The sequence below is a fragment of the Sphingomonas sp. genome (assembly GCF_039595165.1).
GTDB lineage: Bacteria > Pseudomonadota > Alphaproteobacteria > Sphingomonadales > Sphingomonadaceae > Sphingomonas.
Genome location: NZ_JBCNMA010000001.1, coordinates 1 through 57,671 on the forward strand (window position 1 = coordinate 1; position 57,671 = coordinate 57,671).

A 57,671-nucleotide genomic window follows, 5' to 3' on the forward strand; every position below is an offset into this window, starting at 1 on the left:
CGCTCGACGCACGGTGCCGTGAAGCGGAACTTTCGCTCAGCTTCACGGTCCTTGCCGGCTTCGTCGAGAAACGCCTGATCGACCGGACGCGGGGTCGTCAGGAAGGCGACTTGCCCCGCGCCGGCGACCACGCCGATCACCCGCGCCCTCGGCCCCGCGGGAGCACTTGGGCAAAGAGCGCGGCGCCGGGTCATCCGCGGCCGATGTGCATGCCGGCGGTGCCGCCACCATGCCCGCCGCCGGAGCCGCCGCCGATCGCGCGCGCGGTGGGCAGCGGCTTGGCAACGAGATCGCCCCCGCTGTCGAGCCCGGCGAGCTCCTCGAGCATCATCTTGCCGAGCCGTTCCTCGATCCGGGCGATCGTGTCCTGGTCGAGCACGACGTCGTTGATCGAGACGGTGAAGTTGAACCCGTCCCCACGTTCGGATGCCATCTGTCGTCTCCTTCTTACCAGGTGATCTTGACCTCGCCCTTGACCACCCACTCGCCATTGCTCTTGGCCTCGCCGGTGACCGAGGCCTCGCCGCCGCGGGGCGTCGGCCCGCCCGCAGCCGCCATCTGGGCGACGCGCAAATTGTCGACGACCTGGTCGAGCGCCGGGTCGTGGATCGCCGCGATCATCTTGCGGCGGCATTCCGAAAGGTCGCCCAGATCGCAATCGGGCACGATGAATTGGAAGCTCGTGTCTGCCATTGTTCGTCTCCAGTCTTGAAAGGTTGATCAGAAGCGCCAGGAACAGCCGCCGCCGACGGACCAGCCGCCACCGGACTGCGCGGATCCATTGATGCCGCATTCGCCGCTGCCGCGCGGCGTCGGGCCACGCCTCACCGCGCCGCCGGTGACCGCGAGATCGCGGACGAGGTTCTCGAACCCGGGGCCGTTGACGATCTCGATCATGCGCGTGCGGCACGCCGAGATGTCGGTCAGGTCGGCGTCTTCGAAACGGAACCGGCAGTCGAAGAAATCGGTCTTCATCACGTCCTCCTCAATTGAACATGCGGTTGGGAAATCTGCTCGAATCGCCGAGCAGAGTGGGCACTTGCGGAAAGCGCGCGGCGATCTGCGGCGCGACGGTGTCGACCAACTCGCGGAACGAGATGGCGGGCTGTGCGGCCAGCGCGTTGAGCGCGTGGTAGGAGAAGACCCCGTGCCGCAGTCCGTTGGGCATGCGGTCGTCCCACGCCGGCTGCTCGGCGCGCGCTGCGGCCAGGATCACGCGCTGCACCTGGGTCTGCGCGCGATCGAGGCTGCCGAAGGCGCGGACCGTCGGCTGGGCGAGCCATGACCGGCTCAGCGCCACCTCCTCCTCCGGAATGATCAGACAGCGTGGGAGGGGCATGTCCTCGCCGTCGAGGAGGATCTTGCGCATCATCCCGCCCGAGTGACAGGAGTCGAGGATCAGGGTCAGCCGCGCCGATTGCGGGAAGCCGGACTGGTCGATCATCGCTGCGAGATCGGCGTCGAACAGCATGAAGCTCTCATGATCGCCCGACGCGCCCGGATGCGCGACGATCGTCTCGTCGATGACGTCGTCGGCGATCCCGGTTACCGGATCGCGGCGCCGCAGCCGCGCACCGTGCCCGGCAAAGAAGAACACGCGCTGGTCGCCCGGGCTGACGCTGTCGAGCAGCCATGCGAGGTCGTTGAGCAGGGTCAGCTTGGTGGCCTCCGCGTCGGCGCGAACACGCAGCTCGCCGCCGCCGAGGCCGAGCGCGCCGCGGAGCAATTCGCTCCAGCCGCTGCGGTCGTTCGCGCAGCCGGGCAGGGGCTGCATCAGCCGGCCATAATCGCCGATACCCACGACCAACGCTCGATTCATCTGCCGCCCCTCATGTGAAATTCGGATCGGCGCTGTTCTACGCGGCGGCAGTCAGGCCAACGTGAGCCGGCCGTCCGAAGAGCGTGAAAAGATGTGCGAGCATGCGAAGCGCCGCCCTGCGCGGCACGCGTGGAATCGCTTGCCAGTCAGACAGGTTGCCTCATATGATAGAGCACCGCCGCAATATGTAGAACGTCGGTGAGACCCAAGGAGAGATCGCATGCAGGCAAAAGCGGTGCTGGCATCCCTGTTGCTTACGGCTGCCTGGTCACCCGGCGCGACGCTGGCGCAGGAGGCGGCGGCAACGGCGCCGCAACCGGGTCCGAAAAGCTGGGTCGATGCGCTTACGCGGCACCGTGTCGTCCGTATCAGCGAGGTGCCGGGCAGCGCCAGCCTCTATTTCCACCAGAACAGCTACACACCGCAGGGCGACAAGATGGTGATGTCCGTGCCCGAAGGCATCGCATCGGTCGACCTCAAGGACTGGAAGGTCGCCACCATCGTCCGCGACCCTGGCGCGCAGCTGCTGTTCACCGGCCGCAAGACGCGCTCGGTCTATTTCCAGAAGCGCACCGCGGCAGGCGCGACGATCTTCGCCGCCGACATCGACACCGGCAAGGTGCGCGAGATCGCCAAGGTCGAGCGCGGCACGATCGGCTCGATCAACGCCGACGAGACTCTGCTGCTCGGACAATGGGCGGCGAGCGACAAGCCGCTCCAGCCGGGCATGGAGCGCAAGCCGCAGGACCGCCAGCAGTTCGGCCAGGCCAATTACCAGGCGCTCGGCCCCGACGGGAAGCCGCTGACCTTCGCCGAGGCCAAGGAAGTGCGGATGAACGAGCGGCTGGAGGCGGGCATCCCGATGGAGATCTTCACGATCGACGTGAAGACCGGCGCGCGCAAGGTCGTGGTCGCCTCGGACAAGGATTGGCTCAACCACATCCAGTTCTCGCCGACCGACCCCAACCAGATCATGTATTGCCACGAAGGACCGTGGCACAAGATCGACCGCATCTGGATCGTGCGCACCGACGGCACCGGCAAGAAGCTGGTGCACAAGCGCATCATGAACATGGAGATCGCTGGGCACGAGTTCTTCTCGCCCGATGGCAAGTGGATCTGGTACGATCTCCAACTGCCGCGCGGCCAGGATTTCTGGGTGGCGGGCTATGAGCTCGCGACCGGCAAGCGAAAGTGGTTCCACCTCGAGCGCAACGAATGGTCGGTGCACTATAATCTCTCGCCCGATCTCAAGCGCTTCTCGGGCGATGGCGGGGACAGCGAGATGGTCGCCCACGCGCCCGACGGCAAATATCTCTACCTCTTCGCGCCCAACGACGTGCCCGACGTCGCCGGCATCCACGCCCCTGACAGCGCGAGCCTGATCTCCCCGGGCTTCTTCACTGCCGAAAAGCTGGTCGACATGCGCAAGCACGACTACCGGCTCGAGCCCAACATGACCTTCACCCCCGACGGCAAGTGGATCGTGTTCCGCTCGAACATCGAGGGGACGAACCACGTCTATGCGGTCGAGGTGGCCAAGGCGAGCTAGCGATGCCTGCGCTCGCCGCCCTGAGCGCACTCGCCGCCTGCGCCGCGGCGCCGCCGGCGGCGGCGGGCGGGAACGGTCCCGCCTTCCGCATCTTCCAGTTTCCGGCCGATGCGATCCCGCGGATCGACGAGGACGCGGGCGACTGGGCGATGGTCGGCCCCGGCTATGCGATCGGCACCGGCGCGATCGCCGCTGATGACGGGTCCGGCCGCCGGCCCGATCCCAAGAGCCTCGACGTCAGGGTTCGCGTCGGCTGGGTGAAGGGACTCAATCGCCTCTATTTCCTCTACGAGGCGCAGGACGACTACTGGAGCTTCGCGCAGCCGGGTCTGGCCAACGACATCTTCGAGCTGGTGGTCGACGGCGACCGCTCGGGCGGCCCGCTGATCGCGCGCTTCCATCCCGAGCTGGGCAAGGCTCTCTCGCATCATGACGGCTGGTTCGGCTTCCAGAACATCCACGCGCAGAATTATCACATCTTCACTCCAGCCGGGGACAAGGACTGGGCGATGGCCTGGGGCCCGCAGGCGTCGTGGATCAAGCGGCTGCCCTGGTCGAACATCGCCTATCGCTACGACTTCAAGCATGGCGCGCCAGGCAGGCTCGTCATGGAATTCTGGATCACGCCGTTCGATCGCGCCGACCCTGACGATCCGGCGAAATCGGTCGAGACCAGGCTGACCGAGGACCAGGTCATCGCGATGGCCTGGGCGGTGATCGATGACGACGGGCCGGGCGGCAAGCGCGGCTTCTGGAACCTCTCGCCGCACCACACCATGTATGGCCAGGCATCGCAGCTCTGTCCGTTCCGGCTGATGCCGCTCGATCCGGGGTTGGCGAAGCCGGCCGCTGCGCAATGGTCGTTCCGCATTGTCGACCGCGTGCGCCGCACCGTCGCGTTCCGCGACGAATCCGCCGGCGCAACGAGCTGGAAATGGGATTTCGGCGACGGTGCGAGCTCGACCGAGCAGCATCCCGTCCATCGTTACGCTACGCCGGGCAAGTTCGTGGTGACGCTCGAGGTTGTGGGGCCCAAGGGCACCGCCCGCCTGCAGAAGGTCTGGGACGTCTCATTCACGGGGGATCCGCCGAAATGACTGACATGCTCTCCCGCCGCGCGTTGATCGCGACCGCCGCAACAAGCTCGCTGCTGGGTGTTTCTACACGTGCGGCGGAGCCGGCGCGCGTGTTCGACGTCCACGACCATGGCGCCAAGGGCGACGGCGCAACTCCGGACACCGCCGCGATCCAGCGCGCGATCGATGCCGCTGCGGTGGTGGGGCGGGGCGCGCGCGTGCTGCTTCGCGCCGGCCGTAAATACCTCACCGGACCACTCACGCTGAAGGGCGGCATCGATTTCCACCTGCAGGGCGATGCCGTGCTGCTGGTGAGCGCGCGCGCCGAGGATTATCCCGATCCGCTCGCCGGAGTGCTTCACGCCGATGGCGCGGATGGTCTCACCATCAGCGGCACCGGCGCGATCGACGGGCGCTCGCCCGAATTCATGGAAAGCTACGACGCTGAGGGCGAATGGTGGGTGCCGAAGACCTTCCGCCCGCGCCTCGTCGTGCTGGAGAATTGCGCGAACCTGCGCATTTGCGACATCACGCTGCGCCAGGCGCCCAGCTGGACCGTCCACCTGGTCGGCTGCCGCCGCGTGCTGGTCGACCACGTCACCATCCGCAACCAGATGGACGTGCCCAATTGCGACGGCATCGATCCCGATCACTGCCAGGACGTCGAGATCCGCAACTGCCATATCGTATGCGGCGACGACGCGATCGTGATCAAGACCACCGCGCGCTACCCGCAATATGGCCCGTCGCGGAACATCTGGGTGCATGACTGCGTGCTTGAGACGCAGGATTCGGGCCTCAAGATCGGCACCGAGACGACTCAGGACATCCATGACATCCTGTTCGAGCGGTGCGAGATCAAGCAGGGCTGCCGCGGCCTCACCATCCAGTTGCGCGACCAGGGCGACGTCTTCAACATCCTGTTCCGCGACATCCGCTTCACGGTGCGCTACTTCTCGGCGCCCTGGTGGGGCAGGGGCGAGGCGATCTCGTTTACCGCGATCCCGCGCACGGCGGAGACCAAGCTCGGGCGCATCTTCAACGTGAAGGTCGAGAATGTCCGCGGCCGCGCGGAGAACAGCATCCGCATCGACGGCCATGCCCGCGGCCATGTCAGCGACATCGTGCTCGAGAAGGTCGACGTGACCTTCGAGCGCTGGACCAGATATCACGGCGGCGTGTTCGACAACCGCCCGACCAAGGTCGCGACCGAAATCGAGCCGCACCCCACCGCAGGCATCAGCATCCGCCGCGCCGAGCGCGTCATCCTGCGCGACTGCGCGATCCGGTGGGGCGCGAGCCGGCCCGATTATTTCAGCCATGCACTCCATGCCGAGGATGCGCCGGGGCTGGTCCGCGAGCGCTTCGTCGGTGAAGCGGCGCATGCCGGCAAGGAGGCAGTGCGCATCGATTGACCCGCGCGCATGCTGACTAACAAGATTTATCTGATAATCTCATTATATGAAACGTGTACCCACTATTTTGACATAGTGCTTTTTTAGGTGCATGGATCGCGACATGCGCACCGGCAGAGAAGTCTTACCCGAGACTCGCGGACGCGCCGATCAAGGTGATGGAGAGGAGAATCATGAAGACTTCGAACCGTGGCGTCCGTTTCGCGCGCGCTGTTTCCGCGCTTGCGCTTGTCACCGGCGTCAGCTGGTCGAGCGCCGCCTTCGCGCAGACCGAGGCGCAGCCGGCGGAACAGGCCGAGCAGGAGCAGGAAGTCGTCGTGACCGGCCTGCGCGGTTCGCTCGAGAGCGCGCTCAACGCGAAGCGCGAATCGAACGACATCGTCGACGTCATCAACGCCCAGGACATGGCCGACTTCCCCGACGCGAACGTCGCCGAGTCGCTGCAGCGCGTGCCGGGCATCTCGATCGAGCGCGACGCGGGCGAGGGCCGCAACATCACCGTGCGCGGCCTTGGCGGCGACTTCTCGCGCGTGCGCCTGAACGGGATCGAGGCGATCTCGGCTACCACCGGCTCGACGCTCGGCTCGACGATCAACCGCGGGCGCGGCTTCGACTTCAGCCTGTTCGCCTCGGAGCTGTTCAACTCGATCACCGTGCGCAAGTCGCAATCGGCCGAAGTCGACGAGGGCTCGCTCGGCGCGACCGTCGATCTCACCACCGCGCGCCCGTTCGACCGCAAGGGCTTCCGCGGCGCGGTGTCGGTGCAGGGCGCCTATTACGAGATGGGCAAGCATCTCCAGCCGCGCGTCGCCGCGCTGGTCAGCGACACTTTTGCCGGCGACACGATCGGCGTGCTGTTCTCCGCCGCCTATTCGGAGCGCACAGTCGAGGAAGAGGCCTATTCGAACACCTCGCTGTCCGACTATTGGGAGCAGCTCAACGGCTTCTGCCCGGTGGTGCCGGGCAGCTCGGTGACGCCGATCAACACGCTCGTCACCACCGCGCCGTTCACGCCGAACTGCACCCCGGCGCCCGGCGCCGTTCCCGGCTCGACGCCGGCCGCGTATAACGAGATCGCGCGCAAGGACGTCTTCGTCCCGCGCCTTCCCGGCTACGGCCGCTTCATCAATCGCCAGAAGCGGCTGGGTCTGACCGGCTCGTTCCAGTGGCAGCCGAGCGAGTCCACGCTGCTCACCGTGGACGGCGCCTATTCGCGCTACGACCAGGAGAAGAACGACCTCGCCACCAACCCGATCAGCTTCAACCGCGGCAACGGCACCGCGCAGGGCAGCCTCACCGCGGCGCAGGCGACGGGCCGCCCGAACATGAAGGTGCGCGAGGCCGAGGTCGATGAGAACGGCCTGCTGCGCTACGGCGTGTTCGACGACGTCGATTTCCGCATGACCAACGCGTACGAGCGGTCGCGCACGAACTTCTGGCAGGTCTCGGCCAATCTCGACCAGAAGATCGGCGAACGCGGCAAGCTCAACCTGCTCTACGGCCAGTCGCGCTCGCTGTTCGAGATCCCCGAATTCACGCTGATCTCGTTCGACCGGCTCGACAGCGACGGCTTCGTCTACGACACGCGCGCCGACAAGCGCCGTGGCTTGCTCGACTTCGGGTTCGACGCATCGGATCCGGCGAACTGGGGCTTCATCAACGGCTATTCCGACATCCGTGTCCAACGCCAGCGCGTCGACAACCAGTTCCGCAACGGCAAGGTCGATCTGAGCTGGGAGTTCAGCGACGCGATCACCGGCAAGGTCGGCTACGCCTACAAGAAGTTCACCTTCGAAACGGTGAGCCTCTCGCGCACGGCCTCGACGATCGTCAACGGCGTCATCCCCGCTGGCACCTCGCTCGCCAGCCTCAGCACCCCGATCAATGGCTTCGGCCGAGGCCTCAACCTGCCCGACGGATCGACGGTCGACTTCATCGTGCCGAACATCGACGCGTTCGAAAAAGTATATGATTTCAACTGCAACTGCGTGAACGCGCTGGGCGATTTCCGCATCGCGACGAGCGCGGCGCTGGGCAATAATCGCTATGTCAGCGAAACCGATCACAGCCCTTACGTGCAGCTCGATTTCAACCTGCCGCTGAACGACACGCTGCGCCTGCGCGGCAATGTCGGGGCGCGCTATGCTTTCACCAACCAATATTCGCGCGGCTTCATCTCGGCGGCGCTGCCCGCGGTCGAGGCGCGGCGCAAATATGAGGACTTCCTGCCTGCGGTGAACCTCGGTCTCGAGGTCGACCGCGACCTGATCCTTCGCGTTGCCTGGGCGAAGGCGATCTCGCGTCCGGCGCTGGGCAATTTGAGCCCGGGCGGCGCGGTCACGGTGACCGGCAGCAACTATTCCTCGACCGTCGGCAACCCCGATCTCGAGCCGTTCCGCTCGACCAATATCGACGTCAGCGCCGAATGGTATTTCCAGCGTGGCGGCGTGATCTCGGTCGCGTTCTTCCAGAAGGATCTCAAGACCTTCGCGCAGCAGCTGCTCACGCAGACGACGATCGCCAACAGCGGCATCCCGATGTCGGCCTTCCCGGCGGGAACCGATCTCAATGCGCCGATCAACATCACCAATTTCCAGACCACCGAAGGCGGGCGGATCCGCGGCCTGGAGATCAACTACCAGCAGCCTTTCACCTTCTTGCCCGGATTCCTCAAGAATTTCGGCGCGCTGTTCAACTACACCCGCATCAACTCGGAGATCACCTACTTCCTCACTGCCAACTCGGCTGGCCCGACGCTGAGCGATCAGCTCGTCAACGTCTCGCCCAACTCGTTCAATGCGACGCTCTACTACGAGGCGGGCGGGCTCTCGGCGCGTCTGTCGGGGGCCTATCGCAGCGAGTATCTGCGCACCGTGCCGTTGCGCGCCGGCCTCGCCGATGCGACCGGCAGCTACTCGACCTTCAACCTCGATGCGTCGATCTCGTACGACGTCACGCCCAACTTCGGGATCAGCATCGACATGCTGAACCTGACCGACCAGGCGACCGACTTCTGGGACGGCAAGACGATCCGCGACCAGCAGGTCTATTCGAAGACCGGCCGCCAGTTCTTCGTCGGCGCGCGGTTCAAGTTCTGATCGTCTGACAAGACGTCCGGCCGGCACGTGCCGGCCAGGCGTCACTCGAACAGGGAGCACAGGATGATGAAGCAGCTTCTAGGCGGCGCGATGCTCGCCGCCCTTGTCTGGGTCGTGCCCGCGAACGCCAGCGATGTCGGCAAGCGCTATGCGCCCGAAATGCAGACCATTGTCGATCGCGTCACCGGCCGCCCGCTCAAGGTGCTGACCGCAGGCAAATCGAGCGATTCCAAGATCTATCCCACCCACCGGCAATGGACGAAGGACGGCAACCACATCGTCTTCCGCTCGTCCGACCGCGCCGCATCGGGCCCGCAGGCGTTCGTCGTCAACGAGATCACCGGCGACATCATCCAGATCACCGACAGCCCGGGCGTGAACACCAGCGGCCTCAACGTCGCGCGGCTGTCGAACAAGGTCTATTACACGCGCCAGCCTGGCGGCGCGGATGACGGCGCCGAACTCGTCGAGATCGATCTCGAGGCGCTGCTCGCCGACGCGTACAAGGGCACGCCGCGCGCGCAGGGTTATGAGCGCATCGTCGCGACGATGCCTAAGGACGGCTCGATCACCACCGGCTTCGGCCTCGATGCCGACGAGAAGACCGCGTACATCAGCTTCAATCAGCGCAAGCCGCCGCCGCGCGCGCCGGGCGCGCTCGCGCCGCAGGTGCCGAGCGGCATCCGCGCGGTGAACATCGCCAGCGGCGCGACCAAGACGATCCTCAAGACGCCTTTCCTGATCGGCCATATCCAGGCCAATCCGATCCGCCGGGGTGAGATCATGTACTGCCACGAGACCGGCGGCGATGCGCCGCAGCGCATGTGGCTGATCAAGGGCGACGGTACGGGCAATCGCCCGATCTATGTCGAGGGGCCGGACGACTGGGTGACGCACGAGCAGTTCGCCGACGGAGACCACGTCATCTTCAATCTGATGGGCCACACCATGAAGCTGCGCCAGAAGCCCTCGGGGCTGATGGTGGTCTCGCTGCGCGACGGTCGCGTCGAGAATCTGGGGCAGACCGACAGCTACACGGTGACTCGCAGCGAGCTGAAGTACTTCAACAGCGTCAACATCCCGCAGGATGAATCCAACACCGGCGGCTATTGGCACAACGCAGTCACTTATGACGGGCGCTGGGCAGCGGGCGACGACTTCGACGGCAATGTCCATGTGATCGATCGCAAGACGCTGAAGCGTACTCTCGTCACGGCCGGTCACCGCATGCGGCCGGACCATGCTCACCCGAGCTTCAGCCCGGACGGCACGCGCATCCTGCTCCAGTCGGGCATGATGACCGACGGCGAGCGGCTGTCGCTGGTGATCGCGCCGGTGCCCGACGGCAAGGATATGTGAGCTACCCTCGTCGGAGCGCGCCGCCTTCTCTCCCGAACCGGCGGCGCGTTCCGGCACCCCCGTGAGCCGCTCAGGCGCTCGTCAGCGCCGCTCCGGCCAGTTTGAGCGGCCGGCCCCCACGAAGCCTTACCTCGCGCGTCACGCTGCCCACGGCGACGGTGCGCCGGGTGGCAGTCGCGGCGGTCAGCGTCGCGGTTTCGACGACACCCTCACGCCAGCTGAGGTCCAGGCCGATCCCGCCGCGCAGGCGAATGCCGCGGATCGCACCGGTCGGCCAGGCGCGCGGCAACGCCGGCAGCAGCAGAATGCGCTCTTCCCGGCTCTGCGCCAGCATCTCGATAATCCCCGCCGCGCCGCCGAAATTACCGTCGATCTGGAAGGGCGGGTGGGCATCGAACAGATTGGGGTAGGTACGCTCGGGCGAGAGCAGGCGGGTGAGGATCGCGTTGGCGCGCTCGCCGTCGCGCAGCCGCGCCCATAGGTTGAGCCGCCACCCGAGCCCCCAGCCGGTCGCGTCGTCGCCGCGCGTGTCGAGCGATCGCTTCGCCGCGGCGGCGAGCGCGGGGGTCGCGTCGATATCGATCTGCTGGCCGGGATAGAGCGCATAGAGGTGCGAGACGTGGCGGTGGTGCGGATCGGGCGCGGCGCCGTCCCAGTCCGCGCGCCATTCCTGCAACTGGCCGGCCGCACCGATCTGATCCGGTGCCAGCCGGCGTCGCGTGGCGGCGAACTGCGCGGCGAGCTGTGAGTCACGGCCCAGCCTGCGCGCTGCGTCGCAGATGCGGTCGAAAAGGTCGCGCAGGATCTGCGAGTCCATCGCCGGGCCCGCGCACAGCGTGCTGCCGTGGGGATGCTCGTTCTCGGGTGAGTTGGAGGGGTTGGTGACGAGCAGCCCTGTGCCGGGCTCGCTCTGCAGCGTATCGACGAAGAACAGCGCCGCGTCGCGAAGGACCGGATAGATGCGGCGCAGATAGGCGTCATCGCGATGATAGTCCCAATGGTCCCACAGCTGGCAGGCGAGCCAGGCGCCGCCGCAGGGCCAGATGCCGGTGCGGGCGTGATCGGCCGGCCCCGAGTTGCGCCACAGATCGGTGTTGTGATGCGCCACCCAGCCGCGCGCACCGTACATCTTCCGCGCGGTTTCGGCGCCCGAGGCGGCAAGTTCTTCGACCATCCGAACGAAGGGCTCGAAGCATTCCGGGAGATTGGCCGAATCGGCGGGCCAGTAGTTCATCTCGGCATTGATGTTGATCGTGTATTTCGAGCCCCAGGGCGGCTGGTTGCTGTCGTTCCACTTGCCCTGAAGGTTGGCGGGCTGTGCGCCGGGCGGCGAGCTCGCGATCAGCAGATAGCGGCCGTACTGGAAATAGAGCGCGGCGAGTGCCGGGTCGGGGTTGCCCGGGTTGCGGCGCACGCGCTGGTCGGTCGGGCGGTCGCCGCGGCCGCTCGAACCCAGGTCGATCGAGACGCGGCGGAACAGCTTGCGATGCGCGGCCTGGTGACGCGCGAGCAAGTCGCTATCGCTGCGGGCCAGTGCTGCGCTCAACACGGTCCGGGTGCGCTCGGCGGGATCGGCGGTGACGTCGTTGGGCCCGCGATGGCTGGTCGCGGCGGCGAGCAGCAGGGTCAGCGAGCGCGCCCCCAGCGCCGTGACGCCGCCATTGTCGACGGCGATCTCGCCGCCGTCCGCGCGCGCCGCCAGCCGTGCCTCGAAGCGCAATTGCCCTGCGATACCGCGGTCTTCGTTGTTCCAGCCGGCCATCACCAGCGCGCCGCTATCGGCGGCGAGGCTGACGCGCTGGCCGGACGTCAGGGTGACCGCCACATCGAACGGTGCCCCGCCGGCCGAGAGGTGGATGACCAGCACGCCGTCGGTCAGGCTGGCGAAGGCCTCGCGCGTCACAGTCTTGCCCTCGCTGGTGAAGCGCGTCGTGGCGACCGCGGCATCAAGGTCGAGCGAGCGGCGATAGTCGGTGGCCGAGGTCTCGTTGATGCCGGGCAAGTCGATCAGCAGGTCGCCGAGCGCCTGGTAGGACATTTGCCGCATCGGCTCTGACTGGAGGTCCTTCGCCGCGAGCGCCTCGGCCTCGCGATACTTGCCCTCGAAGATCAGCTGGCGGACGCGGGGCAGCGCGGCGAGCGCGCGCGGATTGACCGCGCGATAGGGCCCGCCCGACCAGAGCGTTTCCTCGTTGAGCTGGATCCGCTCGCGCTTTATCCCGCCGAACACCATCGCGCCGAGCCGGCCGTTGCCGAGCGGCAAGGCCTCTTCCCAGATGCGCGCCGGATTGCTGTACCAGAGCAACGAATTGGGGACGGCCTCGGCGGCGCGCGCGCCCTGCGCGAGCGCCGCGGCGGGGTGGGCGACGGTCGCGGCCAGCCCGCCGGAGAGAAGCTCGCGTCGTCTGAGTTTCATGCCGCTTATCCTCTCGCCAACTTGCCTGACCGGTAGTTCGTAATATATCATACATCTCGTCGGCAAGTGGCCGATCCTCGTCGGGGAGATTTTCCGCATGCCGCTTGGCGCCTTCGTCCGGATGCTGGCCGTCCTTTGCCTTTTCTGGACGTTTCCGGCGTTGGCTGGATCGAGCGAGCGCATCGCAGGCGCGTGGAACTCGATCGTGATCGACGAGGGCGCGGCGAGACCGGTGGAAGGATTCGAGCAGCCCGGCTTCGACGACCGCAACTGGGCACGCGTGGCGGTGCCGCATAATTGGCAGGGCTATTCCTACAACCGTCAGCTGCGCGTAGGCGCGCGGCACGGCGTGGCCTGGTATCGCAAGCAGGTTCGCATCGCCCCGCCGCGTCCCGGCGAGCGGATCGCGATCCGGTTCGAGGGCGCGAACAGCTATGCCACGATCTGGCTGAACGGTCGCGAGGTCGGGCGGCACGGAGGTGGCCTGACCGGATTCGCAGTCGATGTGACCGACGCCGTCAAGGCGGGCGACAATCTGCTCGCGGTGCGGATCGACCATCCGGCGGGGATCACCGACCTGCCTTGGGTTTCGGGCGACGACCAGCCCGAGAATGGCTTCGCCGAGGGCTCGCAGCCGTTCGGCATCTTCCGTCCGGTGCATGTCGAGCGCAGCAGCGCGCTGCGCGTGCGGCCGTACGGCATCTATGCCTGGGGCAAGGACGGCGCGATCACGGCCGAGCGCGCCACGCTGACCGCCCGCGTCGAGCTCGAGAACCGCGAATCCGCCAGCCGGACGTTCACGCTCGAAACCGCATTGATCGACCCCAGGGGCAAGGTGGTCGCCCAGCGGCGCAGCGAGGCGACGCTCGCGGCCGGCGGGGCACGCACGATCGAGGCGGATCTGCCCGCGATCGCGCGGCCGCAGCTGTGGTCGCCCGATCGCCCCGTGCTGCACACGCTGCGGGTCCGTATCCTCGCGGATGGGCGCGAGATCGATCGGCAGGAGACGGCGACCGGCATCCGCACCGTCCGCATCGATATCGACGCGCAGGGGCAGCGGCGCCTGCTGGTCAACGGCAAGCCCGTCTTCCTGCGCGGGATCGCTGAATATGAGCATCTGCTCGGCGGTTCGCATGCTTTCTCGGACCTGCAGGTGGCGGCGCGCGTCGCGCAGGTGCGCGCGGCGGGATTCAACGCGTTCCGCGACGCGCATTATCCGCACAATCTTCGCTATGGCGACGAGCTCGCCCGCGCCGGGCTGATGTGGTGGCCGCAGTTCAGCGCGCATATCTGGTTCGACAATCCGGCATTCCGCGCCAATTTTCGCGCGCTGCTCGAGGATTGGGTGCGCGAGCGTCGCAACAATCCCGCGATCTTCCTGTGGGGGCTGCAGAACGAAAGCCGCCTGCCCAAGGCGTTCGCCGAAGAGATGGTGGCGGTGATCCGCCAGCTCGATCCCACCGCCTCGGTCGAGCGGCTGGTGGTGACATGCAACGGCGGCGAGGGTGCCGACTGGAACGTGCCGCAGAACTGGTCGGGCACCTATGGCGGCGATCCCAAGAAGTTCGGCGAGGAACTGGCGAAGCAGGGGCTGGTCGGCGAATATGGCGGCTGGCGCTCGCTCGAGTTGCACGACGAGGCGCCGCACGGCGCCACGCCCCCGACGTCCGAGAACCACTTCGCCGAGCTGATGCAGACCAAGGCGCGGCTTGCCGAGAGCGTGCGCGACCGCGCGATCGGGCATTTCCAGTGGCTGCTGACGACGCACGAGAATCCCGGGCGGCCGATGCGTTCGGACGGCACCCAGATCTGGGACGGGTTGCGCGCGCTCGACCATATCGGGCCGTCGAACAACAAGGGGCTGATGACGCTGTGGGGCGAGCCGCTCGACGCCTATTACATGTACCGCGCGCGCAACGTGCCCGCGTCGGTCGCGCCGATGGCATATATCGTGTCGCACACCTGGCCGGATCGCTGGCGCGCGCCGGGGCGGGTCTCGGGGATCGAGGTCTATTCGAACTGCGCCGCGGTCGAGCTGTTCAACGATGCCGGCGGGCGCATCTCGCTCGGCCGGCGCGCGCCCGACGGGGAGGGGCGCTTCCGCTGGAACGGCGTGACGCTGCGCTACAACATCCTGTCGGCGGCGTGCATCGAGGGCGGCCGGGTTGCCACGCGCGACCGGATCGTCCTCAACAATCTGCCGCCTGCGCCGGATGTCGCCGCGCTGACCGACAAGGTCGCCGTGACCGCGTCCGCGCCGGGCCTCGGCTATCTCTATCGCATCAACGCCGGCGGCGACACGATCGTGGACGCCGCGGGCAACCGCTGGGCGGCCGACCGGCAGCTCGCCGGAAATGCCGGCGGCTGGGGCTGGCGCAGCTGGGCCGAGGCCTATCCCGGACTCGATCCGATGCTGGGCAGCCGCCGCAAGACCTTCGATCCGGTCGCGGGCACCGATACGCCGGCGCTGTTCCAGGATTTCCGCTATGGGCGCGAGCAGCTGAGCTGGCGCTTCCCGGTTCCCGACGGGCGTTACCGCGTCGAACTCTATTTCGTGGAACCCTGGTATGGCCGCGCCGGGATCGATGCGCGCGGCTGGCGCGTGTTCGACGTCGCGATCAACGGCCGCACGGTGATCGACGATCTGGACATTTTCGCCGAGGCCGGGTTCGGCCGGGCAGTGCGCAAGGTCGTCGATGTCGATATTCGCGGCAGCGCGATCGAAATCGGCATTCCCGAGGTGAAGGCGGGGCAGGCGGTGATCTCCGCCATCGCCATCGCGCGCCGCGGCGGCCAGCCGGTCGCGATCGAGGCGGCCAGCGACCTTGTCGCTCCGCTCGCTGCCGATGCCGGCATGGCGATCACGCGCTTCGTCGACAATGGCGTGGCCGCCACCGCTGCGCCGCAGGGTCCGCGCTGGACCGGGCTCCCGCCCGCCCTGCTCGACAGCGACCAGCTGACCCCAGCCGCGCTGGACCAGGCCGGCACCACGCCGCTCACCGTTCGCCACGATGCGATCCTCTATGCGGCGATCGACGACGGCGCGCCGGTGCCTGCGGGCTGGCGCGCGAGCGAGATGCGCGCTTGGCTGACGGGGACCGGGCCGCAACCCGTCCGGTTCGTCACCCGCACGCTCGGCAAGGGCGAGACGGTCGCGATCCCGCGGGCCATGCCGGTGCTGGTCCGCCGCGCATTGCCCTCGCCCTATGCGCCCGGCAACTTCACCTTCGCCAAGAACCGCAGCCTGCACGAGGCCGAGGACGAGAAGGTCCGGCTCCAGGGTGCCGTGCGCGCCAACAGCGTCCGTGGCCATTCCGGCCCCGCCTATGTCGCGATGGCGGGGCAGGGGCAGATCGTCTGGACCGTCGAGACCGGCGCGGCAGGCAAGCGTCAGATGCAGCTGCGCTACCAGTCGCCCGACGGCCCGCGCACCGGCCGCGTCGTGCTGCGAGACTCGAGCGGTATCGACATCGCGACCATCCCCGTCGCCTTCGCCGCGACGGCGGGCGAATGGAGCCTCGTCACCGTTGCCACGCCAGGCTTCGTCAACGCCGGGACCTATACCGTCACGCTGAGCGCGGAAGGCGTGCTGATCGACTCGCTTAAATTCGAGTGATGTCAGTCATAATACCAATTTACCTGTACTTGCCTGACTGATAGAGGCTCGCGGTTAAGGGCGGCCTGACCAAAGAGGCGCGGCCGGCCGAGTATGCTTATGGAGAGACCCGGCATGTCGAATCGATTCACGCTTCTCGCAGGTACTGCGGCGGTGGGGCTTCTGGTGGCGCAGCCCGCTACCGCGCAGACGGAGGGCTCCGGCGACACCGCTGCGGCGCAGGAAGCGGATCAGGCGGGCGAGATCATCGTCACCGGCATCCGCGCGACGCTCGCCAACTCGGCCAACGTCAAGCGCAACTCGAACCAGATCCAGGATTCGATCCTTGCCGAGGATCTCGGCAACCTGCCCGACACCAACGTCGCCGAGACGCTGCAGCGCATCCCCGGCGTGCAGATTTCGCGCAACACGCGCGGCGAGGGCAACGCCTATGTCGTGCACGGCCTCAAGCAGGTGAACACCACGGTGAACGGTCGCCAGCTGTTCAGCCAGGCCGCCCGCTCGGCGACCCTGCTCGATTTCTCGGCGGACGTGCTCTCGGGCGTCGACGTGTACAAGACCGCGACCTCGGACCAGATCGAGGGCGGGCTCGGCGGGCTCATCAACATCCGCACCGCGCGCCCGTTCGATTACAAGGGCTTCCATCTCTCGGCGACCGGGTCGGCGAGCTATTCGGAATTCCAGGACCGCGCCTCGCCGCGCGTCTCGGCGGTGGTCAGCAATCGCTGGAATCTCGGCGGCGGCGAGGTCGGCGTGATGCTCGGCGGCCAGTTCGAGCGCTTCTACTCGGGCGGCTACCAAGCGTCGACCAACGCCTATGCCGACAACACCGCGCTGTTCGACGTCGATGGGGACGGCGTGCGCGGCGAGGCGGCCGACACGGTGACGCTGCCCGGCCAGGTGCGTGCTCGCTACGAGACCGGCGATCGCGTGCGTTCGTCGCTGTACGGCTCGCTGCAATGGAGCCCGTCGCCCAACTTCACGGTCTCCGTCGATGGTCTCTACAGCCATTCGGGCGGGCACAGCTTCACCCAGCAGCTGACGCTGAGCCAGGACGGCGCGACCACCGGCGACGGTGTCCCCGATTTCGTGCCCGGCACCACGGTCGCCCGGCGGTATGATCTGACCAATGCCCGGCTCCAGGCGCAGACCGGTGCGACCGACAATCCCTACGACACCTATCAGGTCGCAGTGTCGGCCGACTGGAAGTCGGGTCCGCTGTCGGTCAACGGGCAATTCTCCTACACCGAGAGCGCGGGCCGCTTCTATTCGCGCAGCATCACGCTGGGGGCACGCGCGCCATCGGCTTCGGTCGATCTGTCGACCGGCACGCCGGACTTCACCACCACCGGGATCGACCTGACCGACCCGGCCAATTTCAGCGGCCCGGCCTATTCCGATCTCGGTACCAAGGTGCTCGGCACCGAGCCTTCCGCACGGCTGGACGTGCGGTATGACTTCGAGGGCGGCGGTCCGATCACCGCGCTGCTCGCCGGGGTGCGCTGGGCGGATCACCGTGCGGTCAACGACGTCTATTCCGCGAACCGCTCGGTCACGCTCGCCCAGCCGCTGTCGGCGGTGTACGAGCTGACGCCCGATCGCCTGTTCAGCGGTGGCGACGGGGTGTCGACCAACCAGTGGCTGGCGATCCGCGATATCTATCTCAAGGACATGGCGCGCACGCGCGTGCTGGCCGGGATCGATGTCAACGACCCCGCTTTCCCGCTGAGCGGCAACTACGACTATACCGAGCAGACGCTGGCGGGCTACGTCCAGGCGCAGTTCGCCTTCGACCTGGGCGTGCCGATCGACGGCAATATCGGCCTGCGCACGGTGCGCACCGATGGCGTGCAACGTGTCTATCAAGCGGATTCGACCGGCCAGCTGGTGCAGATCAGCGGCGGGACCCCGTACGAGAACTACCTGCCGAGCGTGAACCTGCGCGCCAAGTTCACCCCGAACCTGTTCCTCCGCCTCGCTTATTCGAAGGCGATCACGCGTCCCGAATTCGGCCAGCTCTCGCCGGCGCTGATCCTCAACCCGACCAACCTGACCGGCAGCGGCGGCAATCCCGATCTCGTCGCGACCAAGGCCGACCAGTATGACGCCTCGCTCGAATATTATTTCGGCAAGGCGAACTATGTCGCGGTCTCTGCCTTCCAGAAGGACGTCACCGGCTTCATCCAGGAGTTCCGCGACGAGGAGACGATCGACGGGCAGACCTATCTGATCACGCGCCCGCGCAACGCCAATGACGGCCGCATCCGCGGGATCGAGGTCAGCTACCAGCAGTTCTTCGACTTCCTGCCTGGCCTGCTCAGCGGGCTCGGCTTCCAGGGCAACTACACCTTCGTCGACAGCGCGCTCGAGGTGCAGGGCCGGCCCGACCGCGTGCCCGCCGACCAGCTCTCGCGCCACGCCTACAATGTGACGGCGCTGTACGAGAAGGGGCCGGTGTCGATCCACGCCTCGTACAACTGGCGCTCGCGCAGCGTGCAGTCGAACTCGGCGGACGCGGCCGGGCGCCGGCTGTGGAACGCGCCGCAGACATCGCTCGATTTCTCCGCTTCCTATGCGCTGACCGATTATCTGACGGTCAAGTTCGACGTGGTGAACATCGAGGCGGCGTATCAGCGGCAATATTACAACACGCTCGACATGCCGGGCCTGGCGAACCAGCTCGACCGCAGCTACCAGTTCGGTGTGCGGGTGAAGCTCTGACGGGGATTTATAATAGAATAACATGTGTATGACCCGCCCTCCCAGATAGCCGGGAGCCGGCCCGGGAGGGTTTGGGGATGCAAGCTCCCCGTTCCGCTCTCCCGGTTGCGCGAAGGCAATGCGCCGGCAGCTCGTGCCGCAGGCGTGCGCAAGGCCGTGGCCAGCACCGACGGCGCGATCACGGTCGGTTCGGGGCGTTTCGTTCTCGAGGGCTAGGCGCCCGGGATCGGGGTCGCGGGTTGTCGGGCGGCACGATAGGCGGCCTCGACCAGCGCCATCGTCTTCCACGCATCTTCGACCTGCGTGGCGAGAACCGCGTCCTCGCCTGCCGCAAAGCGCTGAAGGTTGGCCATCGGACCGACGAATGCGTCGGGAAACCATTTGCCCTGGAGCGGAACCTGCTCCCACGGCCCGCCGCGCGGAGCGAGCCACAACTCGTCCGGCTCGCCGGTCGGATAGTCGAGCAGCAGGCCGAGCTTGACCAGCGCCGCGCCTTCGGTGCCCTCGACCCGGAACGACGCGTCCTGGAAGCGGCGGCCGAAGTCGTGGTGGTGGTTGATCGAGAGCGTGACGCGCAGGCGGTCGCCATAATCGAGGATCATGCTGGTGCGGGTGTCGGCGAGGTTGCTCGACGGATGCCCGAAGTTGCGCGCGAGCACGCCCTGCGGATCGCCTGCCAGCGCGCGGATCGTGTCGAGATAGTGGATCGAGTGCGAGACGATCTCGACGCGCGGATTGGGGACGAGGTGGGGGAACAGGTGCCACGGCGTGACGAGATTGAGATGCACCTCGATCTCGACCAGCTCGCCGAGCCGGCCCTGCCGGATCGCATCGGCCACCGCGAGCATCATCGCGGAGTAGCGCAGCTGGAAATTGACCGAGGCGGTGAGGCCACGGTCGCGGCAGACCTGGCGGATCGCGGTCGCGGCGTCGAGATCGAGCCCCATCGGCTTCTGCAGCAGCACGGCGGCGCCCTCGGGCAGCGCACCGAGGATCGCGGCATGTACGACCGGCGGTGCGGCGACGTCGAACACCGCATCGGCCTGCGCCGCCGCTTCCAGGCTGTCGAACACGATCGGGATGCCCCAGTCGGCAGCGAGCGCGGCGGCACGGTCGCGGTCGGTGTCGTAGAGGCCGGCGACGGTGAAACCCGACTTGCGATAGGCGGGCAGGTGCGCATCCTTCACGATCCCGCCGGTACCGATGATCACGATCGGCCGCGGCGCGGAGGGCATCGGCCAGGCTTGCTGCAGCGTCATGCGAACGCCTCGGCGCGCACCTGGGCTTCGGCGAGCAGCTCGGCGGTAGGGCGGGCGGTGGTGGTCGCAGCGGTCATCAGGTCGTCGACGACGTGGGAGATTGCCGCCAGCTTGGGCGTCATCGGCATCCCGCGAGCGTGGTCGTGCAGCCAGTCGAGCCGGTGGTAGTAGGGGATTTTCGTGTTCACCTCGGCATCCGTCCAGGTCGAGCGGCGCACACCGATCGCCCCCTCGACGGTGGTGAGCTTGTCCATCGGCGCGGTCGCGCAATGGCGCAGGAACGCCCAGGCGAGATCCTTATTGGTTGAGCCCGAGCCGATCGCCAGAACCCAGAAGACGTTGAGCGAGATGCTGCGTCCGCCGGGCCCGGCGGGAAGCGGGGCGACATCGACGAGGCCTTTCACGCGGCTCTCGTCAGCGGTGTCGGCATAGGCGGCGAAGCCGAACCAGTTGGCCATTAGCGCGACCTTGCCCTCGGCGAAGAGGAGGCCGGATTTGACGCTGTCGAGCGCGCGTGCGTTCGGCGCGATGACGGCATCGTCGCCCGCGAGTCCGCGCAGGAAATCGAGCGCGGCATGCGCCTCGGGACTGGTGAAGGCGGGGCGCTCGCCGTCGAACGGCTCGCCGCCGCGCGACCAGATATGGATGCAGAAATCGTAGAAGCTGTTGTGCCCGTCGGGGAACAGCGCGAGGACGGTGCCATATTGCCCGCGTTCGGGCGCGTGGAGCGCGCGGGCGGCGGCGTGGAATTCGTCCCAGGTCTTGGGGACGGCGATGCCCGCCGCGTCGAGCAGGTCGCGGCGATAGACCAGGCATTCGGGGCCATCGTGATAGGGCATGCCCCAGAAGCCGCCGGCGAAGCGCTGCATCGTGGTGAGCGATGGGCTCCAGTCCTCGGGGAAATCCGCGACCGGCGCGGTGGCCATGTGCGGTTCGAGATTTTCGAGCAGGCCGTCGGCCTGCGCTTCGGCCAGCCAATCGGTGTTGAGGAAGGCGATGTCCCATTCGCCTTTCGCGAGGCCGCGGCTGCCGATCGCTGCCTCGTGCAGCGGATTGAGGTCCATCGCTACGGCTTCGAGCGTCGCCCTCACGCCGGTCGTGCGAGCGAAATCGTCGAACTGCCGCTGGATCGCGCTCTCGAACGGCCCGAAGGCGCGGAGGGCGATGCGGAGTCTGGTCACGCCGTGGCCTCCGCAGGCGCGGTATCGACCTTCGCCGGACGCGCGCGGCGGCGATCGGCACCGACGGTGTAGATCGCCGCGGCGGCAACCACCACGATGCCCTCGATCAGCCCCTGATAATTGGCGCCGAGATTGAGGATGTTGAAACCGTTGGTGAGCGTGAACAGCAGCAGCGCGCCGACCACCGTCTTCACCACGCTGCCCGCCCCGCCGAATAGCGATGTACCGCCGAGGATCGCGGCGGCGATCACGGTGAGCTCCGCGCCCTGCAGCGCGGTCGGGTTGATCGCGCCGAGGCGGCAGCCGAACAGGATGCCGGCAAAGCCCGCCGCGACGCCCGACAGCACGAACGCGCCCAGCCGATAGGCATGGACGTTGATGCCCGAGAGTCGCGCCGCCTCGGCATTGCCGCCGACTGCGTAGAGCCGCCGACCGATCACGGTGAATTTGAGAACGAACCAGACGAGCGCGGTGAACAGCGCGAGATAGACCACCGGGGCGGCGACGTTGAAACCGGGGCCGGCGAATAGCGCGAGACTGCCGACCACGCCGCCGCCGACAATGGGGAGCGGCTCACGCTTGATCAATCCGAGCACGACGAGCGCCGCGGCCAGCGCCAGCAGCGGCCAGAACAACGGCACGCGCGTGCTCTCGAACGCGAGCATCTGCTGGAGCACGTGCGGATTCTCGACCATCAGCGAGCGGCCGTCGGTGAGGATCAGTACCAGCCCGCGCACCGCGGTCAGCGTGCCGAGCGTGACGATGAACGCGTTGATCCCGACAAATTGGACGATCGCACCGTTGATCAACCCGATCGCAGCGGCGGTGCACAGCGCGGCGATCGCGGCGGGACCAAAGCCGATCTGGCCCGCGAGGCCAACCAGCACCGCCGCGGCGAGCGCCGCGACTGAGGCGACCGACAGGTCGAATGCGCCGGTGATCAGCATCACCGTCATCGCCACCCCCATGATCCCGACGAGCGACGCCTGGTAGGCGATGTTGCCGAGATTCTGGCCCGACAGATAGGGCGGCAGCCCGTGCGACGCGGCGAGCGCGGCGAGCACGAACATCAGCAGCAGCAGCGCGTAGTAGACGCCTGCCTCGCGCAACCCGAAGATACGGCGCCAGTCGGTCATGCTTGGGCTCCCATAGAGGCCTTGCCGCCCCCGGCCATGAGGATCAGATCGGCCTCGTCGCTGACGGCCGGATCGGCTTCGCCGACGACGCGCCCGTCGCGCAGCACAAGGATGCGGTCACACACCGCGAGCAGTTCCTCGAATTCCGAGGAGACGAGAATGACGGGCAGCCCGGCATCGGCGGACTCGCGGACGAGGCGGAGGATGTCGGTACGCGCGCCGATGTCGATGCCGGCGGTCGGCTCGTCGAGCAGCAGCACGCGCGTGCCGGGGACCAGCCATTTGGCGATCACAACCTTCTGCGCGTTGCCGCCGGAAAGCTCGGTTGGCAGCGCGTCGGCGCCGGGTGCCTTGATCGCGAGGCGGGCGATGGCCGCATCTGCATCGACGCGGTCGCGCTCGCCGTCGAGCAGCAGGCCGGGCGCGCGGGGCAGGGCGATGTTCTCGGCAAGGGTGAGGCCGGGGACATAGCCTTGCTTCGCACGGTCCTCGGGCACCAGCGCGATGCCTGCCGCGACGGCCTCGTCGGGCCAGCGGCCGACCGGCTTGCCGTCGAGCATGACCTCGCCCGAGGCATCGGGATCGGCGCCGAAGATGGCGTGGAGCAGCTCGCTGCGGCCTGAGCCGAGCACGCCCGAGACGCCGAGGATCTCCCCCGCGCGCAGCGTGAAGCTGGTCGGCGCGAGCTTGCCCGGCGAGGCGAGGTCGCGCACCTCCAGCACCGGCGCGCCGAGCGCGCGCGGTTCCGGGGAGCGCGCCAGTGCCGTCACTGCCCTGCCGGCGATGGCGGCGGCGATGCGGTGCGCGTCGAGCTCGGCGGTGGGCGCGTGGAGCACCGCGCGCCCGTCGCGCAGCACGGTCACCTCGTCGGTCAGCGCAACGATCTCGTCGATGAAGTGCGAGACGAACAGCACCGCCTTGCCCTCGTCGGCCAGCTGCCGGATTGTCTCGTAGACGCGCACGCGCTCATGCCCCGCGAGGGAGGCGGTCGGCTCGTCCATCACCACCACCTCGGCGCCGGTCGCAAGCGCTTGCGCGATCGCGACCATCTGGCGCGCGCCGATGGGTAGGTCCGCGACCAGGTCGTCGAGCGCGAAAGGATTGCCGAGCGATTCCGCCAGCGCCGCGATCCGCGGGCGATCGCCACCACGCAGCCAGCCGCCTTCGTCGAGCACGATATTCTCGAACGCGCTCAGGGTCGGGACGAGCGGGACGTGCTGGTAAATGGTCGCGACGCCAGCCTTCTTGGCGCCGCGCGGCCCGCTGAAGCGCAGCGTCTCGCCGCCGCGCCGGATCGTGCCCGCGGACGGCGACAGCGCGCCCGACAGGATCTTGATCAACGTCGACTTGCCTGCGCCGTTCGCGCCGAGCAGGCCATGGACCTTGCCGGGAGCGAGCGTAAGATCGACTCCGGCTAGCGCTATGGTGCCATTGGGGAAGGTCTTGGCGATCCCTTCGAGCGTGAGCGTCACCATTGCCCGACACACTCTGCGACATTGGCCTGAGTCACCGCCGGGATGGGATAGGTGCGGAAGCGCGGCCCGGCCTCGCCCGCCAGCGCCCGGAACGCCAGCGCGCCGAGCGCTTCGGGCTTGAAGCAGACGGTGCCGTCGACCGCCCCGGCCTTGATCGAGGCGATGGCGAGCTTCGAGCCACCGACCCCGATCAGCCGCGCCTTCGATCCCGCGGCGCGCACGGCGCGGGCGCAGCCGATGACCATATCGTCGGCCTCGTTGAAGAACAGGTCGATGCCGGGCTGTGCCGCGAGGATGTTCTGGCACGCCGCCTCGCCGCCCTCGGAGGTCCAGTTGCCCGGCTGCGCGGCGACGACGTGATAGCGGATACCGGCGGCGTCGAGGCCCTGGCGAAAGCCGCGGGCGCGCTGCTCGACCTCGGGGAAGCCGGCCGCGCCCTCGATGATCGCGATGCGTGCGGTGCGGTCCTGCGGGAGCAGGCGTGTGGCGAGCTTGCCCGCGGCCTCGCCCGCGGCAACCTCGTCCTGCGAGGCGAGCGCGACCAAGCCCGGATAGACGTCGTCGATGCGGCGCGTCTTGGGGTCGCCGACCAAGGCCGCGACCGCCGCGACCGGGATGTCGGCGCGGCCGACGCGCTGCACCCAGCTCTGCGCGACAACGGAGTCGAGCGGCATGATCGCGACGCCCTTCACGCCCTGCGCGACGAGATCGTCGATATCGTTGGCCTGCTTCTGCACGTCGCCTTGCGCGTCGAGGATCACCGCGGTCGCGCCGGCTTCCGCCGCGGCGTCGCTGAAGCCCTTGGCGATGGCCGCGGCGAAGGGGTAGCTCAGGCCCACGCTCGACAGGCCGTAGCGCGGGCCGCCGGCCCTGGCCGCAACCGCCGGCGCACTGGCGCTCGCCGCATGCCGCAGGCCAGCGAGCGCGGCGATCGCGACCGCGAACACCAGCGCGCAGAACAGCAGCGGAAGCGGGCGCCAGCGCATCGTCAGGCGAGCGGTTCGCGCCGCGTGACGAGGTAGAGATGCTCGCACGCCAGCACGGTCTGCCCCTGCTGGTTGCGGATCTCGACCGCTTCGGTGACCACACCGTGACTGGCGCGTTTGGGATGGTCGCGCTTCTCGGCGATGCGTGTGATCGTGGTGATGGTGTCGCCGATATGGACCGGGCGGATGAAGCGCAGCCGGTCATAGCCGTACGACATAGCGTGGGGGTTGATCGTCGTCGCGGTGAGGCCGATGCCGACCGAGAAGACCAAGGTGCCGTGCGCGATACGCTGCCCGAAATCCTGCGTCGCGCACCAGGCGGCGTCCATATGGTGCGGAAAGAAGTCGCCGGTATGCCCGGCATGAACGACGAAATCGGTCTCGGTGATCGTCCGCCCGAAGCTGGTCCGCTCCGACCCGATCTCATAGTCCTCGAAATATTGCTCGACGATCATGGCTGCGGCTCCAGAAGCGCGGTGTCGGCGCCGAGCCGCGGCGCGGCCCGACCATTGGCGAGGATCTGCCCGTCGATGCGGATCGGGCAGCGGGTGAGAGTGAGCGTTTCACCGTCGGGCGAGGTGATCTGCTGGGTCGGGCGCAGCACCGCGAACGCCGGGTCGGCGGCGAAGCCCGGCCAGTCGTTGACCGGAGCTGCCCAGATGCCCGCGGGTTCGAGCAGGCTCAGCCAATGCGCGGCGGTGCCGCCCGCGAGATGATCGCGCAACGCGGCCTTGATCGCGTCGCGGTCGGCGAACCAGCGATCGACGGGAACGGCTTCCAGCGCCGCGCAGCCGAGCGTGCGGCCAAGCTTGTCGACCGGGCACATGGCGATCGCGAGATAGCCCTGCGCCGTCGGATAAATGCCGTAAGGCGCGGCGAGATAGAGGTTGGCGTTCGCCACCGCCGAGCGCTGCGGCATCGCGCCGCCTCGATTGAGCCAGACCGAGAGATGCTCGAACTGAAGGTCGATCGCGGTCTCGATCAGGCTGACATCGGCGCGTCCGCCACGCCCGGTCGTGCCGCGGCGGACCAGTAGGGCGAGGATTCCCTGGGCGAGTTGCGCCCCGGCCATCATGTCGGTGAGGGCGAGACCCGCAGGCACTGGCGCGCCCTCGGCGTCGCCCGACAGCCACGCAATGCCCGAGAGCGACTGGACGAGCAGGTCCTGGCCGGGCTTGTCGCGCCATGGTCCCTCCGGGCCATAGCCGCTCACGCCGGCATAGATGAGCCGCGGGTTGAGCATCGAGACCGCGGTCCAGCCGAGGCCGAGCCGGTCCATGATGCCGGGGCGGAAATTATGAATCAGCACGTCGGCCCTGGCGACCAGCGCCTTCACCCGTTCGAGATCGCCAGCGTCCTTGAGATCGGCGGCGACCGAACGCTTGCCGCGATTGATCGCGTGGAACAGCGCGCTGTCCTGGTCGAAGGGAAGGTCGGCGAGATGGAGTGCGCGGCACGCGTCGCCGCCATCGGGTCGCTCGACCTTGATCACATCCGCGCCGAGATCGGCGAGGCGTAGCGCGCAGGACGGGCCGGCGAGGAACTGGCTGAAATCGAGCACGGTCAGGCCAGCCAGGGGCAGCATCAAGTCCGCATCGTGCTGATCAGCGGCCACAACCCCCCGATCCTCTCAATTAGTGTTTTAATATGATATATTCTTGCTATTCGGAGCCCTTGATGGCGTCAAGCGGATTTGGGGTAGAAGAGTGCGATGAAGGGCATGACCTGGGATCATCCACGTGGGTACGATCCGCTCGCCGCCGCCTCGCGCGCATGGGCGGAATTGCATGGCGAGACGATCAAATGGGACCGCCGCTCGCTGCAGGATTTCGAGACTTATCCCGTCGAGGACCTCGCCCGCCGCTACGACATGATCGTGATCGATCACCCGCATGTCGGGCAGGTCGCCGATACCGGCTGCCTGGTCGCACTGGATGGAGCGTGCGACGCGGAGATGCTGGCGGGGATCGCCGCCGGATCGGTGGGTGGTTCGTACGAAAGCTATCACTGGAACGGACACCAATGGGCGCTGCCGATCGACGCCGCCTCGCAGGTCCAGGCCTGGGTACCCGGGCGGATCGCGGCCCCCGCCACGAGCTGGGACGAAGTGATCGCGCTGGCGAAGGAAGGGAGGCTGACAATCCCGCTGCGCCCGCCGCATTCGCTGATGTCGCTGTTCAGCCTGAGCGGGATGAACGGCGTGACCTTGCCGGTCGATGGCGACGAGCTGTTCCCGGCGAAGACCTGCGCGGCGTACGAGCAGCTTGCCGAACTGTCTGCGATCGTCGATCCCGCGGCTTATGGACAGGATCCGATCGCGGTGTTCGAGGTGATGGCCGAACCCGAATCGCGGCTGGCGGCAGTGCCGTTGATCTACGGCTATGTGAGCTATGCGCTGGACGGATTCCGGCCTGCGCGGATCGCCTTCGCCGACGTGCCCGCCGCCGATCCCCGCGGCACCGCGCTGGGCGGCACCGGCATCGCGGTGTCGGCCTTCGGCAAGACACCCGATCGAGCCGCCGCGTTCGCGCAATGGATCGCCTCGGGCGACGTGCAGCGCGGTCTCTATGCCGCTGCAGGTGGGCAGCCGGGCCATGCAGACGCGTGGAGCGATCCGGCAGTGAACGAGCCCGTCGCCGGCTTCTACGCCAATACCCGTACGACGCTCGACCGCGCCTGGCTGCGGCCGCGGCACGATGGCTATATGGCGTTCCAGCACGCGGCATCGCTGCGGCTCAACGAGGCGCTGCGGGCGGGCGAGCCCGCCGGTCCGGCGCTAGCCGCGCTCAACGCGCTGTTCCGGGGCAGCCGATGAGCACCGCACGTCTTCTCGACGGGCTGGTGGTGATCGACATGGCACAGTTCCTGTCGGGTCCTTCGGCGGCGCTGCGGCTGGGCGATCTCGGGGCGCGGGTGATCAAGATCGAGCGGCCGGGCGGGGGCGACATCTGCCGCACGCTGTATCTTTCGGACACCGAGATCGGCGGCGCCTCGACGCTGTTCCACGCGATCAACCGCGGCAAGGAGAGCATCGCGCTCGACTATAAGGACGAGCGTGATCGCGCGGCATTGCTGGGGCTCGCGGCGCGCGCCGACGTGGTGATCCAGAATTTCCGGCCAGGCGTGGCGGCGCGGCTGGGTGTCGGGCCAGCCGATCTGCGCGCCGTCAATCCGCGACTCGTAGTGGGATCGATCAGCGGCTATGGCGGGGAGGGGCCCTGGGTGGACCTTCCGGGGCAGGACCTGCTGGCGCAGGCCTTGTCCGGCGTGATGTGGCTCAACGGCAGCGCGAGCGACGGGCCGGTGCCGGTGGGGCTGTCGGTGGGCGACATGCTCGCGGGGCATCTGCTGGCCGAGGGCATTCTCGCGGCATTGGTCAGGCGCGGGATCAGCGGCGAGGGGGCGACGGTCGAGACCAGCTTGCTCGAGGCGCTGATCGACTTCCAGTTCGAGGTGCTGACGACTCATCTCAACGACGGTGGACGGTTGCCGCGACGCACTGCAGCGCATGGGGCGCACGCCTATCTCGCCGCGCCCTATGGCGTGTACCGCACCGCGGACGGTTGGCTCGCGCTGGCGATGACCCCGCTCGATCGGCTCGCACCGCTGCTCGGCTGCGAGCTGGGGGGCGATCCATTCGCCGATCGCGATGCGCTCAATGCGATGATCGCAGCGCGGCTCGAAACGGGGAGCACGGGCGACTGGATGGCCCGGTTGCGCGCGCATGACATCTGGTGTGCGCCGGTCAACGACTGGCCGGCATTGCTGTCGGAGGAGGCGTTCCGGCGGCTCGACATGGTGCAGCAGGCGGGCGCTCTTGCCACGACGCGCGCGCCGGTGCGGATCGACGGCGAGCGGCCGGGCGCCTCGGCTGGCGCGCCGGCGATCGACCAGCATGGCGAGACGATCCGGCGCGAATTCGATTTGTGATGCGCCGGGTTGACGTCCCCGCAGCCCGCTGCGGGGACGTCAGGGTTTTCTCAGAGCTTGAAGCGGATGCCTGCGAGCAGCTGGATATCATCCTGCTCGTAGTTCCCGCGGCGCGTCGGGACGTCGAAGTAGAGATCGGTCTGCGCGCGGGTGAGGTTGCTGCCCTCCAGCGTGAAGGTGAAGTTTTTCGTGATATCGACGTTGATCGATGCATCGAGCCAGCCATAGGCCTTGCGATAGGTCGGGTAGACGCCGAGCACCGACCCGCCATTGGCGATGCCGCTCAGGAACTTGCCGCGCCAGTTATAGGCGACGCGGGCGGAGATCGGACCCTTCTCGTAGATCAGGCTCGCATTGTAGCTGTGCTTCGAGAGGTTGCTGAGCGGCGCGGTTACGCCGGCGAACGACGTCGTCGTGTTGCTGTCGACATAGGTGTAGTTGGCCTGCACGCCGAGGCCGTCGAGCGGGTCGGGCAGGAAGCTGAAGAAGGTCTGGCCGCCGACCTCGAGACCCTTGATCGTGCCGTTGCCACCATTCGCCGGTCGGGTGATGCGATAGGCGATGCCGTCGATGATCTCGTCCGCGCCGACGTTCGACGACTGGATGAAATCGCGCACCTTGCGATAGAATCCTGCGACATAGACCGAGCTGGTCGGCCCGAAATAATATTCGAGGCTGGCGTCGAGCTGGTCGGCCTTGAGCGGACGCAGGTCCGGGTTGCCCGAGGAGCCGGTCTGCGACGCGGGCACCAGGGTTAACGTCGGAGCGAGCTGGCCGAAGTTCGGGCGGGTGATCACCTTCGACGCGGCCAGGCGTAGCTGGAGTTCGTCGGTGAAGCGGATTCGCACGTTGGCGCTCGGCAGCACGGTCAGATAGTCGGTGTCGACATTGACCGGCGCGAAGCCCGTCTGGTCGAAGATCGCCGGATTGCCGGGACCCGTGCCGGTTCCCGCGCGCTGGGTGAACACCGCGCGGTTGCCCACCACGCTGAGCTGGGTCTTCACCAGGCGAACGCCGACATTGCCGTCGACGCGCAGCGTACCATCGGACGCGAACCGCATCACGCCGTAGGCGGCCGAGGTCTTCTCGTTGATCGTGTAGATGCCGAGCGGCGTCACGGCCGGCGCGGTGGTGATCCCGAGGCGGGTGCGGACCGCGTTGAAATCGTCGCGCAGCAGGTTGTAGTTCGCCACTAGGAAATTCTGGTCGATCGACGAACTGCCGCTGAACATGTTGTTGAGCGGGTTCGGGATGAACAGGTCGGCGAGTGGCTGGGCGGCAACGGTGCCGTTGCCGGACTGGAAGAAACGCACCGGTTCGAACTGAGTCTTGCGGTCGGCATAGCGCACGCCGATGTCGACGCGCTTCAGGAAGTTGCTGTCGATGTCGAACTGAGCATCGGCGCGCACGGCCCTGAGCTCGCCCTTGTAGTAGTTCTCGCTCCGCGTCATGTCGCCGATGCGGAAATTCGCGATGTTGTTGAGGTCGATGCCGAGCAGGTGCATCGACGGCACTTCGGTCGTGAGGTCCTGGTCAGCGCGGGTCGCGGTGCCGATGAGATCGAGCTCGGAATAATAGAGCGTGTTCTCGGACTTCGAAAAGTTGCCGTCGATCTGAATATGGTTCGGGCCCAGATCCCACTTTACGCCCGCGGAATACTGCCAGTTCTCGTCATAGGTATCGCGCGCAACGCCGAAGGTGAGAAACGGCACGTCGCTGTACGAGATCTTCTGCACGTCGTTGGTGCCCGGCGCGAGCACCGCGCTGCCGGCGATCGGGACGCAACGGACGGGCCCGCCGGTCGGGCGGCAGCGGCCCGACGGGTTGGTCGGAATGTTGAGGCCGGTCTGGGTCTGGATCGACTTGAAATCCTGGTAGCTGAACTGGCCGTAGAATTCGAGGTCAGGGTTAGGCTTGTACTGGACCATCGCGTCGACGCCGATGCGCGTGCGCAGACCGTTGATCGCCGGCTGGTAGGAGCCGTTTGGCGCGATCACCGTCTGGCCGGCGACCACGTCGGTGCGTGGATTGGGCGCACCCGGATTGACGATGTCGGTCGCGAAGGCGCGTTCCTGATAAGCGCCCGCGACGAGGATGCCGAGCTCGCCGTCCCCCACGTCCCAGCTGTTGCTGACGAGCAGCGAGCCCATCGGCTTCACCTTGTCGGCGAGGTCGGAATAGCGCGCGCGCAGGCTGGCGCCCACGACCAAACCCTTCTTGTCGAGTGGTTTGCGCGTGCGCACGTCGACCACGCCGCCGATGCCGCCCTCGATGAGATCGGCCGAGGGCGTCTTGTAGACGTCGAGGCCGGCGACGAGCTCGGCGGGGACGTCCTGGAGGTTGAAGGTGCGGCCGTCGCCGGCCGTGAACACCTCGCGGCCGTTCATCGTGGTCAACACCTGGGTGAGGCCGCGGATGGCGATGCTGCCGCCTTCGCCGCGGTCACGCCCGACCTGGATGCCCGACACGCGCTGGAGCGCCTCGGCGACGTTGACGTCGGGCAGCTTGCCGATGTCCTCGGCGACGATCGAGTCGACGATCTGGTCGGAATTGCGCTTGATGTTCTGCGCCGACTGAATGCTGGCGCGGATCCCGCTGATGACGATCTCTTCCTCGGGATTGTCCGGCGGCGTCGAGGCCTCCTGGGAATAGGCGATGCCCGGGGCCATCGCAATCAGTGCACACAAAGCGACGCCCGCGCGCGCGCGATCCGTAATCCGCATTTCAAGCCTCCCTGATGTTATCGCTGTCCTGGGTAAGTTTCTATTTTATCTTTTAATTATAATTAGATAGATCGATCCCGATCGGCGGGCGCTTCTCAGCCTGCCTTGAGCGGCAGTGGCGAATTCTGCGACCAGCCAGTCAGATCGACGCCTCGCCGGCGAAAGCGCCGCCCGTCGGAGGCCAAAATGCCCATTCCGGGGGGTGATGAAGCCGTGTTCGTCTGTCGCCTTTGGAGCAGGGCGCGCATGTCGATCCGCCACTCGGCATAGCCGCGGTGCTCGATCACATAAGGCGCGAGCGGGATCCCGCGCCGCCCCCGGCGATACGCTCCATATGTCCCCTGCGAGACCCAGGCTGACGAGCAACTGCATCCCTCCACTGAGATTCGTGCTCGTTCTATGCGAGCAATCTGTGCTACTCATCATACCAGCATATTGTCATATAATATTCAAGATAATTAGTAGGAGAAAATAATGGTCGCGATCGCGCTGTTCGGTGCTGGTGGGAAAATGGGCGCGCGGCTGTCGCGTAACCTCCAGGCGAGCGATTTCGACGTGCGCCATGTCGAGCCGGGCGAACCGGGCCGTGCTCGGCTGAAGAGCGAGCTCGGGATCGATTGCGTCGGTCAGGCGGTGGCGCTCGACGATGTCGATGTGGTCGTCCTCGCGGTGCCCGACACGCATGTCGGCAAGGTGGCGCACGAGATCTCGCCATGGCTTCGGGCGGGCACGATGATCATGGCGCTCGATGCCGCCGCGCCCTTTGCCGGCCATCTGCCCGACCGGCCCGACCTGACCTATTTCGTGACTCACCCCTGCCATCCGCCGATCTTCAACGACGAGACGGATCCGGCGGCGCGCGACGACCGGTTCGGTGGGCTTTATGCGCGCCAGTCGATCGTCAACGCGATGATGCAGGGCCCCGAGGAGCATTATGGGCTGGGCGAAGCGATCGCGAAGGTCATCTGGGCGCCGATCCTGCGCTCGCACCGCGTGACGGTCGGCCAGATGGCGCTGCTCGAGCCAGGATTGTCGGAGACGGTCTGCGCCTCGCTGCTCGACGTGATGCGCGAGGCGATGGACGAGGTGGTCGCGCGTGGGGTGCCCGAGGAAGCGGCGCGGGATTTCCTGCTCGGGCACATGAACATCCTCGGCGCGGTGATCTTCAAGCATGTGCCCGGCGCCTTCTCCGACGCGTGCAACAAGGCGATCACCTTCGGCAAGCCGGCGCTGATGCGCGATGACTGGAAGCGCGTGTTCGACCGCGACGAGCTGACCGAGAGCATCCGGCGGATCACCTGACCAGGAGCGGCCGATGCCCACGCGTCTCGAGCTCTATGGAACGGAGGAAGCCGAGACCGCGACGCGGACGTTCGCGATCGGCGCCCTGTCGTTCGAGTTCGCCGATGGCGAGGTCCGCGCGCTACGCTTCGGCGGCGTCGAGGTGCTGCGCAGCATCGCCTATCGCGTGCGCGACCGCGACTGGGGCACACCGGCACCGCAGATCGCGGAGCTGACGGTTCTCGACGAACCGGACATGTTGCATATCCGCTGGCGCGCCACCTGCCGCAATCCGGACGGCCGACGTATCGACTATAATGCGGTGATCGACGCCACCGCCGCGACGCTCGATTTCATCGTCGAGGCCGAGGCGTGCGACGATTTCACGACCAATCGCGTGGGCTTCTGCATTCTCCACCCGGCCGATCTCGCGGGCGCGCCATTGACGGTGACGCATGGCGACGGGCGGACCGAGGAGTCGCATTTTCCCGTGCTGATCGATCCCTGGCAGCCCTTCACCGATATCGCCGCGCTGACTCACATCCAGGGCGCCAACACGATCGACTGCCGGCTGGCGGGCGAGACCTTCGAGATGGAGGACCAGCGCAACTGGTCCGACGCGTCGTACAAGACCTATTCGCGGCCGTTGAACCAACCTTGGCCCTATGTGATGCGCGCCGGCGAGCGCAGCCGGCAGGCAGTGTCGGTGCGCATCTCCGGTGCGCCGCCAGCCGCCGTGCGGACCAGCGGACCGGTGCGGGTGGAGATCGGTGAGGCGATCGGCACGATGCCGCGGATCGGCATCGCCATCACCCCCGACGAGGCCGGCAATCGTGCGGCGTGCAGCGAGAGCATCGCCGGGATCGGTGTGCAGGACCTGCTGCTCAGCTTCGACGCATCGGGGCAGGGTGCGGCGGCGATGGCCTCGCTGGCGCGGATTGCCGGGCGTAGCAGCGCGCGGCGCACGCTCGAATGCCTGATCGCCGCGGATGGGGACCTGGACGCTGAACTGCGGCGGATCGCCAGCCAGGTCCGCGCTGCGGGACTGGCGCTCGACGCCATCACCGTGTTTCCCAAGCCCGACCTGCAATCCACGCCGCCGGGCAGCGTCTGGCCTGCTTGCCCGCCGCTCGAGCGAGTCTACGCCGCTGCGCGCCGCGCCTTTCCGGATCTGCCGCTGGGCGGCGGGATGTTCAGCTATTTCACCGAGCTCAACCGCAAGCGCGTGCCCGCCGAATCGCTCGATTTCATCACCCACGCGACCTGTCCGATCGTCCACGCCGCCGACGACCGCAGCGTGATGGAATCGCTCGGCGCGATCCCCCACATCCTGCGTTCCGCCCGCGCCATCTATCCCGACATCCCCTATCGCCTGGGGCCGATCACGATCGGCATGCGGCAGAACCCCTATGGCTCGCGGACCATGCCAAATCCGGATCGCGTCCGCATGCCGATGGCGACGGCCGATCCGCGCCAGGACGGCCGGTTTGCCGCCGCCTGGACGATCGGCTATGCGGCGGCGACCGGGGAAGCGGACCTCGATACGCTGACGCTGGGCACGCTCACCGGTCCGCTGGGGGCGATCGGCGACGCCGGGCCGCGCCCTGTGTTCGAGGCCATCCGGCAGCTCGCCGCGCTCGCCGGCCGCCCGCGCCACGCCTGCACGGTGAGCCGGCCGGACGAGGTCGCCGCGCTCGGCGCGGAGGACTGCCTGCTTCTCGCCAACCTCACCGACCGGCCCTGTCCAATAGAGGTCGCGGGCCGGACGTTCACGCTCGAGGAATTCGCGATAGCGCGGGTCGCGCTCGCTTGACCGGCTCAGCCCGCCACGGCGTCGGCATGCACATAGAGATGGTTGGAGCGTTCGAGATGGCGCAGCATCGCGCGCTCGGCGCCCGCCGGGTCGCTGGCCGCGATCCGCGCGATGATCTCGGCATGCTCGGCCAGCGTCTGCTCGCTGCGCCCTTCCCAGATCAGCATGTGCGTATGATATTCCTGCAGCCAGCCGAGCATCGCCTCGCTGACCACGGGGTAGATCGGGTTGCCGGTCATCGCCGCGAGCTTGGCGTGGAACGCCATGTCGGCGCGGATGAACGCCTCGGCATCGCCCTGCGCGGCGTGCTGGCGTTCCCACAAGTCGCGCAGGACGGCGACGTCGTCGGGCGTGGCCAGCTCGGCGGCGCGGCGCACCATGCCGCATTCGAAGAAGCTGCGCGCTTCCTTCAGATGCTCGAGCGAATGGGGCGAGGTCGACAGCAGCAGCTGCGCGATCGGGTCGACCTGGCGGAGCGCGGCCTGGGGGGTGACCTCGCGGACGCGCGCGCGCTCGCCATGGCTGATCGTGACCAGACCGAGATTGGCGAGCGCCTGCATCGCCTCGCGGATCGCCGGCCGACCCACCCCGAACCGAGTCATCAGCTCGCGCTCGGAGGGCATGCTCTCCCCGATCGCGATCCCGCCATTGACGATCATCGCCTTCAGCCGGTCGAACACCTCGTCCGAAAGCTTGCGCCTGGCGATCACTTCACTCGCATTCGACATGATGGCCCGATTGTCCCCGCAAAGCGCCGGCCGATCAACCCGGCAATGCCGCGCCAGGACGGGACACCGCGGGATTTTGCCAAGCTTCATCCTTATGTTATGCCGGGTTGCCGGCCGGTAAGTGATGCTGATGCAGACATTTATTCCCGTCCGGCGGGGGCCGCATGAAAGCTGAAGGCACGTCCATCGGCTCTCGCGCTTGGCTTGGCTACGGATTCGCGGTGCTTGCCGTGGCCGTCGCCGCACTGGTGCGCTTGAGCTTCGAACCCTGGTTGCCGGGGCGTGGCTATTATCTGTTCTTCAGCGTCGCGGTGCTGGCGGCGGGAGTCTTTGCCGGGCGCGGGCCGGCGATCCTGACGGCGTTGCTCGCCGTGGCCGTGGTGCGCGGGATCGGATGGCTGTCCGGCCCGATCTGGTCGATGGACCTGCTCGTCTTCGGGATCGCGGCGGCATTGATCATCTGGATCGCCGGGCACGTCACCCGGCTTCGCCGCAAGTCGCAGGAGAGCGAGCGCCGCGCCGAACGCCGTGCCGAGCGTGCCGACAAGCTCGCCGAGGAGCTCAACCTGCTGATCGACGGCGCCACCGGCTATGGCATCTACATGCTCGATCCCGATGGGAACGTGACGATCTGGAGCAAGGCGGCCGAGCGCCTCAAGGGCTGGAGCGAGGCCGAGGTGGTCGGGCGGAACTACGCCCTATTCTATCCCGAGGCGGCCGTGGCGGCGGGCAAGCCGGAACGCGACCTTGCGCGGGCGCGCGACGAGGGCCGGATCGAGCGCGAGGACTGGCACGTCCGCAAGAACGGATCGGAGTTCCTGGCACACATCACGCTTACCGCGCTGTACGACAGACAGGGCAAGCTCAAGGGGTTCGGCAAGGTCATCCGCGACGTGACCGAGCAGCGCGCCGCCGAGCGCGAGCTGGCGGCGAGCGCATCCCATTTCCGCTCAATCCTCGCCACCGTTCCCGACGCGATGGTCGTCATCAACGAAACCGGAAAAATCCTATGGTTCAGCGCCGCCGCCGAGCGGATGTTCGGCTATGCCGAAGCCGAGGTGGTCGGCTTGAACGTCAGCCGGCTCATGCCCTCGCCGGACCGCGAGCGGCATGACGGCTATATCGAGCGTCATCTCGCGACGGGCGAAAAACGGATCATCGGAATCGGCCGCACCGTGATCGGGCAGCGGCGCGACGGCACGACCTTCCCGATGGAGCTGGCCGTGGGCGAGGCGGTCTCGAAAGGCGCGCGCGTCTTTACTGGCTTTATCCGAGACTTGACCGAGAAACATGCCGCGGAGAAGCGCATCGACGAGCTCCGCTCGGATCTCGTCCACGCGACCCGGGTGAGCGCCATGGGGACGATGGCCTCGGCCCTTGCGCACGAGCTCAACCAGCCGGTCACCGCGGTCGCCACCTTCGTGCGCGGCGCGCGCAACCTGCTGCGCGACGGGCCCGAGGATCGCGGGATGGTCGAGGATGGGCTTGAGAGCGCCTATCTGGAGGCGCTGCGGGCCGGGGGAATCGTCCGCCGCTTGCGCGAGTTCGTGGCGCGGGGCGAAGTCGAGAAGTCGGTCGAGGATCTGGTCGAGCTTGTCGACGAAGCCTCGAAGCTTGCCCTGATCGACGCCCGCGAGAAGGGCATCCGCACGCAGTTCGAGCTCGATCAGGTGGAGCGCCAAGTGCTGGTCGATAAGATCCAGATCCAGCAGGTGCTCATCAACCTCATGCGCAACGCGGTCGAGGCGATGAGCCAGTCCCCCACGCGTCTGCTCACGGTCTCGAGCAGATCCGACGAGGACGGCTATCTGCACGTGACCGTCGCCGACACCGGCGCGGGCGTGGTGCCGGAGATCGCCGAGAACCTGTTCCGCGCCTTCAACAGCACCAAGACCCACGGCCTGGGCCTCGGCCTGTCGATCTGCCGCACCATCATCGAGGCGCATGGCGGGCGCATCTGGATGGAGCCGCACGATCAGGGCGGCGCGTGCTTCCACTTCACGCTCGCCCGCGCAGATATGGAGGTGGCCGAATGACCGAACGGTCCCTGGTCCACGTCATCGACGATGAGGAAAGCGTCCGCCGCGGAACCAGCTACTTCCTCAATACGCTGGGCTATGCGGTGCGCACCTGGGAATCAGGGGTCAGGTTCCTCAAGGACGTGCGTCACGTCGAGACGGGCTGCATCCTGCTCGATATCGGCATGTCGAAGATGAACGGGCTGGAGGTCCAGGAGGAGCTCAACAAGCGCGGCATGACGATGCCGGTGATCGTGCTGACGGGCCATGGCGACATCGCCGTCGCGGTGAAGGCGATGAAGGCGGGCGCGGTCGACTTTCTCGAAAAGCCGTTCGAGACCGATGCGCTCGAGGACGCGATCCGCCGCGCGTTCGAACGGCTCGCCGCGGAGAAGAACGTCATCGAACGCGCCGCCGATGCCGAGGTCGTGCTCGGCGCGCTGAGCGAGCGCGAGCGCGAGGTGCTCGAAGGGCTGGCGCAAGGCCATCCCAACAAGACCATCGCCTACCATCTCGGCATTTCACCGCGCACGGTCGAGGTGCACCGCGCCAACATCATGATCAAGCTGAGGGCGCGCAGCCTGTCCGATGCGCTGCGCATCGCCTTCGCCGCCGGCATGGGCGAGCACCGTGTGTGAGCTCAGTGCGCGACGGCGTGACCGTTGAGGCGCGTGCCCGGGCGCTGGGCGACCTCCAGCGCCTCGAGGATCCGCGCCGCGACCTCGGCGCGGCAGACGAGCAGGTCCGGCATCCACGGGTTGGGCTGGTTGTAGATCGGGCGCGAGCCGTCGAGCCGCGCGACGAACAGCCCGGCCGCGCGCGCGACGGCAACGGGGGCGCAGCTGTCCCACTCATATTGACCGCCGGCGTGCAGATAGGCGTGCGCCGCCCCCTCCACGACCGCCATCGTCTTGGCGCCGGCGGATCCCATCGGCACGAGCACCGCCCCGAGCCGGGCAGCGACTCGCGCCGCTTCCTCCGGGGGGCGGGTGCGGCTCACGAGGATGGTGAGGTCCGGGTTCGGGCATGGAGTCCCCGCGGGCGCGGGACCGCTGACGCGTACCCGGCCATAGGCCGGCAGCGCCACGGCCCCGGCCACGGGCTCGCCGTCCACCACCAGGGCGACATGGACGGCCCAGTCGGCGCGGCCTTCGGAATATTCGCGCGTGCCGTCGAGCGGGTCGACGATCCACACCCGGCCCGCATGCAGGCGCCGGCGGTCGTCCGCGCTCTCCTCGGACAGGATCGGGTCGTCCGGCCGCAATCGCGCCAGCGCGCGCCGGATATAGGCCTGCGAGGCGCGGTCGCCCTGCGCGCCGAGCGCGCGGCCGCTCGCGCCGCTGCTCTCGCGGAGGGCGACCAGCACCTTGCCCGCCCCAAGCGCGACCCTGCGCGCGACTTCGCGATCGTTCATGCGAACAGCTCCTCGATGATGTGATCGGCGGCTTGTTCGGGCGAGCAGGCCGTGGTGTCGATCCGCAGCTCTGGCGCAAGGGGCCCTTCGTACGGACTGTCGATGCCGGTGAAGTTGGCCAGCTCGCCGCGCCGGGCCTTCTGGTAGAGGCCCTTGACGTCGCGCGCTTCCGCCTCGGCGAGCGGGGTGTCGACGAAGATCTCCACGAACTCCCCCTCCGGGACCATCGCGCGGACCATCTCGCGCTCGGCGCGGAAGGGCGAGATGAAGGCGGCGAGCACGATCAGCCCGGCATCGGCCATCAGCGCGGCGACCTCGCCGACGCGGCGGATATTCTCGACCCGGTCGGCATCGGTGAAGCCGAGGTCGCCGTTCAGCCGGTGCCGCACATTGTCGCCGTCGAGCAGGAAGGTGTGATAGCCGCGCGCGTGCAGCTTGCGCTCGACAAGGTTGGCGATGGTCGACTTGCCCGCGCCCGAGACGCCGGTGAACCACAGGATCCTGGGGGTTTGCGACTTCATCGCCGCGCGCTGCTCGCGATGCACTTCGAGCGGCTGCCAGTGGACATTGTCGGCGCGGCGCAGCGAGAAATGGATCGTGCCGCCGGCCAGGGTGCGATGGGTCTCGCGGTCGACCAGCACGAAGCTTCCGAGCGTGCGGCATTCGGCATAGCGCGCGAAGGGGATCGCGCGCTCGAGCCGCAGCGTGGCGACCGCGATCTGGTTGCAGGAGAGGGTACGCGCGGGCATATCGCCGAGCGTCTCCAGGTCCACCGCGTGCTTGATCTGCATCACGGTCGCGCCGACGGCCGCGCTCGCAGTCTGCAGCAGATAGCGGCGGCCGGGCAGCAGCGGCGCTTCGTCGAGCCAGACGAGGGAGGCTTCGAACTGGTCGGACACTTGCGGCGGGGCATCGGCGGCGGCGACGACGTCGCCGCGCGCGCAGTCGATTTCGTCCGCCAGGGTGATCGTCACCGACTGGCCGGCGCGAGCGAGCTGCAGATCGCCGTCGAGCGTCACGATCCGCGCCACCCGGGTCGTGCGGCCCGACGGCAGGACGCGCACCGGGTCGCCGGGGCGGACGATCCCGCTCGGGATCATGCCCGCGAGGCCGCGGAAATCCTGACCGGCGCGATTGACCCACTGCACCGGCATGCGGAACGGCTTGGCCGCATCCGCCTCGACATCGACGTCCACGGCTTCGAGATGCTCGAGGAGCGAGGGGCCTGAATACCAGGCCATCGCGACGGAGCGGCTGGCGATATTGTCGCCGCTTCGCGCGGACAGGGGTATGGCGGTGAAGTCGGCGATGCCGACGCGGTGCGCGAAATCGGCGTAATCGCCGACGATCGCATCGAAGGTCGCGCGATCGTAGCCGACCAGGTCCATCTTGTTCACGGCAAGCACGACGTGGCGGATGCCGAGCAGATGAGCGATGTAGCTGTGCCGCCGCGTCTGGGTCAGCACGCCCTTGCGCACGTCGATCAGGATCACGGCAAGGTCGGCGGTCGAGGCGCCGGTGACCATGTTGCGGGTGTACTGCTCGTGGCCGGGCGTGTCGGCGACGACGAACTTGCGCTTCTCGGTCGCGAAGAAGCGATAGGCGACGTCGATCGTGATGCCCTGTTCACGCTCGGCGGCGAGGCCGTCGACGAGCGACGCGAAATCGATCGTCTGCCGGTCCCCCGATTCCGCCTCGAGCGTCGCGAGCTGGTCCTCCAGGAGCAGTTTCGAATCGTAGAGCAGCCGGCCGATCAAGGTGGACTTGCCGTCGTCGACCGACCCGCAGGTCAGGAAGCGCAGGAGCGAACGTTCCTGGTGCTGCGCGACACACGCGTCGAAGTCCGCCGCGACCAGCCGATAGGGTTCGGCCATCAGAAATACCCCTCCTGCTTCTTGCGTTCCATGCTCGCCTCGCCGTCCTGGTCGATCGCGCGGCCCTGGCGCTCGCTCGTCGTGGCGAGCAGCGTCTCCTGGATGAGTTCGGGCAGAGTGGTTGCGCCGCTCTCCACGGCGCCGGTGAGCGGATAGCAGCCGAGCGTACGGAAGCGGATCGAGCGCTCTACCGGTACCTCGCCCTCGCCGAGGGGGAAGCGATCGTCGTCGACCATCAGGAGGAGGCCGTCGCGGACCACCGTCGGCCGCAACGCGGCGAAGTAGAGCGGGACGATCTCTATCCGCTCCGCCTGGATATATTGCCACACGTCCAGCTCGGTCCAGTTGGAGAGCGGGAAGACGCGCAGGCTCTGGCCCTTGCTCACCCGCGCATTGTAGAGCCGCCACAATTCGGGCCGCTGGTCGCGCGGTTCCCAGCGGTGATCGCGGTCGCGGAAACTGAAGATCCGCTCCTTGGCGCGGCTCTTCTCCTCGTCGCGCCGTGCCCCGCCGAACGCCGCGTCGAAGCCGTGCGCGTCGAGCGCCTGCTTGAGGCCCTCGGTCTTCCACATCTCGGTGTGAAGACTGCCATGGTCGAACGGATTGATCCCGCGCGCGATCGCGTCCGGGTTGCGGTGGACCAACAGCTCCATTCCCGCGGCGGCGGCGGCACGGTCGCGATATTCGTACATCGCGCGGAATTTCCAGGTCGTGTCGACATGGAGCAGGGGGAAGGGCGGCGGGGCGGGATAGAAGGCCTTGCGTGCGAGATGCAGCATGACCGCCGAATCCTTGCCCGCCGAATAGAGCATCACCGGGCGTTCGGCCTGGGCGACGACCTCACGCAGGATATGAATGCTTTCGGCTTCGAGCCGCTCGAGATGGGTGAGGGTCGGCGAAAGCGGTGGCGTGAGGCGCATGGCGTTTCCGTTGCTGAGCTCGATGCTGCGCAACATGGCCGGTCCGCGCGCTGCTGAATATTGCCAAGCCCGATGAGCGGCAGGGGAACGCGGGGTAATCCGGAAGTGGTGATCGGACGCGCCAGCGCCCCACGACTGGCTGCACCGGCGCCTGCTCACCAGTAAGGGCCAGGCGCTCCCTCCAATGCTCCCGGCACGCGCGCGCAACGATCCGCTACCCATCCATGCTCTCGAGGAGGAGGGTTCGCGATGCGGTTGGTGATGATCGGCTCCGGCTATGTGGGACTGGTTTCGGGCGCGTGCTTCGCAGATTTCGGGCACGAGGTGGTGTGCGTTGACAAGGACGCGGCGAAGGTGGCGATGCTGCGCGCAGGGCGTATTCCGATCTACGAACCGATGCTCGACCAGCTCGTCGCGCACAATGTCGCCGCCGGACGCCTGTCGTTCACCACCGACCTCGCCGAGTCCGTGCGCGCGGCCGATGTGGTGTTCATCGGGGTCGGCACGCCGGCGCGGCGGGGCGACGGGCATGCCGACCTCTCCTACGTCCACGGCGCGGCGCGCGAGATCGCCCGGAACCTTGCGGACTTCACCGTGGTGGTGACCAAGTCGACGGTGCCGGTGGGCACGGGAGACGAGGTCGAGCGGATCATCCGCGAGACCAATCCGGCCGCCGACGTCGTCGTCGCCTCGAACCCCGAGTTCCTGCGCGAAGGCGCCGCGATCGAGGATTTCAAGCGCCCCGACCGGATCGTGATCGGCACCGAGGACGCCCGCGCCCGCGCGGTGCTGGAAGAAGTCTATCGCCCGCTCTTCCTCAACCGATCGCCGATCCTCTTCACCCGGCGGCGGACGAGCGAGCTGATCAAATACGCCGCGAACGCCTTCCTCGCGATGAAGATCACCTTCATCAACGAGATTGCGGACCTGTGCGAGCAGGTCGGGGCCGACGTGCAGGAAGTCGCGCGCGGCATCGGGCTCGACAATCGCATCGGGCCGAAATTCCTCCACGCCGGCCCCGGCTATGGCGGCTCGTGCTTTCCAAAGGACACGCTGGCGCTGATGAAGACCGCACAGGACCATGGCGCGCCGCTGCGCCTGGTCGAGGCGACGGTGGCAGTCAACGACGCGCGCAAGCGGGCGATGGCGCGCAAGGTGATCCATGCGGCCGACGGCGATCTGCGCGGCAAGACCGTCGCCGTGCTCGGCCTGACGTTCAAGCCGAACACCGACGATATCCGGGACACGCCGGCGCTGCCGATCGTCCAGGCGCTGCAGGATGCGGGCGCCGAGATCCGCGTCTATGACCCGCAGGGAATGGAGGCTGCGGAGCCGCTGCTTCCCGACGTCACCTTCGCGCGCTCCGCGTATGACGCCGCCGAGGGCGCGTCGGCGCTGGTCATCGTCACCGAATGGGATGCGTTCCGCGCGCTCGACCTCGCCCGGCTGCGTGCGGTGATGGTGCGGGCGGTGCTCGTCGACTTGCGCAACATCTACCAGCCGGACGAGGTCGAGCGTGCCGGGTTCGCCTATGCGAGCGTCGGGCGGTCCGCGCCGCACCTCGCCGAGCCGATGCTCGAGGCTGCCGAATGACTCAGTTTCTGGTCACGGGAAGCGCCGGATTCATCGGCTTCCATCTCGCACGGCGGCTGCTCGCCGAAGGGCATCTAGTGACCGGCTATGACGCGCTCACCAACTATTACGACCCCGCGCTCAAGCGGGCGCGCAACGCCATTCTCGAGGCGTTCCCCGGCTACAGCTTCACCGAGGCGTTGCTGGAAGAGCGCGAGGAACTGATGCGCGCGGTCGAGAAGCGCCCGCCCGAGGTGATCATCCATCTCGCGGCGCAGGCGGGCGTCCGCTATTCGATCGACGCGCCTGCAACTTATGTGTCGAGCAACCTGATGGGTTCCTGGGCAATACTGGAATTGGCCCGTGCGGTTCAGCCAAGGCACCTGCTGATGGCCTCGACCTCATCCGCTTATGGCGCGAACGAGAAGGTGCCCTTCGGCGAGACCGACCGCGCCGATCATCCGATGAGCCTCTATGCCGCGACCAAGAAGGGCATGGAGGCGATGGCGCATGCCTACGCGCACCTGTTCGGTATCCCGAGCACGCTGTTCCGCTTCTTCACCGTCTATGGGCCGTGGGGACGCCCGGACATGGCGCTGTTCAAGTTCACCGGCGCAATCCTCGCCGGCCGACCGATCGAAGTCTACGGCAACGGCCGGATGGCGCGGGATTTCACCTATGTCGACGATCTGGTCGAGGCGATCGTGCGGCTCGTCGATGCCGTGCCGGCGCCGGGCGCGCGGATCGAAGGGGAGGGCGTCCTCGACAGCCTTTCGCCGATCGCGCCCTACCGGGTCGTGAACATCGCGGGCGGGCGCCCCGTGCCACTCATGGATTTCATCCGGATCGTCGAAGCCTGTGTCGGCAAGCGCGCACGGCTCGACATGCTGCCGATGCAGGCTGGCGACGTCCCGCTCACCGCCGCGGATCCGTCGCTGCTGCGCGCGCTGACCGGCTACGCGCCGGATACCGACATCGCGACCGGGGTGGCCGCATTCGTGGACTGGTATTGCGACTATAACGAGATGGCGCGGGCAGGGGCGGAACGCGAATCCGCCTGATCGCTATCGGAACAGCGGCAGGTCGCGTTCCTCGGGCAAATGGCGAATCTCGATCGTCTCGGAGGCGTTCGAGGGCTTGGCGAGCAGGTCGTCGGCGACATCCAGGTCGAGATAATGCGGCCTGAACAGCGCGATCCGGGCCAGGCGGGGAAGGTCGGGGATCTCGACCACGCGGTGACGCCAGTTGAGCAAGCCTGCGGATCGCAGCAGTTGCACCGTCCGATTGACCTGCACGGTGCTCAGGCCCCGCGCGTCGCCGAGATCGCGCTGGCCGAGCGGCATGTCGAACGCATTTCCACGCGCCAGCCCGGCCCGCATGGAGCGGTAGAACAGCTCGCAGAACAGGTGCGCGATGCGCTGCGTCGCGCTCAGCCGGCCCAGCGACCGGATCCATTGCCGGTGGATCGCCGCGGCGACCGAGGCGTCCCACAGCAGCGCCTGGCCCAAGGCCGGGAAGCGCCCGATCGTCGCATCGAGGTCGTGCCGTGGAACCTGCGCGTAGGACAGCGCGGAGAGCGAGCAGGCCGAATGATCCTCCCGCTCCGCGAACAGGCGATCCTGTCCGATGATATCGCCGGGCAGGAACAGCTCGACGATCTGCCTGCGTCCGTCCGCCAGCTGATCGTACCGGCATGCCCATCCGTCCAGGATCACCCGCATTGCGGATATCGGATCGCCTTCGACATAGAGGTCCTGCCGTGCCGGCAAGCGATGCGCCCTGCTCTGGACCAGCGCGGCGAGTGCGCCCCGCTCCTCCGGGCATAGCCGAATCTTGCAATCAAGCTTGGTGAGGAGCGGACTAAGCACGTTTACCTTCCAAGCAGCATTCCTCCGAAATGGAGAGATCAACCTCAAGATCATGCTTTTAGCGGGTGCGGCCAACCTGATAATCCGTACTACCCCGTAGCCTCCGGCTGGGTTGGCCCCGCGTTTACCGGATCAATTAGCGCTCTTCCTGTCCTTGTGGCCGTGTCTTTTCCGAAACGGACATGATCGAACGGACAGGGTCCGCGCCGCTCAGAACATCGGCCGCCCGCAATTATAGGCCGGAACGCGTCCGGTGCCGGCACCGACCATGCCGTTGTAACGAACGTCATCCTGTGCGAGCGCGTTCAGATATTCCTCGATGTTGGGATAGCCGTCGCCATCGGCGTCGGCATTGGCGTCCCAGACATTGGGGTTGGTGTTGGTGAAGCGGCTCTCCCAATCGTCCGGCATGCCGTCATTGTCGCGGTCTGCCTTGGCGGCCGCCGGCGTGATCCGGGCCCAGCCGCCGACGTCCGCGAGGCTTCCAGGCCAGCTCGACGCGAACAGATAGGGCGCGGAGTCGCAACTGCGCACATCGTCGACATACATCTGGTCGACATTGTCGCGGCACAGGCCGTCGCGGCAGCGATCGGCGCCGGCGAAGGCGAGCACATCGCGCAGCGCCTGCTCGGCCGAGACGATCCGCGCCGGATCGAACGACGGCGCGGTCAGGCCGGGCATCAGCGCATAGGCAAGGTTCTGCACCGTGGCGAGGCCGGTACGGCTGCAATCGCGCGCGCCGGCGCTGGTTACGCCGCAGATCGAGCCCGGGTTCACATGCGCGATGAAGCCGGCGGCGTTCTGGAACGAGTCGGTCGTCGACGATCCGAACTGGCCGGTGATCCGCGTGCGCGGCGTCACATTCCCCTTGGCATGGATGTTGAAGCCGAAGCTCGACGTGCTGCCCGGCGTGTAGAGCCCGATCAGATAGTTGCCGTCGCTGGCATTGTAGCGCGGTCCGCGCAGATAGACGTTGTTGACGTAATTGGCATAGACGCTGCCGAACTGGTTCGAGACCAGCCCCGCCTCCGCGATGAAATGATAGAGGACGTTGTTGACGACATCGACCTGGCCGGTGTTGCCCGCCGCCGCCGGGTTGGTGCCGACCGCGATGTTGAGGCCGCGCTGCTCGCCATGCTGCGAGAGATTGTGCGCGATGGTGACGCGCGACGCGGGCTTGAGGAAGAAGGTCTTGCAGTGCAGCGCCCCGATATGCCCGCCATTGCGGCAGATATTGGGGCCGATGATCGACCATTGCACGGTGCAGTCGACGCACGCCATGTCCAGGCTCTCGTCGGTTCCGAACATCGTCGAGACGTGATCGAGGATCTGGTTGTTGGTGCCTTGCAGCCGAATCGGATCGCCATTCTCCGAAACGCGCCCGAGATGCGGACCGGTGCGCGTGCGCACGTGGCGCAGGATCATGTGGTTGCCGCCCTTGCGCGTGTCGATCAGCGAGTCCACCGGGCTGTACCGGTCGCCCAGCCGGAACTCGATTCCGCCCGGTGAGGTCTGCCCGGCGATGTAGATTTGCGGTTTGGTGATGAACGCCGCGGATTGCAGCACGATCGCGCCGGCGACATCGAAGACGCAGTAGCGCGGCCGATCCGCCGGGATGCTGTAGGGGCTGGTTACCGGCAGCGCGAGCGCGCATTCGCGATAGCTGATCTTGCCGTCGCCCGGGCTGGCGACATCCTCCAGCGTGTTGATCTTGTAGACGACCGCGTTGGCGCTGCGCACGCTGGTGCGCTTCCCGAAGCCGGTGGCTGTGGGAAAGGCGAGGGGGTGGAGCGCCCGGTCGGGGATCCGGCCGTCGTCCGGGTTCGCGAAGGCCGTCGCGGCACCGGCCGAGGGCGCGGGGGTGGGCGTAGGTACCGGCGTCATCGGGGTCGGCGTCGGACTGGGAGTCACGATCACCTCGCTCTCCCGCAACACCGCCTCGTTCACCCAGCCGTCGATGCCCTGGCCGAAATCGATCCTCCACCAGCGGTCCCCCGAGCCGGTGATCGGCCCTTCGACCACGCGGCCGGTCGCGCCCGCCGCCTGTATGCCGACGCCGGTGCGCAGATCCTTCGTCATGACGCGGAACTTGGTGGTCAGCTCAACGCCTGCTCCGATGCCGATCGGATTGGCTCGCGCGCTGACCATCGCCGCAACGACCAGCGCGGCGGCGGTCGTGGACAAGACCAGTCCCGCCTTTCGTTTCGAGAACCCAACCATGACGTGCGGCCCCGTTTGCCAGAATGAGGCATATTGTGAGAGAATTACTCGCTATTATTTCGTTAATTCGATGCATCCGCATGAAATACAGCGATTCCTTCGATATACTCCGATGTAGATTGCCTAATGTTGTCGTGCTCGCCTACTACCTGAGTCGTGATATTCCAATCGTTTTGGACGTGGATTCCATCCACTCTGCCTCATATGTATTGTTTAATATTTATTAATGATATGATTACTGTCCGAAAGTACATGACCTTAAGGACATGACTTGCCGAAGCGGCCGGCCAGGATGGATTTGGATTTTCCTGCCCCGCTAGGGATAGGCGCTGGCGATCGCGACGACCTGCGTTCGATTGCTCGCGCCGAGCCGCCGCATGAGCTCCTTGACGTGCGCCTTCACCGTCCGCTCGGTGACCATCAGGCTGGCGGCGATCTGGCGGTTGGTCATCCCCCGCGACAGGCCCTCGAGCACCTGGCGCTGACGGCCGGTGAGCATCTCGTCGCGCATGCGGCGGATGTTCGACGACAGCATGACCGATTCGACCACGGGTTGCTCGAGCACCGAACGCGGATAGGTGACCCAGCCGCGGCTGACGAAGCGGATCGCGTCGACCGTGAGGTCGAACGACGTCTCGGTGCTAAGGAAGCCGGCAACTCCCAGGCGCAAGGCGGCGCGCGCGTGCTCGGCGTCGACATGCGCCGTCAGCACCAGGATGCTGCCCGGCGCCGCCTGGCGCAGCGGGTCGATCATGCGCGAAAGGGTGGGGTGGTCGAAGGCGTCCGAGGCGAGGTTCAGCAGCGCCGCAGTGGGCCCGTTGATCCGGGCGAGGATCGCCGCCGCCTCCTCGGCGCTGCCGACGGCGATCACCGAGCCGAGGTTCGGGACATTCTCCAGCGCTGCGACCAGACAGTCACGCGTCAGCGATCGCGGATCGATCACCAGCAGATGCAGTTCCTCCACATCGCTGGCGTCTTCGTTCGGTCCGTTGCTGATGGCGCGCAGGTCCGCGGTCAATGATTTGCCTCCTCCCGAGATGCGGTTGGAGTCGGACTGGCCATTGCGCGCCGGGTCGGTCTCAGGCCGGCTCCGAATGACGACCGAGCAGCCGCCGGATCGGATGGCGCAGATAGGCGTACGACCGACCGTCGCGCGTATAGCGGTGATATTGCTGGATGCCGTCGCCATAGTGCAGCCGCGCATGCTTGCGGTAGCGCACGCGGTTGAAGACGACGCCGGTCAGCGTCTCCCCGAACTGGAGGATCGCCGATCGCAGCAGGTCCGGCGTGGTGTGGCCCCAGCGCAGGACCAGGACGGTCTGCTCCGCGAAGCGCGCGAGTTCCTGCGCGTCGCTCACCGCGAGCACCGGCGGCGTGTTGACGACGATCAGGTCGTAGCGCTCGCGCAGGATGGCGAAGAGCGATTCCATGCGGGGCGAGGCGATCGCCGCGCCCGGATCCTCGGCCGGGTGGTGCGCCTTCATGCCGTGCACGGGCGGGGTCGAGCGGCTCGCGAAGATGACGTCATCGATCTCCGCCTCGCCATGCAGATAGTCGAGCAGGTCCTGGCTGCCCGCCTCGTCCTCGAGCAGGCTGGCAAGGCCTGGCCGGCGCAAGTCGAAGTCGACGACGATGGCGCGGCGCCCGCGCGCCACGGCGGCGGCGGCGAGGCCGATCGACACGCTGGTCTTGCCTTCGCCGGGGAGCGGCGAGGTGACGAGTACGACATTGCCCGTCGCGCGCGGCGCATTGCGCCCGAGCCGCGTCTCGATCGAGCGGACCGCTTCGGCAAAGACCGTATAGGGCTGTCCGATCACCCGCAGATGCGTCGGGGTCCGCCGCCGCCCCTTCTTGATCTCCGGGATCATGCCGAGCGTGGCGAGGCCGGCGATCGCCCATATCTGGGCGGCGCTGCGTACCTGGGTGTCGAGCGCCTCGCTCAGCATGACGATGATCATGCCGAAGATGACCGCCGCAGCGGCCGCCGCGGCCATGATCTGGGTGCGGCGCGGAAAGCTCGGCTGGGTGGGCTGCAGCGCAGGCGAGGCGATGGCGGCGTCCGCGCGCACGCTGCGTTCGTTGCGGCTGATTTCCTTCAGCCGCCCGAGCAGCGCGAGATAGACCGTCTGCGTGGCCGTCGCATTGCGTTCGAGATCCGCCAGCGGCAGGCCCTCGACGATATCGCCGAGCGAGCCGGCGCGAAGCGATGCGAGGTCGCCCGCGAGCTGCGCCTCGCGCGAGCGCTGCGCCGAGGCCTCGTTGGCGAGCTGCGCGCGCACCCGCGCGGATTCCTGTGCGATGCTGCCCGCCAGCTGGTCGAGCTCGGCGCGGGCCTTGCGGACGTCCGGATGCGCGCTGCCGTAGAGAGTGGACAGCTCGCCGAGTCGCCGCTGAGTCGTCGTTTGCTGGCTGCGCAGATCCGCCAGCAGCGGCGACATGACCTGGCCGGCCGAGCCGGTGCGCTGTTCGGTCTCCGCCCGCTGTCCCCGGACCGCTGCGAGCTCCGCCGCCGCGCGCGCCATCTGCGCCGCGCTGGCCTGGCTGCCCGCGCCGGCGTCGAGGCCGTGCGACCTGCGATAGGACGCGATCGACTGTTCGGTGGAAACGAGCTGGCTGCGCAGCTCCGTGACTCGTTCGCCCAAAGTCTGGATGCGGCGGCGGATCGCCGCCTGGCGTTCCTCGACCTGAGTCTTCACATAGACGCGCGTGATCTTGTTGGCGATCGCCGCCGCCTTTTCAGGGCTTCGCGAGGTCACCGTCACGTCGATGAAGCTCGACTGGCCGTCCTGCGCCACGTCGAGCACTTCGAGCAGCCGGTCGGTCGTGCGCTCGACCAGCTGGGGCGAGACGACGCCGGTGGCCGCGGGCGCAGCCTTCCCGCCGCCGCGATCCCAGAACGCCAGCTGATCGAGGAACCGGTCCCAGCCGGTCTTCTTGTCCGGATCGGAGTCGGGGTTGAATTCCGGGTCGTCGTGCAGCGCGAGGTCGCGCACGACCTGCCGCGCCACGGGACGCGATTGCAGGAGCTGGATCTGCGTCTCGATCTGATGCTCGCGGCGGAGCTCCGCGTCGCGGATCGAGGCGGCGGTCTCTTCCTCCCCGCGCAACGTCGATTCCTCGACGTCGACGCGCATCACCGCCGTCGCCTGATAGCGCGGCTCGATGAACATCAGCGCCAGCGCCGCGAGTGCGACCACGACCAGGAACGTGATGACCAGCCGTCCCTGATGCCGGCGCAGGACGCGAAGGAAATCGACGCCCGACGCGTGTTGCGGGACGGCGACCGCGCCGGGGCGCATCTCCATCAGTGCACGTTCCTGCATGTTCATTGGCCAGACTCCCCAGCTCCGCGATCAGCGGACGAGCTTAGGCCGCGCTCAAGTCACGGATATTGGTCAGAAGGGGGAAGCGATGCGATTTCGGGTAAGAGCGGAAACGGGGAATGCCCATCCGGTTCGGTTGGAGCGTCACGCGGCTACCCCCGTGGAGCTATCCCGCTTGCTCGCCTAGGAATCGGCCGCGGCGAACGCCAGACCGACTGTCCCACGGAGCGAGCAAGGGTCTTGCAGCCTCAGACCTCACAGTCCCCTGCGACTCCCCAGGCGGACGCCACGCGGCGCGGTCCGCGCATGGCGTGGATCCTCCGTCAGGTCGCGCATCTCGCCTCCGGCAATGCCACTGCGGTCGCGATCGGCATGGTGACGCTGGCGCTGATGGCCCAGATGCTGGGGCCCGCGCTGCTCGGCCTGCTGGCGATGGTCGAGGCCTATGGCCGGTTCGTGGACCAGGTGGTCCGGCTGGAGACCTGGCAGGCGGTGATCCGCTATGGCTCCGAAGCGTTGGAGGCAGGGGACGAGCGGCGCTTCGTCGAGCTGGTCGGTTTCGGCGTGGCGCTCGATATCGTCGGAGCGCTCGCCGCCGGTGCGATCGCGCTGTTCGCGGTTCCGCTGGTCGGGGACTGGATCGGCTGGGGCGCGGAAGCCCGGGCGATGGCCAGCTTCTACGTCATCGCTGTCGCGTTCGGCATTTCGTCGACGCCGACCGGCATCCTCCGCCTGTTCGACCGCTTCGCGCTCATCGCGTGGATCGATCCGGCGCTTGCGCTGCTGCGGTTGGCGGCGGTTGCCCTGGTCTGGGCGCTCGGCGGTTCGGTGTGGGATTTGCTGGCGATCATGATTGCGGTGCCGTGCCTGCAGCGCGTGAGCCTCGCGTTCGCGGCGTGGCGCGAGCTTCGCCGGCGCGGATATCGCTGCCGACCCCGCTTCGATGCGCTGGTGGATGCGCGCAGGTTTCCAGAAATCTGGCCCTTCATCCTGTCCGCCAATGGCGCGGTGCTGGTGCGCAAGAGCACTCAGGAGCTCGACATTCTGGCGGTCGGCGCCGTCGCCGGGCCGATCGGCGCCGGCATCTACCAGCTGGTGCGCAAGTTCACGCTCACCGCGATGAAGGCCGGTGCGATGCTGCAGCAGGTGGTCTTCCCCGATCTCGCCCGGCTATGGGCACGGCGCGAGCTCGAAAGCTTCGTGGCGGCGATCCGGCAAGTCGAACTGCTCACCTTCAGCGTGGCGATCGCGTTCGTCGCCAGTGCGGTCTTCGCGGGCGACACGGCGATCCGCCTGATCGCCGGCCCCGAGTTCGAGGATGCCGCGGTACCGCTGATCGTTCAGTCGGTGGCGGCACTGCTGTTCCTCGCGGGCAGCGCGCTACGGCCCGCGTTGATGACGATGGGGCTGCAACCAAAGGTGTTCGCCATCGCCATCGCGGCGGGACTCGCATTCTTCGCGGCGCTTTATATCGCGACTCCCGCGCTGGGCGTCAGCGGCGCGGGAGTCGCCCATATCGTGTTCAACCTGGTCTGGCTGCTCGCCAGCCTGGCGCTGTTTACGAGGGCATTGCGACGGGAACATGCTGCGCTGGCAGCAGGGCCGGAAGCGGCGGCACCTGGCGCGGCGCTTCCTCCGCCAGTCCACGGCTGACCGCCCAGATCGCGGCTTGCGTGCGGTTGCGGACGCGCAGCTTGCGCAGGATCGCCTTGATATGGACCTTGACCGTTGCGTCGGCGATGCTCAGCCGGCGCGAGATCACCTTGTTCGGTTCACCGTCGATCAGGCACCGCAGAATGTCCACTTCGCGCGCGGACAGGTTGGTTCCGGTTGCCCCGCTATCCCAGCGGCGCGAAATGGCGCACGACGGCGCGCTCGCGAGCGAGCCGGCGATCTGCGAGGGAAGAACCTTCTCCCCGAGCGCGGTGAGGCGCAAGGCCCCGGCGAGCGGGTCGCAGGAAATTTCCTTTACGAGATACCCGTCGACGGCGCCGGTCGCGAACGCCCGTGAAACTTCTTCCATGCTGTATCCATCGGCCATGATCACGATGCGCGGCTTGGGACAGCGCTCGCGGACCTCGGCGCAAACGCCGAGCCCTTCGTCGATGTCGTTGGCATCGACGATCACGACGGATGGCTCGTTCTCCATATCCAGGTCATCGACGCAGGATACGGCGCAATCGACATGGAAATCCTGTTCGGCAAGGATGCGCCTTAGTCCCTCGCGGACAATCTCGTTCTTGCCAACGATGTTCACGTGGATGGGTTCGCTCGTCATAGAATACCTCCCTACCGTCACGACGATAGCCGTTTTGGATCGACCGTTTGGACGACCGGATTACTTCTATTTCCTGGGGCGACCCCAATTTGGATTTATATATCCAAAAGCAGAGCAAAAAATATCGTAGTTTAAAATGTCCTAAGATATTGTCGGAACGAGCTTTGTTGGATGACGCAGATTGAGACACATCTGCACGTTCACATCGGAATATTGTTCGATTGGTCAGTCCGGTGATGCGCTCGCTTCGATGTGGTAACGCCTCTGTCCTTTTGCATTTTCGCCATATCATCGAGCTTTGCGAGATCGACGCACGATTTCATGCTGTGCCGCGCATGAACATCAGTAGAATCCCTAGGTTCGAGCTGTCTTCGCGAAGCGTAAACTGAAATGCGACCCGGGCATTGCGAAAGGCAATGGTCCGAACTTGGATGGCGGCTTCACCTGAAGCCGCCATTCCCTTTCGGGGCACCGGGCTAGCGCGCGTGCCGGGCCGGCGAGGATTTCCGTCGGGGCCGGCTGGTCCGCTTCTCGGCAATCTCGATCGGGCCCCCCAGCGGACGAGCATGCGGGTTGGCTATGAGACCCAACCAGCTGTCGAGGATGATCCGCTCGTCGAACTGGCGCGCGCGTTCGACGGCCCTGGCGCCGAGCTGCCGGCGCCGCGTCTCCGACGACATGATCCCGCCAAGCGCCGCGGCGAGCTGCGCGGTGTCCTCGGGCGGCACCAGAATGCCGCTCACGCCCTGTTCGATCATCGCGGATGGCCCGAAATCGCAATCGGCAGCCACCACGGCGAGGCCCGCCTGCATCGCCTCGCCGACGACATTGGCGAACCCTTCGTAGCGGGACGAGAGCACGAACATGCTGGCGGCGCTGATCCATTCGCCGTGCCGCGCGGTGCTGCCCGGAAGGCGCACCCGGTCCTGAAGGCCATGTTTCCGTACCAGCGCCTCGAGCGATGCTCGTTCCGGTCCTTCGCCGAAGATGAGCAGGGTCCAGTCCGGAAAGCGGCCGGCGATCCCGGCGAACGCCGCGATCAGCAGGTCGAAACCCTTCTGCTCCGTCAGGCGGCCCACCGCCACCAGCTGGGGTGCGCCCTCCCGTCGCGACTGGAAGGGGAGTGATGGAATCGGGTTGGGGATGACGACCGCTCGCGACTTGTCCGCGATCGGCAGCCGCGCCTTGCCCTGCTCCGTGAGCATCACGATCGCGGCGGCGCGCGGATAGAGGTTGCGCAGCGCGAAATGCCAGAAGGGATGCGCGGGCTGGCGATCCGGATTGTTGCGCTCGGATACGATGACGGGCGTGCGCCTGCCGAGCATGGCAATCAGGGTCAGCGTGTTGATCTTGGTGAGGAAGGATACGACGACGTCGAACCGCTTCGCGGAGAGCGCACGCCGAAGCGCGTACAGCCGATGCGCGCCACGGAGGAAGCTGGAGACGCGGCCGCTTTTCGTCGACAGGCCGAGGCGCACGAGCTCCACGCGCGGATCGATGGCATGGAAGATCGGATCCTCGGGCGCGTCGAAGGTGATCACGGTCGCTTCCCACCCGCGATCTGCCGCGGCGCCGGCGATCCCGCTGATCACGCGTTCCGCGCCGCCCGCACCCAGCGCCGACAGGACGAATGCCACCCTCATGCGCGAAGCCGCATGGGAGCGGGGTCGAACAGCTCCTCGACCCGCCGCGGCGTCAGTTCGCGCAACGAGCGGATATGGATGTCGGCACGATGCGCGTCGCTGGGCGGGGTCCGCGAATGGACCGCGCGGGCCCGGTCGATCTGGACCGTCGCCCAGCCGAGCGCGCGCGGTGCGAGGAAGTCCTTCGCTGGATTGTCCGCGACATAGACGAAGCGGCGCGATCGCCCGCGATGCGCGGTTTCGACGGTCTCGAACGCGCGCCGGTGCGGCTTCCAGAATGCGCGGCCCCAATCGTCGGTGAAGATGACGGGGTCGAAACCGTAGCGGGACAGGCCGAGCGCGCCTGCCTTGCGCCGCTGGGTGACGCCGAAGCCGTCGCTGATCAGCGCCAGGCCGCAACCGTGATCGCCGGTCAGGAAGGCGCGGGCGTCCGCGGCGAGGCGGATGCGGGGGATATGATCACGATAGACGGCCACCATCGCGGCGATCGTCGCCGGATCCGCAGCCGCGCCGATCTCGGCCAGAGTCGTATCGAACAGCCTCTCGCGGTGCCCGGCGTTCCACAATCGGGTGGCCGCCCCGGCAAAGCCGTACACGCCGAGCTGCCACTGTACCCACACATCGACCGAACGGATGCCGCTGCGCACATAGTCGCACTCGCGATAGAGCGTGTCGTCGAGATCGAAGACGATCGTGATGTTCATAGCGTGACGAAGATCGCGGCGTCGAACCGCAGCATCGCGACTCCCGCCGTCCATCTGTTCGCGGCGGTGCTGGGCAGCCCGAGCCGCTCCTCGATCAGCCAGCGGGCGAAGCTCGCCCCGGCATAGTCGGCGAGCGGGTAGCCGCCGCCGAAGCGGGCGTTGATCTCGAACACCTTGGCGCTGCCGTCAGCCGCGATGATCGCCTGGTAGCAGAGCGCGCCATATGGCCCGGGCAGGCAAGCGGCCATCTTCTCCGCGATCTCGATCAATTGCGGCTGCCAGCCGGTCACGCCTTTCTCGACTTCGCCGGCGCGGACCTGGACTCGGCGGTGCGGCACCACCGAGCGCAGGGCGCCCGCGCCGTCGAAATAGACATTGACCGTCCATTCCTCGCCCTCGAGCAGCTCCTGCACGATCATCGGCTCGGTTTCAGTGCCGGGCAGCTCGGCGAGGCTGTCGATCCGGGTGATCGCGCGTCCGGCACTGCCGTGGCGCGGCTTGACGATCGCCGGCCCGTTCCAGTCCTGCGCGCCGGCCAGCGCCAGATCAACGGTTCGCGGAACCGGGATCCCGTGCCGGGCGAGGAAGGTCGCGGTGTCGAGCTTGTCGCGACAGATCTCGATCACCGGAACGCCGCTTACCGAGACGGTCGTCCCTGCCGCAGCCAACCGTTCGCGCGCCGCGGCGAGCGGCAGCAGCTCCGGGTCGATCGTCGGCACCGCGAGACCGACATCGTGCTCGCGGCAGATCTCCTCGATCGCTGGAATGTAGTCGGGGTCGTCCGCGTAGGGCACCCGCACCGCGAGATCGGCAAGCCGGCAGGCGGCGCTCCACTCGGGCTGCACGTCGCAGGCGATGATCCGCAGGTCGACATGCAGGTCGGCCGCGGCGCGCCGGAACGCCCGCAACAGGCTGACGCGCCGCCCGGCCGAGCAGAGCAGCATCGTCAACTGCCGGTCGTGGCCCGTTTCCGGCGGGATCTCCAGCGCCTGGTCGGCGATGAGCTGGTGCATCACAAAATCTCCCGGATGAGGAGGAACGCTTCCGCCGCTTGCCGATGAACGGTGGCGCCGCGAAGGGTGGCGAGCGCGCGCAGTGCTTCGGGCGAACGCTCGTTGGGAAAGGTGCGGCATTGCGATCGATAGCAGGCGAAGGCGTCGAGCTTGCGCTCGAGCGTCTCGTGGATGTCGATGAAGACGTTCGGGACGAACGACGGCTCGACATGCGGCGCCGACCAGTTCGTCTCCGATAGTGTCTCATAAGTGTAAATTTTGGTCGGATAGGCCCAGCTGTGCGGCCGTGCGGCGACGAGCGCGGAGCGGAAGACGAGCTGGTGGTCGAGATGGATGTCGCCGACGAAGGGCAGGAACAGTGTGTCCGGCTCGACCTCGCCGAACAGCGCGCCCATCGCGGCGTTGAGCTCGGCATGAGGGACGCGGTCGAGCTCGGCGGCGGGATGGTCGAGATAATGCGTCCGCGCGACGCCGAGCAATGCGTGCGCCGCCGCGGCCTCCTGCCGCACGCGCTCGACATCCGCTTCGCGATAGCGCGGCGCCGCGCCGCGGGTGACGATCGCGACATGGACGTCGTGGCCGTCCGCGGCGAGGCGCGCGATCGTGCCGCCGCATCCGAGCACTTCGTCATCGGGGTGCGGCGCGACCACCAGGACCGTGCCCATATCGGCGATAGGATCGGTCATGCGCCGGCTCCGAGCACGCTGTGCAGCGCGGGCGCGCGCGGGGCCGCCGTCTCGAACTCGACGATGTGCAGCGCGCGTCCGTCGCCGCAGCGCACCGCGAAGCCCTCCGCGTCGTGCAGGATCACCTGGCCGGGGCTCGCGTGCTGGCGATCGGCGCAAGCGCAGGCGCGCGCCGACCAGATCGTGATGCGGTCGCCGCCCGCCTCGGAGAAGGCGCCCGGATAAGGCCGCCCCACGGCGCGCACCAGCCGCTCGATCTCCTCCGCCGGCGCGCGCCAGTCGATCCGCCCGTCGCTCGGGCGGCGGCGCGTCGCCCAGGTCGCGACGGCCTCGTCCTGCGCGTCGCCCGGAACCGGCCCCCGCGCGAGTCGTGGCAGCAACTCGCGCAGCATCGCGTCGAGCACGGCCATGTGCTTGGCGTAGAGCGTCGCGGCGGTCTCGCCCGGCGCGACATGGAAGAAGCGCTGGGCCAGCAGCGGCCCGCTGTCGATCCCGTCGTCGATCCAGAACAGGCTGGAGGCGGTGATCTTCTCGTCGAGCAGGATCGTCCACGG

Annotated in this window: 43 protein-coding genes (1 of these 43 running past the window's edge); 16 read left to right on the top strand and 27 right to left on the bottom strand. The window is 67.4% G+C overall.

Going from position 1 to position 57,671, the window contains the following annotated elements; translation table 11 throughout:
• Positions 1-190: 190 nt before the first annotated feature.
• Genes ABDV68_RS00005 through ABDV68_RS00020 form a run of 4 tightly spaced genes read right to left on the bottom strand, consistent with a single transcriptional unit; the run spans position 191 to position 1,819 of the window.
• Complete coding sequence (locus ABDV68_RS00005) at positions 191-433, bottom strand: hypothetical protein (protein WP_343517577.1); 243 nt, start codon at positions 431-433, stop codon at positions 191-193.
• Positions 434-447: 14 nt separating this feature from the next.
• Positions 448-693, bottom strand: a complete 246-nt coding sequence (locus ABDV68_RS00010; RefSeq protein WP_343517578.1) for a hypothetical protein — start codon at positions 691-693, stop codon at positions 448-450.
• A gap of 27 nt (positions 694-720) precedes the next feature.
• Positions 721-975 (bottom strand): hypothetical protein, encoded by a 255-nt coding sequence (locus tag ABDV68_RS00015; RefSeq protein ID WP_343517579.1) that lies wholly within the window; start codon positions 973-975, stop codon positions 721-723.
• Positions 976-985: 10 nt separating this feature from the next.
• A complete protein-coding gene (locus ABDV68_RS00020; RefSeq protein WP_343517580.1) occupies positions 986-1,819 on the bottom strand; it encodes a caspase family protein in 834 nt (277 codons plus the stop codon).
• Between the two features lie 220 nt (positions 1,820-2,039).
• Here ABDV68_RS00020 and ABDV68_RS00025 point away from each other — a divergent pair, with 220 nt between their 5' ends.
• The 5 genes from ABDV68_RS00025 to ABDV68_RS00045 all read left to right on the top strand — a co-directional run bounded on the left by ABDV68_RS00025 (position 2,040) and on the right by ABDV68_RS00045 (position 10,319).
• The gene (locus tag ABDV68_RS00025; RefSeq protein WP_343517581.1) at positions 2,040-3,371 is read left to right on the top strand and encodes an oligogalacturonate lyase family protein; all 1,332 of its coding nucleotides are present in this window, start codon (positions 2,040-2,042) and stop codon (positions 3,369-3,371) included.
• Positions 3,372-3,373: 2 nt separating this feature from the next.
• On the top strand, positions 3,374-4,468 hold the full coding sequence (locus ABDV68_RS00030) for a PKD domain-containing protein (RefSeq protein ID WP_343517582.1): 1,095 nt from the start codon (positions 3,374-3,376) through the stop codon (positions 4,466-4,468).
• Positions 4,465-5,862 (top strand): glycosyl hydrolase family 28 protein, encoded by a 1,398-nt coding sequence (locus tag ABDV68_RS00035; protein WP_343517583.1) that lies wholly within the window; start codon positions 4,465-4,467, stop codon positions 5,860-5,862. The genes ABDV68_RS00030 and ABDV68_RS00035 overlap by 4 nt, the downstream gene beginning before the upstream one ends.
• Positions 5,863-6,035: 173 nt before the next feature.
• The gene (locus tag ABDV68_RS00040; RefSeq protein ID WP_343517584.1) at positions 6,036-8,960 is read left to right on the top strand and encodes a TonB-dependent receptor; all 2,925 of its coding nucleotides are present in this window, start codon (positions 6,036-6,038) and stop codon (positions 8,958-8,960) included.
• Positions 8,961-9,026: 66 nt separating this feature from the next.
• Positions 9,027-10,319: an oligogalacturonate lyase family protein gene (locus ABDV68_RS00045; protein WP_343517585.1), complete on the top strand. Its 1,293-nt coding sequence runs from the start codon at positions 9,027-9,029 to the stop codon at positions 10,317-10,319.
• 70 nt (positions 10,320-10,389) lie between these two features.
• Here ABDV68_RS00045 and ABDV68_RS00050 read toward each other — a convergent pair whose 3' ends face one another.
• Entirely contained in the window at positions 10,390-12,735 is a 2,346-nt protein-coding gene (locus ABDV68_RS00050; RefSeq protein WP_343517586.1) for a glycoside hydrolase family 95 protein, read from the bottom strand.
• A 97-nt stretch (positions 12,736-12,832) separates the two neighbouring features.
• Here ABDV68_RS00050 and ABDV68_RS00055 point away from each other — a divergent pair, with 97 nt between their 5' ends.
• Positions 12,833-16,351: a malectin domain-containing carbohydrate-binding protein gene (locus tag ABDV68_RS00055; protein ID WP_343517587.1), complete on the top strand. Its 3,519-nt coding sequence runs from the start codon at positions 12,833-12,835 to the stop codon at positions 16,349-16,351.
• Positions 16,352-16,465: 114 nt separating this feature from the next.
• Complete coding sequence (locus ABDV68_RS00060; protein ID WP_343517588.1) at positions 16,466-19,072, top strand: TonB-dependent receptor; 2,607 nt, start codon at positions 16,466-16,468, stop codon at positions 19,070-19,072.
• A gap of 212 nt (positions 19,073-19,284) precedes the next feature.
• On the opposite strand, the gene ABDV68_RS00065 is transcribed toward ABDV68_RS00060, so the two are convergent.
• Genes ABDV68_RS00065 through ABDV68_RS00095 form a run of 7 tightly spaced genes read right to left on the bottom strand, consistent with a single transcriptional unit; the run spans position 19,285 to position 26,694 of the window.
• Complete coding sequence (locus ABDV68_RS00065; RefSeq protein WP_343517589.1) at positions 19,285-20,331, bottom strand: Gfo/Idh/MocA family oxidoreductase; 1,047 nt, start codon at positions 20,329-20,331, stop codon at positions 19,285-19,287.
• Positions 20,328-21,512 carry an extracellular solute-binding protein gene (locus tag ABDV68_RS00070; protein ID WP_343517590.1) on the bottom strand — a complete coding sequence of 395 codons (1,185 nt, stop codon included), beginning with the start codon at positions 21,510-21,512 and terminating at the stop codon, positions 20,328-20,330. The genes ABDV68_RS00065 and ABDV68_RS00070 overlap by 4 nt, the downstream gene beginning before the upstream one ends.
• Positions 21,509-22,648 carry an ABC transporter permease gene (locus tag ABDV68_RS00075; RefSeq protein ID WP_343517591.1) on the bottom strand — a complete coding sequence of 380 codons (1,140 nt, stop codon included), beginning with the start codon at positions 22,646-22,648 and terminating at the stop codon, positions 21,509-21,511. The genes ABDV68_RS00070 and ABDV68_RS00075 overlap by 4 nt, the downstream gene beginning before the upstream one ends.
• Positions 22,645-24,123 (bottom strand): sugar ABC transporter ATP-binding protein, encoded by a 1,479-nt coding sequence (locus ABDV68_RS00080; RefSeq protein WP_343517592.1) that lies wholly within the window; start codon positions 24,121-24,123, stop codon positions 22,645-22,647. Before ABDV68_RS00080 ends, ABDV68_RS00075 begins: the two co-directional genes overlap by 4 nt.
• Positions 24,117-25,109, bottom strand: coding sequence for a sugar ABC transporter substrate-binding protein (locus ABDV68_RS00085; protein ID WP_343517593.1), 993 nt, complete (start codon positions 25,107-25,109; stop codon positions 24,117-24,119). Before ABDV68_RS00085 ends, ABDV68_RS00080 begins: the two co-directional genes overlap by 7 nt.
• Before the next feature lie 2 nt (positions 25,110-25,111).
• The gene (locus ABDV68_RS00090; protein ID WP_343517594.1) at positions 25,112-25,564 is read right to left on the bottom strand and encodes a MaoC/PaaZ C-terminal domain-containing protein; all 453 of its coding nucleotides are present in this window, start codon (positions 25,562-25,564) and stop codon (positions 25,112-25,114) included.
• Positions 25,561-26,694 (bottom strand): CaiB/BaiF CoA-transferase family protein, encoded by a 1,134-nt coding sequence (locus tag ABDV68_RS00095; protein WP_343517595.1) that lies wholly within the window; start codon positions 26,692-26,694, stop codon positions 25,561-25,563. The genes ABDV68_RS00090 and ABDV68_RS00095 overlap by 4 nt, the downstream gene beginning before the upstream one ends.
• A gap of 126 nt (positions 26,695-26,820) precedes the next feature.
• On the opposite strand from ABDV68_RS00095, the gene ABDV68_RS00100 reads away from it, so the two are divergent.
• Positions 26,821-27,924 carry an extracellular solute-binding protein gene (locus ABDV68_RS00100; RefSeq protein ID WP_343517596.1) on the top strand — a complete coding sequence of 368 codons (1,104 nt, stop codon included), beginning with the start codon at positions 26,821-26,823 and terminating at the stop codon, positions 27,922-27,924.
• Complete coding sequence (locus ABDV68_RS00105; protein WP_343517597.1) at positions 27,921-29,039, top strand: CaiB/BaiF CoA-transferase family protein; 1,119 nt, start codon at positions 27,921-27,923, stop codon at positions 29,037-29,039. The genes ABDV68_RS00100 and ABDV68_RS00105 overlap by 4 nt, the downstream gene beginning before the upstream one ends.
• Positions 29,040-29,089: 50 nt before the next feature.
• Here the strand turns inward: ABDV68_RS00105 and ABDV68_RS00110 are convergent, their stop codons facing one another.
• Complete coding sequence (locus ABDV68_RS00110) at positions 29,090-31,762, bottom strand: TonB-dependent receptor (protein WP_343517598.1); 2,673 nt, start codon at positions 31,760-31,762, stop codon at positions 29,090-29,092.
• Between the two features lie 474 nt (positions 31,763-32,236).
• Between ABDV68_RS00110 and ABDV68_RS00115 the strand changes: the two genes are divergently transcribed.
• Both ABDV68_RS00115 and ABDV68_RS00120 read left to right on the top strand, forming a co-directional pair.
• Positions 32,237-33,064: a phosphogluconate dehydrogenase C-terminal domain-containing protein gene (locus ABDV68_RS00115; RefSeq protein WP_343517599.1), complete on the top strand. Its 828-nt coding sequence runs from the start codon at positions 32,237-32,239 to the stop codon at positions 33,062-33,064.
• Between the two features lie 13 nt (positions 33,065-33,077).
• Positions 33,078-34,856, top strand: coding sequence for a hypothetical protein (locus ABDV68_RS00120; RefSeq protein WP_343517600.1), 1,779 nt, complete (start codon positions 33,078-33,080; stop codon positions 34,854-34,856).
• Positions 34,857-34,861: 5 nt separating this feature from the next.
• Here the strand turns inward: ABDV68_RS00120 and ABDV68_RS00125 are convergent, their stop codons facing one another.
• Positions 34,862-35,584, bottom strand: a complete 723-nt coding sequence (locus tag ABDV68_RS00125) for a transcriptional regulator NanR (RefSeq protein WP_343517601.1) — start codon at positions 35,582-35,584, stop codon at positions 34,862-34,864.
• A gap of 419 nt (positions 35,585-36,003) precedes the next feature.
• Here ABDV68_RS00125 and ABDV68_RS00130 point away from each other — a divergent pair, with 419 nt between their 5' ends.
• The gene (locus tag ABDV68_RS00130; protein ID WP_343517672.1) at positions 36,004-37,620 is read left to right on the top strand and encodes a PAS domain S-box protein; all 1,617 of its coding nucleotides are present in this window, start codon (positions 36,004-36,006) and stop codon (positions 37,618-37,620) included.
• Entirely contained in the window at positions 37,617-38,240 is a 624-nt protein-coding gene (locus ABDV68_RS00135) for a response regulator (protein WP_343517602.1), read from the top strand. The genes ABDV68_RS00130 and ABDV68_RS00135 overlap by 4 nt, the downstream gene beginning before the upstream one ends.
• A gap of 2 nt (positions 38,241-38,242) precedes the next feature.
• Here the strand turns inward: ABDV68_RS00135 and ABDV68_RS00140 are convergent, their stop codons facing one another.
• From ABDV68_RS00140 to cysD, 3 genes are read right to left on the bottom strand one after another with little or no spacing between them, the layout of a single operon-like run.
• A complete protein-coding gene (locus tag ABDV68_RS00140; protein ID WP_343517603.1) occupies positions 38,243-39,016 on the bottom strand; it encodes a 3'(2'),5'-bisphosphate nucleotidase CysQ in 774 nt (257 codons plus the stop codon).
• Positions 39,013-40,890: a sulfate adenylyltransferase subunit CysN gene (cysN, locus tag ABDV68_RS00145; RefSeq protein ID WP_343517604.1), complete on the bottom strand. Its 1,878-nt coding sequence runs from the start codon at positions 40,888-40,890 to the stop codon at positions 39,013-39,015. The genes ABDV68_RS00140 and cysN overlap by 4 nt, the downstream gene beginning before the upstream one ends.
• A complete protein-coding gene (cysD, locus tag ABDV68_RS00150; RefSeq protein WP_343517605.1) occupies positions 40,890-41,810 on the bottom strand; it encodes a sulfate adenylyltransferase subunit CysD in 921 nt (306 codons plus the stop codon). Before cysD ends, cysN begins: the two co-directional genes overlap by 1 nt.
• Positions 41,811-42,059: 249 nt before the next feature.
• Between cysD and ABDV68_RS00155 the strand changes: the two genes are divergently transcribed.
• A complete protein-coding gene (locus ABDV68_RS00155) occupies positions 42,060-43,403 on the top strand; it encodes a UDP-glucose/GDP-mannose dehydrogenase family protein (RefSeq protein WP_343517606.1) in 1,344 nt (447 codons plus the stop codon).
• Positions 43,400-44,443, top strand: a complete 1,044-nt coding sequence (locus tag ABDV68_RS00160; RefSeq protein WP_343517607.1) for an NAD-dependent epimerase/dehydratase family protein — start codon at positions 43,400-43,402, stop codon at positions 44,441-44,443. The genes ABDV68_RS00155 and ABDV68_RS00160 overlap by 4 nt, the downstream gene beginning before the upstream one ends.
• Positions 44,444-44,446: 3 nt before the next feature.
• Here ABDV68_RS00160 and ABDV68_RS00165 read toward each other — a convergent pair whose 3' ends face one another.
• The 4 genes from ABDV68_RS00165 to ABDV68_RS00180 form a co-directional block, all read right to left on the bottom strand.
• Complete coding sequence (locus tag ABDV68_RS00165; protein ID WP_343517608.1) at positions 44,447-45,325, bottom strand: Crp/Fnr family transcriptional regulator; 879 nt, start codon at positions 45,323-45,325, stop codon at positions 44,447-44,449.
• Positions 45,326-45,460: 135 nt separating this feature from the next.
• Positions 45,461-47,434 carry a hypothetical protein gene (locus ABDV68_RS00170; RefSeq protein WP_343517609.1) on the bottom strand — a complete coding sequence of 658 codons (1,974 nt, stop codon included), beginning with the start codon at positions 47,432-47,434 and terminating at the stop codon, positions 45,461-45,463.
• Between the two features lie 352 nt (positions 47,435-47,786).
• Positions 47,787-48,488, bottom strand: a complete 702-nt coding sequence (locus ABDV68_RS00175) for a response regulator transcription factor (RefSeq protein WP_343517610.1) — start codon at positions 48,486-48,488, stop codon at positions 47,787-47,789.
• A gap of 61 nt (positions 48,489-48,549) precedes the next feature.
• Positions 48,550-50,793 carry a polysaccharide biosynthesis tyrosine autokinase gene (locus tag ABDV68_RS00180; protein ID WP_343517611.1) on the bottom strand — a complete coding sequence of 748 codons (2,244 nt, stop codon included), beginning with the start codon at positions 50,791-50,793 and terminating at the stop codon, positions 48,550-48,552.
• 306 nt (positions 50,794-51,099) lie between these two features.
• Here ABDV68_RS00180 and ABDV68_RS00185 point away from each other — a divergent pair, with 306 nt between their 5' ends.
• Positions 51,100-52,446, top strand: coding sequence for an oligosaccharide flippase family protein (locus tag ABDV68_RS00185; protein ID WP_343517612.1), 1,347 nt, complete (start codon positions 51,100-51,102; stop codon positions 52,444-52,446).
• Here ABDV68_RS00185 and ABDV68_RS00190 read toward each other — a convergent pair.
• From ABDV68_RS00190 to ABDV68_RS00215, 6 genes are all read right to left on the bottom strand, one after another.
• On the bottom strand, positions 52,352-53,071 hold the full coding sequence (locus ABDV68_RS00190; RefSeq protein ID WP_343517613.1) for a response regulator transcription factor: 720 nt from the start codon (positions 53,069-53,071) through the stop codon (positions 52,352-52,354). The two genes, ABDV68_RS00185 and ABDV68_RS00190, sit on opposite strands and share 95 nt — an antisense overlap.
• A gap of 476 nt (positions 53,072-53,547) precedes the next feature.
• Entirely contained in the window at positions 53,548-54,708 is a 1,161-nt protein-coding gene (locus ABDV68_RS00195) for a glycosyltransferase family 4 protein (protein ID WP_343517614.1), read from the bottom strand.
• A gap of 2 nt (positions 54,709-54,710) precedes the next feature.
• On the bottom strand, positions 54,711-55,418 hold the full coding sequence (locus ABDV68_RS00200) for an HAD family hydrolase (protein WP_343517615.1): 708 nt from the start codon (positions 55,416-55,418) through the stop codon (positions 54,711-54,713).
• A complete protein-coding gene (locus ABDV68_RS00205; protein ID WP_343517617.1) occupies positions 55,415-56,431 on the bottom strand; it encodes an ATP-grasp domain-containing protein in 1,017 nt (338 codons plus the stop codon). Before ABDV68_RS00205 ends, ABDV68_RS00200 begins: the two co-directional genes overlap by 4 nt.
• On the bottom strand, positions 56,431-57,117 hold the full coding sequence (locus tag ABDV68_RS00210; RefSeq protein ID WP_343517619.1) for a PIG-L deacetylase family protein: 687 nt from the start codon (positions 57,115-57,117) through the stop codon (positions 56,431-56,433). The genes ABDV68_RS00205 and ABDV68_RS00210 overlap by 1 nt, the downstream gene beginning before the upstream one ends.
• Positions 57,114-57,671 carry the 3' portion of a formyltransferase family protein gene (locus ABDV68_RS00215; RefSeq protein WP_343517620.1) on the bottom strand. Its footprint extends 357 nt past the window's final position, so the window shows 558 of its 915 coding nt (coding positions 358-915); the start codon falls outside the window, past its right edge; the stop codon is at positions 57,114-57,116. The genes ABDV68_RS00210 and ABDV68_RS00215 overlap by 4 nt, the downstream gene beginning before the upstream one ends.

Coding starts and splice junctions, on each gene's coding strand:
- ABDV68_RS00105 (WP_343517597.1), top strand. CDS start 27,921: ATGAGCACCGCACGTCTTCTCGACGGGCTGGTGGTGATCGACATGGCA.
- ABDV68_RS00030 (WP_343517582.1), top strand. CDS start 3,374: ATGCCTGCGCTCGCCGCCCTGAGCGCACTCGCCGCCTGCGCCGCGGCG.
- ABDV68_RS00080 (WP_343517592.1), bottom strand. CDS start 24,123: ATGGTGACGCTCACGCTCGAAGGGATCGCCAAGACCTTCCCCAATGGC.
- ABDV68_RS00035 (WP_343517583.1), top strand. CDS start 4,465: ATGACTGACATGCTCTCCCGCCGCGCGTTGATCGCGACCGCCGCAACA.
- ABDV68_RS00020 (WP_343517580.1), bottom strand. CDS start 1,819: ATGAATCGAGCGTTGGTCGTGGGTATCGGCGATTATGGCCGGCTGATG.
- ABDV68_RS00095 (WP_343517595.1), bottom strand. CDS start 26,694: ATGCTGCCCCTGGCTGGCCTGACCGTGCTCGATTTCAGCCAGTTCCTC.
- ABDV68_RS00015 (WP_343517579.1), bottom strand. CDS start 975: ATGAAGACCGATTTCTTCGACTGCCGGTTCCGTTTCGAAGACGCCGAC.
- ABDV68_RS00060 (WP_343517588.1), top strand. CDS start 16,466: ATGTCGAATCGATTCACGCTTCTCGCAGGTACTGCGGCGGTGGGGCTT.
- ABDV68_RS00040 (WP_343517584.1), top strand. CDS start 6,036: ATGAAGACTTCGAACCGTGGCGTCCGTTTCGCGCGCGCTGTTTCCGCG.
- ABDV68_RS00135 (WP_343517602.1), top strand. CDS start 37,617: ATGACCGAACGGTCCCTGGTCCACGTCATCGACGATGAGGAAAGCGTC.
- ABDV68_RS00050 (WP_343517586.1), bottom strand. CDS start 12,735: ATGAAACTCAGACGACGCGAGCTTCTCTCCGGCGGGCTGGCCGCGACC.
- ABDV68_RS00075 (WP_343517591.1), bottom strand. CDS start 22,648: ATGACCGACTGGCGCCGTATCTTCGGGTTGCGCGAGGCAGGCGTCTAC.
- ABDV68_RS00055 (WP_343517587.1), top strand. CDS start 12,833: ATGCCGCTTGGCGCCTTCGTCCGGATGCTGGCCGTCCTTTGCCTTTTC.
- ABDV68_RS00185 (WP_343517612.1), top strand. CDS start 51,100: ATGGCGTGGATCCTCCGTCAGGTCGCGCATCTCGCCTCCGGCAATGCC.
- ABDV68_RS00065 (WP_343517589.1), bottom strand. CDS start 20,331: ATGACGCTGCAGCAAGCCTGGCCGATGCCCTCCGCGCCGCGGCCGATC.
- ABDV68_RS00010 (WP_343517578.1), bottom strand. CDS start 693: ATGGCAGACACGAGCTTCCAATTCATCGTGCCCGATTGCGATCTGGGC.
- ABDV68_RS00045 (WP_343517585.1), top strand. CDS start 9,027: ATGAAGCAGCTTCTAGGCGGCGCGATGCTCGCCGCCCTTGTCTGGGTC.
- ABDV68_RS00140 (WP_343517603.1), bottom strand. CDS start 39,016: ATGAACGATCGCGAAGTCGCGCGCAGGGTCGCGCTTGGGGCGGGCAAG.
- ABDV68_RS00025 (WP_343517581.1), top strand. CDS start 2,040: ATGCAGGCAAAAGCGGTGCTGGCATCCCTGTTGCTTACGGCTGCCTGG.
- cysN (WP_343517604.1), bottom strand. CDS start 40,890: ATGGCCGAACCCTATCGGCTGGTCGCGGCGGACTTCGACGCGTGTGTC.
- cysD (WP_343517605.1), bottom strand. CDS start 41,810: ATGCGCCTCACGCCACCGCTTTCGCCGACCCTCACCCATCTCGAGCGG.
- ABDV68_RS00210 (WP_343517619.1), bottom strand. CDS start 57,117: ATGACCGATCCTATCGCCGATATGGGCACGGTCCTGGTGGTCGCGCCG.
- ABDV68_RS00205 (WP_343517617.1), bottom strand. CDS start 56,431: ATGCACCAGCTCATCGCCGACCAGGCGCTGGAGATCCCGCCGGAAACG.
- ABDV68_RS00100 (WP_343517596.1), top strand. CDS start 26,821: ATGAAGGGCATGACCTGGGATCATCCACGTGGGTACGATCCGCTCGCC.
- ABDV68_RS00155 (WP_343517606.1), top strand. CDS start 42,060: ATGCGGTTGGTGATGATCGGCTCCGGCTATGTGGGACTGGTTTCGGGC.
- ABDV68_RS00200 (WP_343517615.1), bottom strand. CDS start 55,418: ATGAACATCACGATCGTCTTCGATCTCGACGACACGCTCTATCGCGAG.
- ABDV68_RS00160 (WP_343517607.1), top strand. CDS start 43,400: ATGACTCAGTTTCTGGTCACGGGAAGCGCCGGATTCATCGGCTTCCAT.
- ABDV68_RS00120 (WP_343517600.1), top strand. CDS start 33,078: ATGCCCACGCGTCTCGAGCTCTATGGAACGGAGGAAGCCGAGACCGCG.
- ABDV68_RS00110 (WP_343517598.1), bottom strand. CDS start 31,762: ATGCGGATTACGGATCGCGCGCGCGCGGGCGTCGCTTTGTGTGCACTG.
- ABDV68_RS00125 (WP_343517601.1), bottom strand. CDS start 35,584: ATGTCGAATGCGAGTGAAGTGATCGCCAGGCGCAAGCTTTCGGACGAG.
- ABDV68_RS00005 (WP_343517577.1), bottom strand. CDS start 433: ATGGCATCCGAACGTGGGGACGGGTTCAACTTCACCGTCTCGATCAAC.
- ABDV68_RS00190 (WP_343517613.1), bottom strand. CDS start 53,071: ATGACGAGCGAACCCATCCACGTGAACATCGTTGGCAAGAACGAGATT.
- ABDV68_RS00115 (WP_343517599.1), top strand. CDS start 32,237: ATGGTCGCGATCGCGCTGTTCGGTGCTGGTGGGAAAATGGGCGCGCGG.
- ABDV68_RS00180 (WP_343517611.1), bottom strand. CDS start 50,793: ATGCAGGAACGTGCACTGATGGAGATGCGCCCCGGCGCGGTCGCCGTC.
- ABDV68_RS00130 (WP_343517672.1), top strand. CDS start 36,004: ATGGACCTGCTCGTCTTCGGGATCGCGGCGGCATTGATCATCTGGATC.
- ABDV68_RS00090 (WP_343517594.1), bottom strand. CDS start 25,564: ATGATCGTCGAGCAATATTTCGAGGACTATGAGATCGGGTCGGAGCGG.
- ABDV68_RS00085 (WP_343517593.1), bottom strand. CDS start 25,109: ATGCGCTGGCGCCCGCTTCCGCTGCTGTTCTGCGCGCTGGTGTTCGCG.